Source organism: Citrifermentans bremense R1, from assembly GCF_000426865.1.
Taxonomy (GTDB): domain Bacteria; phylum Desulfobacterota; class Desulfuromonadia; order Geobacterales; family Geobacteraceae; genus Geomonas; species Geomonas bremensis.
Window position 1 is genome coordinate 1 of sequence record NZ_AUGE01000024.1, and the last position, 56773, is coordinate 56773.

Genomic DNA, 56773 nt, shown 5'->3' on the forward strand with positions numbered 1-56773 from the left:
AACGCTTTCAGGTGATGTTCAAAGGTAAAGGTCATGGGTCTGTTGCTCCTTGATTGTACTGGGGTGACTGAAGATACCTCATCAAGGGCAGGCTTGAACAGACGCATGAAAGAAAAGGGTGCCGTATGCCTGGCACAAGGCAAGCAATGTTGTGGCATATTCATAACTCCGCAATATCAGTTAGTTATGAATATGCGCCGCGCGTTTTTCCCTCTCCTTGTCAAGAGAAAAATGCCACAACACTGCTTTTTATTCGATTTTTAAAGAGCGCGCTCAGACGTGCAATTTCTTAACCGGACACTACTGGTTTACCCCCTAAAGACTTAAAGCTTTTAAGGTTCACCCCCAAAACGTTTTGATTCTCTCAGATTTTCTCTGTGGCTGATCGTTTTAGATTCTCTCAAGGTTCAGTTTTTACTCAGATGTCCTCAGATGTTCTCCTTGTTAATGGTTTCAGGTTTCTCAGGTTTTATTGAGGGGTTTTATGACTGACAAAGTACGGCTCACCACGATGGTGCAGGCGGCGGGTTGAGCTGCCAAACTGGGCCCGGCGGGCCTGGAAGAAGCCATTCACGACATAACGCGCTCGGACGACCCCAACCTCATCGTGGGGGTGGAAGGGGCGGAGGACGCCGGCATCTACCGGATCGGGGAGGACCTCGCCCTGGTGGAAACGACGGACATCATCACCCCGCTGGTGGACGATCCCTTCACCTTCGGCCGCATCGCCGCGGCCAACGCCCTCTCGGACGTGTACGCCATGGGGGGGAGACCGGTGACGGCGATGAACCTCGCCTTCTTCCCGGCCTGCTCGCTCCCCACCTCGGTGTTGGCCGCGATCCTGGCCGGGGGCTCGGCCGCGCTCAAGGAGGCGGGGACCTGCCTCGTCGGCGGACACACGGTGGATGACAACGAGCTCAAGTTCGGGCTCGCGGTGACCGGCCTCATCGACCCGGCGCGCGTGGTCAGAAACTGCACCGCCCGCCCAGGGGACCTCATCGTCATCACCAAGCCGCTGGGAACCGGCATCATCTCGACGGCCATCAAGGCGGAGATGATCGAACCGGAAGTGGAAGCGGTGGCAACCCGCTGGATGACCACCTTGAACGCCAAGGCAGCGGATCTCATGGTCGCCTGCCGCGCCACGGCAGCGACCGACGTGACCGGTTTCGGCTTCATCGGACACGCCTGCGAGATGGCTCTGGGTGCCAAGGTCAGCTTCAAGATCGAACTGGCGCGGGTGCCGGTCATCCCGGGGGTCCCGGCGCTGATCAACGACGGCCTCGTCCCCGCCGGCTGCTACCGCAACCGCCAGCACTACGAACCGCACGTCTCCGGAAACAGCGGTGATCCCCTGCTGCCGCTCTTCGACCCCCAGACCTCGGGTGGGCTGTTGATCACCTTCGCCCCCGACGACGCCCGCACTTTCCTCTCCCGCGCCGGGAAGGAAGGGCTTTTCGCCGCCTGCATCGGCGAGGTCGAGTCCGCCGGAGGAACCCCAATTGTCTTCATCTAGAAGGCTCGCCGCAGCTTTCGACTTGGGCACCACCACCATCGCCGCGTCCCTGGTCGATCCTGCCACCGGGGAGCGCCTGGCGCTAGCCGGAGCGCTCAACCCGCAGCGCGCTTTCGGCACGGACGTTCTCACCCGCCTTACCGCCGCGGCGGACAGCGAAAAGCTGCGCGCCATGCAGGGAGTTCTCGCGGTCGAGATGGAGCGCATGGTCGACGAACTCCTGGCACTCGCCGGCGCCGCACCCGCCGAACTTGCCCAGGTGGCGCTGGCGGGAAACCCCGCCATGGAGCACATAGCCCTCGCCCTCCCGGTGGCCTCGCTCGCCTATCCGCCGTTTCGCCCGCTCTTCACTACCGGCAAAATCGCCAGCACCCTCGATCTCGGCTGGAAGCGTGAACTCCCGGCTTACCTTTTGCCGCTTCCCGGCGGCTTCGTCGGAGGGGACCTGGTCGCCTTCCTCTTCGGGCTTGCCGAGGAACCGGCGCGGGGGACGCTCTACCTCGACATGGGGACCAACGCGGAGATCGCGCTTTTCGACGGCGAACGCTTCCTAGCCACCTCCGCCGCCGCCGGACCCGCCTTCGAAGGGGGGAACCTGCGCTGCGGCATGTCGGCACTTCCCGGCGCAGTCAGCGGCGTCAGCGGCGAGCGGGATCGTCTGCTCCTGACCACCATAGCCGGCGCAACGCCCCGCGGCATCTGCGGGTCGGGGGTGCTGGAGACGGTGGCGACGCTTCTGGATTGCGGCATCATCGAGCCTAGCGGCAGGATCCGCCCCGCCGCCGAGATCGACTCCAACTTGGGGAACCGGGTTCAGGAGGTGAACGGCATCCCCGCCTTCGTGCTGCACCGCGACGCCTCGGGGCTCGTCTTTCTGGACCAGGACGACGTCCGTGCGCTGCAGCTTGCCAAGGGGGCGCTGCGGGGGGGGATGGAGATCCTGCTGGGGAAGGCTGGGCTTTCCTTGGACGACCTTTCCCGCGTGGTGCTGACCGGTTCCTTCGGCGCGGTGCTGTCGCCGGAGGTGCTAAAAAAGGTTGGAATTTTCAACGAAAAGATGGTAAGAATCACCGGATTCATTAGGGAAGGGGCCCTGGCCGGAGTGGAGCGCATGCTGCTCCTTAAGGATGGCCGGGACCAGATGGAGGACCTGGCGCAAAAGGTCCGGGTGGTACCCCTTTCCGGCACTCCGCTCTTCGAAAAACACTTCCTGGCGAACGTAGACTTTCCAAAATCTTAAAAGCAAAACCTCTAGCCACGGAGAAAATCTGAGGAAAGCAGACCCAAAAGCATCACACAGGGATGAAGGGGATGCAGGGGATAATTGCGAAAACCAAAGGCTTTATGGTTTAAACCAGAAGCTGTTTTTGGTTTTATCCCTTTTATCCCCTTTATCCCTGTTAAATGTTTCTCTGTGCCCTTGTGGTGAGCTTTCGCTTTTTAGTTTCTAGAACCGACATCAAAAAAGGAGTTAAACATGGCAAAGATTGGGCGCGCGCTGATCAGCGTGTCGGAGAAGACTGGTGTGGTGGAATTTTCCCGGGCGCTGGCAGGCTACGGCGTGGAGATCCTCTCCACCGGCGGTACCGCCAAGCTTCTGCGTGAGGCGGGAATCGCCGTCAAGGACGTCTCCGAGTTCACCGGTTTCCCCGAGATGCTGGACGGCCGGGTCAAGACCCTGCACCCGAAGGTTCACGGCGGCATCCTCGGCATGCGCGAGAACCCGGCGCACGTAGCCAAGATGCAGGAGCACGGCATCGAGCCCATCGACATGGTGGTAGTAAACCTCTACCCGTTCGAGGCGACCGTCGCAAAAGAGGACTGCACCATGGAGGACGCCATCGAGAACATCGATATCGGCGGCCCGACCATGCTCCGCTCCGCAGCCAAGAACAACCGCGACGTCACCGTCGTCGTTGACCACGCCGATTACGCAGTGGTCCTGGACGAGATGAAAAACTCCGGCGGCAGCGTGTCGCGCGAGACCAATTTCCGTCTGGCCGTGAAGGTGTATCAGCACACCGCAGCCTACGACGGCGCCATCTCCAACTGGCTCGGTGCCCGCACCGGCGAGGGTGTGGCGCCCTTCCCGGACACCCTCACCATGCAGTACAAGCTGGCCCAGGGGATGCGCTACGGCGAGAACCCGCACCAGTCCGGCGCCTTCTACGTCGAGAAGGGGTCCAAGGAGGCCTCCATCTCCACCGCGCGCCAGATCCAGGGGAAGGAACTCTCCTACAACAACATCGGCGACACCGACGCGGCGCTCGAGTGCGTGAAGCAGTTCACCGAGCCGGCCTGCGTCATCGTGAAGCACGCGAACCCTTGCGGCGTCGCGCTCGGCGCGAACATCATGGAAGCCTATGACAAGGCGTACAAGACCGACCCCGAGTCCTCCTTCGGCGGCATCATCGCCTTCAACCGCGAGTTGGACGAGTCCACCGCCCGCGCCATCGTCGAGCGCCAGTTCGTCGAAGTGATCATCGCCCCCAAGGTGACCGAGGCCGCCAGCGAAATCGTCGCCGCCAAGAAGAACGTCCGCCTCATGGAGTGCGGCTTCTGGCCCGAGAATCCGGCGCCCCGTTTCGATTACAAGAGGGTGAACGGCGGCATGCTGGTCCAGGACGCCGACCTCGAGCTCTTCACCGAGCTGAAGGTAGTGACCAAGAGGGCTCCGACCGACAAGGAGATGGAAGACCTTCTCTTCACCTGGCGCGTGGCCAAGTTCGTCAAATCCAACGCCATCGTCTACGGCCGTGACAACTCCACCGTCGGCGTCGGCGCTGGGCAGATGAGCCGCGTCAACTCCGCCCGCATCGCCGCCATCAAGGCCGAGCATGCCGGCATTCCGGTCCAGGGTGCGGTCATGGCCTCCGACGCCTTCTTCCCGTTCAGGGACGGCCTGGACAACGCCGCCTCCGTCGGTGTCACCGCCGTCATCCAGCCCGGTGGCAGCATGCGTGACGCCGAGGTCATCGCCGCAGCAGATGAGCACGGCATCGCCATGGTCTTCACCAGCATGAGGCACTTCAGGCACTAAAAACCAATTGACGATTGACAATTGACAACGCTTTGTTGCCTTTGTTCATTGTCACTTCACACTGGAGCATGCTGCAGCCCGACAGGTTTAAGGTTTTCGTAACACCAATCATTGACAATGGGCAAATGACAACGCTTTGTTGCTTTTGTCCATTGTCAATTTCGTACGATCCGCAACAGCTAGTAGTGTAGTGCGACAGTTGTTCTGGATCATCGTCAATTGTCAATTGTCAATTGGTTCTGATTTTCTGATTGTCAATTGGTTCTAAAAGGGGTTTGATATGAAGGTTTTAGTTGTAGGTAGCGGAGGGCGCGAGCATGCGCTGGTCTGGAAGATCGCCCAGTCCCCGCTGGTAAGCCAGGTGTTCTGCGCGCCGGGAAACCCGGGCACGGCCACCCTGGCGCAAAACGTGGACATAGCGGTGGACAACCTCCAGGGGCTCCTCGACTTCGCCAAAAAGGAAGGGGTCGCACTCACCGTGGTAGGTCCGGAACTCCCGCTTTCCATGGGGCTCGTCGACCTGTTCGAAGAGAACGGCCTCAAGGCCTTCGGCGCCAGGAAAAACGCCGCCATCATCGAGGCGAGCAAGGCGTTCTCGAAGGACCTGATGCATAAGTACAACGTCCCCACCGCGGCCTACGGGGTCTTCACCGAGGTGGAGCCCGCTGTCTCCTTCATCGACCAGACCGGGATTCCCATCGTCATCAAGGCGGACGGCCTTGCCGCAGGCAAAGGGGTCATCATCGCCCAGACGCGCGACGAGGCGGTAGCCGCCGTGACCGACATGCTTTCCGGCAACGCCTTCGGCGCGGCAGGCTCCCGCGTGGTCATCGAGGAGTTCCTGAAAGGGGAGGAGGCCTCCTTCTTGGCCTTCACCGACGGCGAAAGGATCATCCCGCTGGCGAGCGCACAGGACCACAAGGCGGTCTTCGACGGCGACCAGGGGCCCAATACCGGCGGGATGGGAGCATACTCCCCGGCGCCGGTGGTCACTCCCGCCATCCACGACAAGGCAATGGCCGAGGTGATGCGCCGCACTGTGGACGGGATGAAGGCCGAGGGGCGCACCTACCGCGGCGTACTGTACGCCGGGCTCATGATCGACGGCGGTTCGGTGAAGACGCTTGAGTTCAACGCCCGCTTCGGCGACCCCGAATGCCAGCCGCTGCTCATGCGGATGAAGTCCGACATCGTCCCCATTCTCATGGCCGTAGCCTCCGGAAGCCTGGAGGGGGTAGAGATAGAGTGGCACGACAAGGCGGCGGTCTGCGTGGTCATGGCGGCGGAGGGGTACCCGGCCGATTACCGCAAGGGGGACGTCATCGGCGGGCTCGACGCAGCCGGGAAGATCGAGGACCTGGTCGTGTTCCATGCCGGCACCAAGGCTGCCGGCGAAGGTGTCGTCACCAGCGGCGGCCGCGTCCTGGGAGTGACCGCTCTCGGGGGGACCGTGAAGGAAGCCATCGAGCGCGCCTACAGCGGAGTGAAACAAATCACCTGGCCGGGCGTGCATTACAGGAAGGACATCGGCGCGAAGGCGATGAACCGCTAAAAGAAAAAAAACCTCAAACCTCAAAACCATTGGCACGGAGAACTTCTGAGGGAGTCAAAAACTTTCTGGGTAGAGGCAAAACCTTCGAAACATCAGGCCATAAGGACTTCAGGTAATTGGTATAAGCAGTTTTTAGCTTCTCTCAGATTTTTTTATCTCAGACTTTCTCAGATTTTCTCCTTGCCAATGGTTTTGACTTTTTTTGGGAGACTTGAAAAATGAACAAACCGACCGTACTGATCCTGATGGGAAGCGATTCCGATCTCTCCACCATGGAGGAGACGGCCAAAGTCTTCACCGAGTTCGGCGTCCCCTACGAAATCCACGTCGCTTCGGCGCACCGCTCACCGGTGAAGACCGCCAAGCTCGCCTCTGAGGCGGCCGGACGCGGCATCCAGGTGATCATCGCCGCAGCCGGCGTGGCCGCACACCTGGCCGGCGTCGTCGCTGCGGAAACCACCCTCCCGGTCATCGGCGTCCCCATGGCCGGCGGCGCGCTCAACGGCGTCGACGCCCTCTACGCCATGGTCCAGATGCCGGGCGGCATACCGGTCGGCACCATGGCCATCGGCAAGGCAGGCGCCAAAAACGCCGGTCTCTTCGCCGTGCAGATCCTCTCCTTGGGCACGCCGGAACTGCGCAATAAACTCGCCGCCTACAAGATTAAAATGGCCGAAGAGGTGGAGCAGAAGGACCAGGCACTTCAGGCAACGAGGCGGGGCTGATACGGGCATTATGGTTGATTTTGCTTGACATGACGGCTTCGGTTGTATATTTTCGGCCCGTTAAATATTTTAAAATCTGGAGGAATACTAATGAAAAAGATTGTCGCTGCAGTAGCTCTGACTCTCGCATTTGCTGTTTCCGCAATGGCCGCAGACAGCGTCGTCTACCCCGCCAAAAACGGTAACGTAACCTTCAACCACAAGGCTCACCAGGGCAAAAACGAGTGCAAGGTCTGTCACGGCGATGGCGCACCGGCCAAGATCGCTATCAACAAGGAAGCGGCTCACGGCAAAGCGTGCAAAGAGTGCCACGCAGCCAAGGGCGGCCCGACCAAGTGCGGCGATTGCCACAAGAAGTAATGCTCCTCTAAGAGGACAATTGCTGAATTTGGGGGCGACAGGATATCCTGTCGCCCCTTTTTTTGTGGTCGGTATTGTATTCGTGATTTTTATTTTGCTCTTATCGACAATTTGACTATAATGGCACGCCTGACTTAATCCAAGCTGTACGATCACCTTTCTGGGAGACGGCCTTGACAACGAACAAACGTGGATTTGCACAAGAGGTGTGGGATTTTTTCTGTTCCTTGAAACTTTCAATTTTCCTGCTGATTGGCTTGGCACTGGTCTCGATCATCGGTACGGTGATACAGCAGGGACCTCAACGCGAGTATCTCGCCACTTTAAGCGAAACTAAGATCAAGCTGTACAGTTCCCTCGGCTTTTTTGACATGTACCACTCCTGGTGGTTCATCCTGCTTCTGTACCTCCTCACGCTGAACCTGATCTGCTGCTCCATCAAAAGGCTGCCGCGCGTCTGGAAGGTCGTCTCCGAACCGGTCAAGGTGATGGACGACAACTTCGAGAAGAGCCTCTCCAATGTGAAAGAGTTCAAGCTCAAAGGTTCGAAGGAGGAACTGAAGGACCGGATGGCCTCCTTCCTCAAAGCCGAATTCGCCGAGCCGGTGATAACCGAGCAGGGAGGCGAATACCACCTCTTCGCCCAGAAGCACCCGTGGTGCCGGCTTGGCGTCTATGTGGTGCATCTCTCCATCATCATCGTCTTCATCGGAGCGCTGATCGGCTCCTTCTTCGGATACAAGGCCTACGTCAACATCCCGGAAGGCGGGTCCGTGTCGCAGGTGCAGACCAACAGCGGCAAGGTTATCGATCTCGGCTTCGACGTGCGTTGCGAGAAGTTCTCGGTCAGCTTCTACGACACCGGCGCTCCCAAGGAGTTCAAGAGCATCCTGAGCGTGTCCGACAAGGGGCAGCCTGTCGCGGGCCTGCAGCACATTCCCATCATCGTCAACGATCCGCTCACCTACAAAGGGATCACCTTCTACCAGTCCAGCTACGGCCAGTCCGACGAGGGGGTTGCCTACTACATCTCGGTGCGCAACCGCAACGGCGGCCAGCCGGTGAAGCTGAAGGCGCGCCAGGGCGAGAGATTGGCACTGCCCGGTGGCGCCTTTGTCTCCGTCATGGAAGCGACCATGGACGTGCGTCCCTTCATGAGGGGCTTCGACGGTCCCGGCGCCCAGGTCGAGTACACGCCGGCAGGCGGGAACCCGCAGCCGTTCGTCATCCTCTCCGACAAGTACGAGTCGTTCAACGCGCAGCACGGCGGCGACCTGATTCTGACCTTCGACGGCATGGACCAGAAGTTCTTCACCGGCCTGCAGGTCGCCAAGGACCCCGGCGTCTGGGTGGTCTGGTTCGGCTGCTTCCTGATGGTGGTAGGTATCTGCATGGCGTTCTTCATGTCCCACAAGAGGGTCTGGGCCCGCGTTACCGATAAAGGCGTCACGCTGGGCGGTTCCGCCAGCAAGAACCCCACCGGCTTCGAGATCGCCTTCGACGAACTGGTGGAAAAACTCAACAAGTTATAGTCCAAGGGGGAAAGCCCCCTATTACCGCGCTAACAGAATGCTGACCGGAGGGTAAATACCGATGTCCAGTTCCTCGCTGTTCAACGTCACCATGATCGTCTATATGGTTTCAACCTGCATATTCTTCGCGTTCCTCGCCTCGCGCAACAAGACCATCGGGGCGCTCGGCACCTACGCGGCCCTCTTCGGGTTCCTGGTACAGGGCGCGGCCATCGGCCTGCGTTGGAAAGAATCCTACGACATGGGGCACGGCCACGCGCCTTTGTCCAACCTGTTCGAGTCGGTGGTCTTTTTCTCCTGGACCATCGTCATGATCTTCCTGTTCATCGACTTCAAGTACAAGTACCGCGCCATCGGCTTCTTCGTCATGCCTTTTGCGCTGTTCGGCATGGCCTGGGCCCAGTTGAGCCTGGACAGCAACATCGAGCCGCTGGTCCCCGCGCTGCAGAGCAACTGGCTCATGTACCACGTCATCACCTGCTTCTTAGGCTATGCCGCCTTCGCGGTCGCCTGCGGCATCTCGATCATGTTCCTGATCCGCGAGCAGTTGGAGCAGGGGGGCGGCAACGCCCAGGCCGGCGGGCTCCTTTCCATGTTCCCTTCCATCAAGATCCTGGACGACCTGAACTACAAGGCGATCATGATCGGCTTCCCGCTTTTGACCCTCGGTATCGTCACCGGCGCCGCCTGGGCCAACTACGCCTGGGGCACCTACTGGAGCTGGGACCCGAAGGAGACCTGGTCCCTCATCGTATGGTTCGTATACGCAGCCTTCCTGCACGCCCGCATCACGCGCGGCTGGGTCGGCCGTCGCGCCGCCATCCTCTCCGTCGTCGGTTTTGCCGCAACCATCTTCTGCTACCTGGGCGTCAACCTGTTCCTTTCGGGTCTGCACAGCTACGGCAAATAAGAAAAAGGCAAACTGAGGCCATGCGACACTCCCTCTGGGCACATCCGGTAGCAGCTCTGACTCCGTTCGTTCTTGGGGCCACCCTTCTACCGGATGCCGCCCGGGCCGAAGTTACCTGCAGCTGCCACAAGGGTCTGGTCCGGGGGAGTGTGGTCCAGGACAGCCTCATCTCTTCGAAAGCCTACGGCTTCGGCAGCTGGGAAATTCCCATCAGATTCCAGGCGACCGAGACCGGCGGCGGCTGCTTCGTCGGCTGCCACAGGACGCTTCGCTACGACAGGGTGAAACCCGTTGTCCAGTAGCCCCCCTCCCGACGTTCCTTTACCTGGGGGAGAGTTTCAGCAGGCCTTGCGGCCTGGCCCTGCGGCGCTCCCCAAGTTTTCCATCATCATACCGGTGAAGCCGGAGGGCGAGGTGTGCGCCCTCTCCGGCCTGAGCCAGACGACCTACCCGGAGGAGCTGTTCGAGGTGCTGGTCGCCTACGGCCGTCAGCCCAGCGTGCAGAGGAATGCCGCCGCCCGCGACGCCAAGGGGGAGATTCTTTACTTCCTGGACGACGACTCCCTGGTTGATCCGGGGTTTCTCGAGCGCGCGGCGTCACACTACCGGGAGCCGAAGGTCGCGGCGGTGGGCGGGCCTTCTCTTACCCCCGCCACCGATTCCCCCCTGCAAAGGGCGATAGGGATCGCCTTCACCTCGCCCGTCGGCGGGGGCGGGGTCCGCACCCGCTACCGCAAGAGCGGCAGCGCCCGATACAGCAACGACGGCGAACTCATCCTCTGCAATTTGAGCTTCAGGCGCGATATCTTCCTGACCCATGAGGGGCTGGACGAGCGGCTCTATCCCAACGAGGAGAACGAGCTGATGGACCGGCTGCAGCGGGAAGGGCACCTGCTGGTGCACGACCCCGAGCTGGCCATCGTGCGCAGCCAGCGCAAGAGCTATCGCGCCTATGTGAGGCAGATGTACGGCTACGGCCGGGGGCGCGGCGAGCAGACCCTGATATCGGGAAAGCTGAAGCCGGTCTCCCTCGTGCCGTCGCTGTTTCTGATCTACATCCTGTTGCTCCCGTTTCTCGCCGGGGGCATATTTTTGCTGCCGCTTCTTTGCTACCTGGCGGTTGTTGCGGCTGCCTCCGTTGCCGGGAGTATTGCAGGGCGGGACCTAGCCCTTTTGCCGAGGCTGTTGCTGGTCTTTCCGACGCTGCACCTAGTCTATGGCGCCGGAGTATTGCGCGGTCTTGCGCGCCCTCGTTACCGGGGTGGGAAGCAGACCCATTGGGAAGTAGAAATCAGGCGTGTGAAGGGATTCGCGAATAGCGAGGCATGTTAATTTAACGTTGAACGCAGAACGTTGAACGGATTTTCTTTGGGAGAAACCTGTGGATCTCAGCATCGTAGTCCCCATTTACAACGAGGAAGACAACATCCCCATCCTGCACGACAGGGTCACCGAGGCGCTGGGCGACACCCCGATCGAGTACGAGCTGATCCTTGTCGACGACGGCTCTTCGGACAACTCCTATTCCGGGCTAAAGCGCCTGGCCGCGAAGGACGACCGGGTCAAGGTGATACGCCTGCGCCGCAATTTCGGGCAGACCGCCGCCATGGCCGCCGGCTTCGACTGCGCCTCCGGGCGCGTGGTAGTTCCCATGGACGGTGACCTCCAGAACGACCCGCTCGACATCCCGCTGCTTTTGGCGCGGATCGACGAGGGGTACGACGTGGTATCCGGGTGGCGCAAGGACCGCAAAGACACCTTCGTGAACAGGAAGCTTCCTTCCATTCTTGCCAACGGCATGATCTCCAGGATGACCGGCGTGCATCTGCACGACTACGGCTGCACCCTGAAGGCCTACCGTCGCGACGTGCTGGACGACGTCAACCTTTACGGGGAGATGCACCGCTTCGTCCCAGCGCTGGCGCACCAGGTCGGCGCCCGGGTCACCGAGATGCCGGTGCGTCACCACGAAAGGTTGCACGGCAAGAGCAAGTACGGCATCTCCCGCACCATGAAGGTCATCCTCGACCTGATGACGGTGAAATTCCTGTTGAGCTACTCGACCAAACCGATCCAGCTCTTCGGCCGCTGGGGGATCTACACCCTCGCCGCCGGGTTCCTGAGCGGTGCGGTCACCGTCTACATGAAATTCTTCGACGGCATGAGCATGAACCGCAACCCGCTCCTCATCCTGACCGCGTTCCTCCTCTTCATGGGGGTGCAGTTCATCGTCCTAGGGCTTTTGGCCGAACTCTCCGCCAGGACCTACTACGAGGCGCAGGGTAAGCCGATCTACAACATAAAGGAAAAGCTCAACTTTGGCTGAGGATCCTTTGCGCGTACTGGTGCTGGCGCCGACCCCATTCTTCGCCGACCGCGGCTGCCACGTCCGCATCCTTGAGGAGGCGAGAGCAGCCATAGCCTGCGGCGTCGAGCTGCGCCTGGTTACCTACCACATCGGAAGCGACGTCCCCGGCATCCCCACCGAGAGGATCGCCGGGTTCTCCTGGTACAAAAAGCTAGAGGCAGGCCCCTCCTGGGTCAAGCCCTTCCTCGATCTGCAGCTTCTCTTCAAGGCCATCAAGGTGGCGCGCCAGTTCAAGCCGCACCTGATACATGCCCACCTCCACGAAGGCGCCTTCTTAGGCGCCTTCCTCAAGATGCTGATCCGCGTCCCCATGCTCTTCGACTGCCAGGGAAGCCTCACCGCCGAGATCACCGACCACGGCTTCGTAAAGCCCGGCTCTCTGCTGCAGCGCTTCTTCGCCACGCTGGAGCGTTGGATCAACCGCAGCTCCGACTACATCATCACCAGCGCCACCCCCACTGTGGAACTGCTCCTGTTCGACGGCGTACCGAAGGACCGGGTCCGCGCCCTAATCGACGGCGTCGACACCGGCGTCTTCGCCCCGCAGCCCAAAGAAGAGATCCGCGCGCGGCTGGGCCTTCCCCAGAAGCGTCCCGTCGTCGTCTATCTGGGGCTGATGAACAGCTATCAGGGGGTCGACCTGCTCCTGCAGGCCGCTGCGAACCTGAAGGGACAGGGGGCGAAGCTGCATTACCTGATCATGGGATTTCCCGAAGGAGCTTACCGCGAGAAGGCCGAGGAGATGGGTATCGACGACATCATCACCTTCACCGGGAGGGTTCCGTACAGCGAAGCGCCACTTTATCTTAGTGCTGGAGATCTGGCAGTCTCGCCCAAGGTTTCGCTTACCGAGGCGAACGGGAAGCTCTTCAACTACATCGCCTGCGGGCTTCCCACTGTCGTCTTCGACACCCCTGTCAACCGCGAGATATTGGGAGACGCCGCGTTGTACGCCAAGTTCGGCGATGCGGCAGACCTGGCCGGGGCCATAGGTCGGCTGGCCGGCGATCGGGAATTGAGGGAAGTGCTGGGAGAAGAAGGGCGTCAGCGCGCAAACGCCCTCCATTCGTGGCAGGCGAGGGGGAAGGAACTCGTGGAGATCTACAAAACCCTTAACAAAGGCAAAACCATTAACAAGGAGAAAATCTGAGGACATCTGACAAACCTGAAACAGGAGAGAAACTTTCACGCTTTAAGCCTCTCTCCGTCTTTGCTTTTTCTCAGAAGTTCTCAGATGTTCTCCTTGCCAATGGTTTAGTTTTTGATTGAAAACTGCCTCATTTTATACTACTGTTCAGCCCATGAACGGTGACGATGAAAAGGTTTTAGATACTTATCGCTCTTTCCTCCTCCTCTCGGAGATCTCCGGCGACCAGCAACTCTCCCAGCGCGAACTAGCCAAACGTCTCGGCATCGCCCTCGGCCTGGTCAACTCCTACCTCAAGAACCTGGTCGCCAAGGGCTTCATCCGGGTCAACAACTTCCCCAAGAACCGCTACGCCTATCTCCTCACCCCCAAAGGTTTCGCCGAAAAAAGCCGCCTTGCCTACCAGCACCTGAGCTACTTCTCGGGGCTCTACACCGTGGCGCGCCAGGACTACCTGAAGCTCTTCAATGAGATGGCAGCCCAGGGTGTAAAAAGCGTCGCCTTTTGCGGCATAGACGAGGTTGCCGAGATCGCCTACCTCTCCCTCAAAGAAGCGGGGATGGAAATGGTGATGGCCATGGATACCGACAAAGCCGGCGCAAAGTTCTTCGACCGGGCCGTGGTGACCCCGGCGATAGGCCTTTTGTCAGGCAACCACAACATCGTCATCACCTCCTTTAAGCGCGGCGAGGCCCTGCGCGAGGAACTCCTCAGGGTGGGAGTCGACCCCGGGCGAATTTACCAGGCGGGACAGAAGTAACTTCATGCACCGGAGTGTTAAATGGAAAAAGAGCACTTGGAAATATTGCTTGAGGACATCAACAGCAAGTTCAACTTGGTTCTTGAAGGTCACGCTGCGCTGGACAAGAAGATGGACACCAAGTTCGAGGACCTGAACGAAAAGATCGAGCAAAACACGTTCATGATCGGGGCCGTCAATGACAGCCTTAGCAAGCGGATCAATGAACTGGATGAACGACTCAGCACGAAGCTTGATGCCGTGGCAGCTGACTTGTCCGAGCATCGCGCGGACACTGAGGCGCATCGTGGGGTGTACCGCGTGAAGGAAGATGATCCGGAATTCAAATAGCGGCAGGCAGAGCAGAGAAAGGAACCGATGAATCAGGGATGGGTCAGCTATCTTCCTGCGTTCCTCAAAAAGCGGGTCGAGGGAAGGCAGGAACTTCAGAAAGTACTCAACAACACCGGCTGGCTCTTTGGTGACCGCCTGCTCCGCATGGGGGTGGGGCTCTTCGTCGGCATCTGGATCGCCCGCTATCTCGGTCCCGCACAATATGGGTTGCTGAGTTATGCTGCGTCTTTGGTTGCCGTATTTTCGGCGATAGCGATTCTGGGTCTGGAAGGTGTTGTCATCCGCGAGGTGGTGCGGTCCCCGGAGAGAGAACAGGAAATTCTCGGTACGGTCTTCACGCTGCGCTTGGCTGCTGGTCTTTTTGCTTACCTTCTCACTATGGTGACCGTATTCCTGCTTCGTCCGACCGACCATCTCACTCAGATGCTTGTCGGAATAATGGGATCGGTATTGGTGTTCGGGGCCTTTGACACCATCGATTTGTGGTTCCAGTCAAAAGTTCTGTCCAGATACGTGGTCTACGCGAAGAATGCGGCGTTCATACTCGTTTCTGCACTGCGACTTGCCCTGGTATTGCTAAAAGCTCCGTTGTGGACTTTCGCGGCGGCAAACGCTGCCGAAATCGGTCTTGGAGCCGTAGGGCTTGTCTATGTTTACCGGGCCAATAGCCAGCGCCTCGACAGTTGGCGAATAACGCTCGATCGCGCTCGCAACTTATTGGCAGCCAGCTGGCCTCTGGTCCTTTCAGGGATCGTGTTCATGGTTTATCTTCGCATCGACCAGATCATGCTTGGGCAGATGGCTGATGCGCATGAAGTCGGGGTTTACGCATCGGCCGTAAAGATCGCAGAGATATGGTTCTTCATACCGACAGCCATTGTCTCTTCCGTTTTCCCCAACATCGTCAAGGCAAAGGAAAACGATAAAGCGGAATTTTACGGAAGGCTGCAGAAACTTTATAACTTGCTTGCCTTCCTGGGGTATGCCGTTGCCATTCCTACTACATTTCTGGCAGGTATCGTTGTCTTTCTTTTTTACGGCGAAGCGTATGCCTCGGCTGCTCCTATGCTGGTATTGCTGATCTGGAGCGATCTTTTTGCCAACCTCGCTGTGGCCAGAAATGCTTTTCTGATGGCAATGAATTGGACCCGAGTTCTTCTGCTGATGGTATCAGTGGGGGCATTTGTGAATATAGTTTTGAACTATGTGCTCGTGCCGAAATATGGCGGGGTCGGGGCAGCAGCGGCCTCTTTGATCTCATACTGGATCGCCGGCCACGGAGCCTGTTTTCTTTATAAGCCGCTGCGCAGGACTGGTGCCATGTTAACCAGGGCATTGATATACCCGAGGTTTTGGTAGGTATCAACTTTAAGAGGAAGCAAAGATGAAAGAGAAGTCGGTTCCAACTGAGACTGATTGGACGCTTGATAGTATAAGGCGGTTCTGGAATTACCACGGACAGAAGCCACAGGTGGACTCTGAATATTTCTCATTCCAGGTCGGCGATGCCCTGTTGAACTTGTTGCGCAGGGGTAGTGCGTTTTCAAAGCAGTGGACCGTTCTCGACTTCGGTTGCGGTCCGGGGTTTTTGTTGGAGCGTTTCCTGGCGGTCGGCAACAAATGCTATGGCTTTGATTTTTCCAACGGCACTGTGGACCGGGTGAATTCAAAGTTTTCTACCCACCCCAATTGGAGCGGAGCAGTCTCTTCATCCAGTTTGCCAATCAGCTACGATCAAAACTTCTTTGATCTTGTTACCTGCATGGAAACTCTGGAGCATTTACTAGATGATATGCTCCCTGCGACCCTGAATGAAATACATCGACTTCTCAAGCCACATGGTATTGCTTTTTTCACTACGCCAGCGAACGAGGAGTTGTCGGCAAGCCATGTCTATTGTCCATTCTGTGACCATGAATTTCATAAAATACAGCATGTAAGAAGTTTCACCCAGAAAGATATTTCGGATTTATTGAGCGCCCACGGGTTCAAAGTGATCTACTGCGAGGCTATAGATCTTTTCGAGCTGCAGAAAAACAAGAAAGTGACCAAGCATAATGTGGCCCGATCTGTGAAGTATTACATGAACAGATTTCTTGACGTGGTGAACCCGATCGCAGCACAAGATCCTCGATACCGAGTGCCGAGATGCAGTACCGGCCCCAACTTGTGTGTTGTTGCCGAAAAGGTGTGAACCTATGGAAGATAGTCAAGTCGTGATACGGGCAAAAGGATGGTCTGGTGCTTCAGTACCTCAATATCCGGATGTTTCCGAGTTGCAATCGACTATTGCGGATCTCCTGCTCGAGGGAGGCTTTGGTCGCATAGACAAGAATGCCCCGATGAAAGATCTTATCGAGCCTGGCATGACCGTTTTACTGAAGCCGAACTGGGTTCTTCACAAGAATTACAGTAGCCAGGGAAACGATTGCCTGGTGACGCACCCCAACGTTATCGAGGCAGTCTTGCTGGAGGTGCTCAAGGCGAAGCCGGGCCGGGTCGTCATCGGCGATGCTCCCATCCAGGAGTGTGACTTCGACATGCTGGTGCCGCATGAATGGCGTGAGAGGATGCAAAGCCTGGCATCCTGTCCGGTCGATGTCGTCGACTTCCGCCGCACCGTCCTTCGCAAAGGCGGCTTCGGCGAAGGGCAGGATCGCGAGCTTCGGGGGGAAGATCGCTATCTCCTTTTCGACCTGGGAAAAGACAGCCTGCTGGAGCCCGTTTCAACGCCGGACAGCCGCTTTCGGATCACCTGTTACGATCCGGATCTGCTGGCTAGGCGCCACCACAAGGGGAAACACGAGTACCTGCTCGCAAAGGAACCGTTTGAGGCCGATGTCATCATCAACCTGCCCAAGCTGAAGTGCCACAAGAAGGCGGGGATGACCGGCGCCTTGAAAAACATCGTCGGGCTGAACGGCAACAAGGAATTTCTGCCGCACCACCGGCTGGGCGGCAAAGGGGATGGCGGGGACTGCTATCCCGGCAAGTCGGTGCTGAAGTCCATGGCCGAGCGTTGCTTTGACGAGGCCAACAAAGTCATTGGCACCCAGCAGTGCCAGCGGTGGCTGAAGCGGTCCGGGCGGCTGATCCGGATTCAGAGCCTTGTGGGAAATCCTGAGATCGAAGGTGGGTGGCATGGCAATGATACGGTGTGGCGCATGACGCTGGACCTTAACCGACTGCTGCTTTACGGACGCGCTGACGGGACGATGTCGGACACTGCTGTGCGCCGTGTTTACTCGCTTACCGATGCCGTCATTGCCGGCGAGGGGGAAGGGCCCTTGGCCCCACGCCCCGTCACCCTCGGACTCCTGTCCTTTGCGGCGTCATCGGCATTCGCCGATTTGGTGGGTGCGTCGCTGATGCAATTCGACTGGCGGAAGATACCCGCGGTGCGGGAGGCTTTTGGGCATTTCCGTTACCCGTTGACCGCGCTCTCCCCCGACGGGTGCCGGGTGATCTGCAACGGAGAAAAGATGTCTCCTGACGAGGCCTCAACGCGGTTCGGGAAGTCGTTCCTGGCCTCTGCCGGCTGGCGTGGCCACATAGAGCGGGAAGGGAGCGGTAAATGAGAATAGGGATCCATCCGGACCGTGACAGGGCATTCTCGGACAAGTGGCGTGACTTCCTCACCGAGCGAGGAGTGGAAGTTGTGCTGCTTGACTTGCTTGGTCCGCAAGCGATAGAAGAGGCGAAGTCATGCGATGGGATCATGTGGCGCTGGTTCCACATCCAGGACGACAAGCAGTCGGCTCGCGTCATATTGCAGGCCATTGAAAGCTCGCTGAAAAAGCCGGTGTTTCCCTCAGTCGCCACCTCCTGGCACTTTGACGACAAGATTGCCCAATACTATCTTCTGTCTGCCCTCGGGGCGCCGCAACCTGCAGCTTGGGTCTGGTGGGAGAAGGAGAGGGCGCTGGAATGGACCAAAAGTGCTTCTTATCCCGTCATCTTTAAACTCACCGCTGGAGCGGGTTCGTCCAATGTCGTGAAGGTCGAAACCCGACAGGGAGCTATGTCGCTTATCGACCAGATGTTCGACCGCGGCATATTTCCGATGATGATGAACGAATATCGTCCCGCCTTTTTGCCCAAAACCCGGCGTCAGGCAAAGCAGCGGGCACTGCGTTTTGTAGATGCGGCCAGGCACATCGTCGCCGGGGAGTTTCCCGCCCTTCCCGATGCGTGGTGGAAGCCGGAGAAAGGTTATGCTTTCTTCCAGGAATTCCTGCCAGGCAACGAGTACGACACCCGGGTAACGGTGGTCGGTGAGCGCGCTTTCGCCTTCCGGCGTATGAATCGCCCCGGAGATTTTCGCGCCTCTGGAAGCGGCAACATCGATTGGAATCCCGAAGCGGTCGATCCTGCGTGTCTTGAACTTGCCTTTGAGGTTTCCCAAAAAGCGGATTTTCAGACCATGGCTTACGACTTTCTCTACCGAAACGGCAAGCCCGTCATCTGCGAGATCAGCTATACCTTTGTGGATACTGCCGTTCACAGCTGCCCGGGTCATTGGGACCGGCAGCTTCAGTGGCATGAGGGGCACATGTGGCCGCAGGAAGCACAGGTGGAAGATTTCATCGAAGAGGTCGGCAACCGGCGCAGGGGGGCAACCCCGCAAGAAACGGTACGCGGCGCCACTGGGACAGGAACACAAAGTTGAGTTGCCTGTGACCGATCACACCGAAGCATTGAGGGGGAAGAAGATACTCTTCGTCTTCGCAAGCCTCGATTTAGGAGGGGCTGAGCGACGCGGCATCCTGCTGGCAGACTATCTCCAGAAGCGGCTTGGGGCCTTGGTCCACATCGTTGGCCTTAGCGAAAAACCGGGCAGGCTCTCCCAGTTATGCGAACAGTTGGGTCTGAAATGGTCCGGCGTTCCCTTTCATTGGGGAGCCAGGCGCCGCCTCCCCTCGTTGCTTCGGGCCGTATTCGCCATACGAAGCGCTGCCCCGGACATCGTCCTTTCCTACACGCGCGTGCCGAACCTCGTTTGTGCCTGGGGGGGGAAGTGGATCGGCGCCAAGGCATTTGTATGGAATCAGGCTGATGAGGGGCTGTTGCTAACCGATGCGCTCCCCTACCGTATCGCTGTAGGCGTTCCGACCTGTTTCATTTCCAACTCGACCGGGGGCAGGAAGTTCTTGCTCGATACCTACGGGGTACCGCCGGCAAAAGTGCATTTGGTTCGCAATGGGGTGGCGCTGGCTGCTCCGTGCGCGGACAGAGGTGAGTGGCGCAAGCAATGGGGTGTCCACCCGAACGCCCTTGTGGCAGGCATGGTCGCCAACCTGAGCATCTACAAGGACCATGAAACGCTTCTACGTGCGTGGAGCCGGGTAGTTTCCGAATATCATTGGGAAACCGAACCTTTGCTGGTGCTCGCTGGTCGTTGCGATGGCGTCGAAACCAGGTTGACGCGGCTTATCCTGGAGCTCGACCTACGTGACCGGGTGAAGCTATTGGGCCCTGTCGATGATGTTGCCGGGCTATTGGGGGCAATCGACCTCTTCGCCTACAGCTCTAAAAGCGAGGGCATACCCAACGGTGTCCTCGAAGCGATGGCCGCCGGACTTCCTGTTGTGGGTACCGACATCCCCGGAATCCGGGAAGCGTTGGGGAGCCAGGGAGAGGGTTACCTATCCCCTGTAGGGGACAGTACGGATTTGGCGCAGAAGATCGTCATGCTGTTGCAGGACCAGCAACTGCGCAAGAGCCTCGGACAGTCGTTGCAGTTGAGGATTGAGAAGGAATTCAGCTTGGAAAAGATGTGCAGCAGGACGGCCGAATTGATCTCTTTATCTCTGAAGCGGGCAAGGTAGTCATGACGGCCACGGAAAAAGACCTGCTTTTCATGAAGCTGAACATGTCGTTACCGGTAAAGGTGCTAGTGGCGATCGGCAAACTCCTTGGACGCTGTCTGCCATTAAAGAACCCCTCAGCGCTCTTTTTTTTCTTTCCCTTCTACCACGTAGGGGGGGCGGAGAAGGTGCATGGCGCCATTGTCCGCTGCTTCTCTGCTCACTCGCCATGGGTTTTTTTTACCAAGAAGTCTGTGAACAACGGCTTCTTCTCTCTTTTTGGAAATAAGGCACGGTTGTTCGACATCTGGCCTTTGCTCAAGTACGGCTACCCGTTAAGCGTGGGAGTGATGGCCGGGGTGGTTAACCGCCACAAAGACGCAGTCGTCTTTGGAAGTAACAGTCTTTTTTACTCGCTGCTGGTGGGACATCTTGCTCCCTCGGTAAGGGTCATCGATTTGGTGCATGCCTTTGGAGGCGGCTCCGAGATATTTACCCTCCCTGTTGCCAACCGGCTCGATGCCCGCGTGGCGATAAACGGCAAGACGGTTTCCGATCTGAAAGAGCAGTACCGTGAAGCCGGTTTGCCGCAGGCTCTTGCCGAACGGGTCGTGCTGATAGAAAACTTCGTGGATGTTCCTGCCAACTACCCGGTGAAGGAACAACAAGCCCAACTGAAACTGCTCTATGTCGGCAGGGGATCGGAGGAGAAGCGGGTGCATCTGGTCGGGCGCATTGCTTCCCGCTGTCGCCAGCTGTCGCTTCCCGTCGAGGTGATCATTGTCGGGGATGCGCTACAGGCGGTCGACGGGGCGGACAGGGGAGCTTGCACTTTTCTCGGGGAGCTTGCCGACCAGGTCGAGTTGCTGAGGATCTATGGCGAGGCGGATTTGCTGCTCCTTACCTCGATACGCGAAGGTTTCCCCATGGTGATCATGGAGGCGATGGCGCAGGGTGTCGTACCCGTTTCCACCGATGTCGGCGGCATCCCGACCCACGTCTCTTCCGGCCACAACGGATGGCTGGTATCCGCAGGGCTAAGCGAAGACGGGATCGTCGAGGAGATGGTTGCCATCGTAGCCAGGATGTGCCGTGATCGGGAGCCGTTGAACGCGATGTCGGTCGCAGCCTACGAGTACGCGCGTAAAAACTTCTGCGGCGAGAGGTTCTGCTCCTCGTACCGCTCTTTGCTGTTGGCTGCAGGTGGAGACTGACATGACCGATATCGCGCGCGTGAAGATGTCGATCCTGATCCCGGTCTTCAACTGGGACCTGTCCTTGCTGCTGCGAAGCCTCGCGGCTGAGATCGACGAGTTCCAATTGAGCGATAATGTGGAGGTGGTCGTGATGGATGACCATTCCACCGACGCCACTCTCCGCTCCCGCAATGAAGCTCTCCTTGCCGGCCTAGCGAAGCCCTATCTCAAGCAGAGCACCCTGGAGCGGAACGTGGGGCGGGCTGCCATCCGCAACCTTCTCGCTGCCGAGGCTTCCGGGGAGTTCCTGCTGTTTCTCGACTGTGACGTCCTGCCGGACGGGCCGGGTTTCGTCCGGAGCTACCTCTCCTATGCCGGTCCCGGCGAATTCGACGTGGTGAGCGGGGGGATCAGCTACCGAACCAGGGTTCTCGGCGGCCGCGAGTTCGACTACCACGCCTATCTGGGCGGCAGGAAGGAAGTAAAGGCCGCGGCAGTTAGGAACCGGGAACCGTGGCGGCATATCCTCACCTCCAACATCATGGTCAGAAAGAGCGTGTTCCAGGCGACCCCCTTCGACGAGCGGTTCACCGGCTACGGCTACGAGGATATCGAGTGGGGGGCGCGGCTGGCGGAAAAGTTCAAGATCCTGCACATCGACAATACCGCTTCGCACCTGGGGCTGGTTTCCAAGGCGCGGACCCACGAGAAGATGGTCAACTCGGTCTCCAATTATCTCCTTTTGAAATCCCTTCGTCCCGCGGCGTTCCACGCTTCGTCCATCAGCAAGCTGGCAGCCCTGCTGGAGTCTGTGCCTGATCCGCTCCTTGCCGGGATGGACCGGCTCCTGAAAAACCTGTTCCTGTCCAGCGGCAGCAACCGCCTCGCTTTTCTCTTTTTCCAGCTCGATTTTGCGCTGCTGCTGGCGCGCACCCTCAGGGAGCGGCAGCGTGACCTGCCAGCCCCAAACCCGGCGCAAGGGGGGAAACCTTGAAGATCGTCTTCCTGGCTCCTTTCGGCATCCGCCCCAAAGGAACCGTCATCGCCCGCATGCTCCCGCTGGCTGTCGGACTGCAGGGGCTGGGGCACGAGGTCGTCATCGTGGCGCCTCCCTACACCAACCCGGAGGATTCGGGAAAGAGCGAAACGGTGCGGGGGGTGCGGCTGGCGAACGTCCTCCTCGGGCCGAAGCACAAGGTGCTTGCCGCGCCCGTCCTCGCCTGGCGCATGCTGCGTGCGGCTTTGGCCGAGCGCCCGGACCTGATTCATCTCTTCAAGCCCAAGGGGTACGGCGGCATCGCCGGTATGCTCCTCATCTCGCTGCAGCGCCTGGGAGTCAGGATGCCGCCGCTTTTCCTCGACACCGACGACTGGGAAGGCGAGGGGGGGATGAACGACCTGCACGACTACTCGGGCGCAGAGAAACGTTTTTACCGATTCCAGGAACAGTGGATCACGCAACACGCTGTGGGGGTGACGACCGCGAGCCGGGAGCTGGAGCGGCTGGTTACGGAGATGGGTATCCCGGGGGGGAGAATGCTTTATCTTCCCAACTGCGTTGGTACGGCGCCCGTCGTCGACGGAGCCGCTGCCCGGGGCAGGCTCGGCATCGCTCCCGACGCGCCGGTCGTTTTGCTCTACACCCGTTTCTTCGAGTTCACCCAGGAAAAGCTGCACTACCTCTTCGCCGAACTCTTCAAGCAGATGCCGCAGGTGCGCTTCCTGGTGGTGGGGAAAGGGCGCCATGGGGAGGAGGACCTCCTTGCCAAGGCGGCAAGGGGATCTGGATTCGACAAAGCGCTGGCAATGGCCGGATGGGTTGCCCCCGAGTCCATCCCGGACCTGCTGGCGGCCGGAAACGTCGCCATCTACCCTTTCGCGCAGACCCTGGTGAATCGCACCAAATGCCCGGCAAAGCTTACCGAGATTCTTCTGGCGGGGACTCCGGTCGTCGGCGACCGCGTCGGGCAGTTGGCCGAGTACATCGACGACGGGCGCTCCGGCGTCCTCTGCGACCCGGACAACTGGCGGCGGATGGCGGATGAGGTTCTGGCGCTGCTCCGCTCGCCGGAGAGGCAGCGGCAGATGGGGGAGAACGGCCGGCTCTACCTGCAGGAAAACTTCAACTGGAAGGACGCGGCGCTTCGCCTCGACGCTTTCTACCGCAAAAGCGCCGGCGCATCAAGCAGGTGATGCTTCCCCCTCCGTCCCTGGGTCAGCTTCCGTTCGTTCATCCGGGAATACCGGGGAAAGCTGCTCTTGGTCCCAAAGCACCTTACCGTTGCACAATTCCTGAAATATGTGGATAATGCGGCGCTGAAATGAATATGTTCAAGGAGTTGTCTCCCGATGACCGACCGCAAAAAAGACCTGCTGATACTGTCCGGCCTGCTGGCAGTACTCTTGATCCTTTTCTCTAAAATTCTCTTCACCTCGCAGATCATCCGGGCTCCCGACATCATCAACGAGTTCTACTGGGGGATTAAGGGTTTCGGGAGCAGACCGTTTCTCTCCTTGTTCAAAGTCGACATCTCCAGCGCGGGATGGAATACCTTGCTGAACTCCGGGCACACCAACGAGGGGGGGATGGCGTCGGAGCAGTTCCTCGTCATTCGCAACCTCATCTTCTGGGTCTTCCCGGCGCCCGCCAGCGTGGCGTGGTACATAGTGGCGCAGCTTTTCTTCGGCGCCGCCGGCACCTATTGCCTGTGCCGGCTCATCGGCGCCGGCAGGCCCGCCTCTTTCCTGGCAGGCCTGGTCTTCGCGCTCGCCCCGGAAAACGCTTCGCTGATCAACGCCGGCCACGTGATGAAGATCGCCACCATCACTTTTGCGCCCTGGGCCTTTTACTTCCTGGAGAAAGGGTTCAAGACCAGGCGCTTGATCTTCTTCCTGACGACGGCCGTGGTGCTTGCCTTCCAGTTCTTCCACACCCACTGGCAGGTCGCTTACTACACCTGCCTCGCCATCGGCGTCTACGGCATCGCCCGTTCCATCTTCATCCTGAGGGAGGAGAAACCTGCCGGAAAGGAGGTCGCGAGCCTGGTGGGGATGAACCTGGTTCTGCTCGTATTCTTCCTCACCACCGTCGCCATCTCTCTGGCCCCTCTCGCCAACTGGTCCAAGGAGACGAACCGCGGCGTGAACAGCGGCGCCAACGTCGTTGCGGGGGGGGGCAAGACCGAGGCAAAAGGAGGGCTCGCCCGCGAGGAGGCGATGTCCTGGTCGCTGCCGCCGGAAGAGACTGCCGCCTTCATCATTCCCGGGATGTTCGGCTACTCCCGCCAGGAGGCGGGGGAGAACCCGAAGAACATAGACGCCTACTACTGGGGGCGGATGAACTTCACCCAGACGGTGAGCTACATGGGACTTCTCCCCTGGCTGCTGTTGCCGCTGCCGCTCATCTTCCGGCGCGACCGCTACACCTGGCTCGCGCTCTCGGCCGTGGTCGTGGGGATCTTCTTCTCCATGGGCAAATACACCCTTTTCTACAACCTCCTCTTCGACTATTTCCCGGGGATCAACCGCTTCAGGGTCCCGAAGATGATGATGTTCATCCCGGTGCTGGGTCTTGGAGTGCTATCCGCCCTTGGGCTCGATCTGCTGCTGGACCCCGTGGTGCGCGGCACCCGCGCCTTCAAGCGCTACATCCTGGGAATCGTCCTGTTGCCGGTGGTGCTCCTGGCGCTCTTGGGGACGGAGATCGCGACCGGGCAGTACTGGGTCAACACCTTCATCGACATCCTTTCCCAGCCGACCCGCTACCAGCCCCAAAGCGAACAGCTGGTGCTGGAGCGCTGGAACAACCTGGTCGCCGAAACCGCCATAGCGGCAGGACTTACCGCTCTCTTCGCCGCGGCGTTTGCCCTGTACCACAGGGGCAAGCTCGCCGCGAAACTGGTCCCCCTGGTGCTGATCGCACTGTTTCTGTTGGACGTGGGGCGCGTCAACTCGAAGTTTCTCTTCCTCGTGGACGAGCCGCACAAGGCCACGGCCGTGAAACCGCCGGAGATAGCTTTCCTCGCCAACCAGCCCAAGGAGTACCGCACGCTTCCACTCGGCGGGGACCCGATGCCGTACGCTGCCTCCGGGATTCCGGTGATGTTCACCTCGAACGCGGTGCAGCAGCGCCGCTGGCAGGAGTTTCTGGATAACTTCGACCTGCTTTCCACCATGCCGGACATCCTCAACGTGAGGTACCTGGTGCTGAGCAAGGACCAGTATCGGAAGGACCAGGCCAGCATGGGCAACAAATATCGCCCCGTTTTCACCACGCCTGACGGCGGCACCGTCATCCTTGAAAACCAGAACGTTCTTCCCAAGGCGTGGCTGGCGCCGGTTGCGGTGAAGGCGGCCTCGACACAGGAGTCGCTCGCGGCGCTGCAGAGCCCGGCGTTCAACCCGAGGCTGATGGCGGTGGTGGAGTCGGAGCCCCCCATCCCCTTGGCGCCCCCTACCGCCCAGATCACTACGACGCCGGGGCAGGTGCGCGTGCTGCGCTACGAGGGGGAGCGGATCGACCTGGATGCATCGGTCGCCATGAACTCCCTCCTGGTAATGGGAGAGAAGTACTACCGGGGGTGGCGCGCCACGGTGGACGGCAAGGTCGCCGAGATCTACCCGGTGGACCACGTGCTGCGCGGCATCTATCTCACGCCGGGGATGCACAAGGTGAAGATGGTTTTCGACCCGACCCCCTTCAAGGTCGGCAAGTACCTGACCCTCTTCTCCTTTGCCGTCTTCGCCGCTTTCCTTGGGCGCGAGGTCGTGCTCAGGCGGAGGCAGCCGGTCGGAGCCAAGGGAGCTGAGTCATAAGGCCGGCATTTCATGCAGACGGTGATAACGAGTGGTGAACGTGAAGGCGATGGCTGGTGAAATAATGGAGGGGGGAGCCCTTCAGGGACGAGCAGTAGAGGAAACGCTGGACGAGCTCTCCGGTTACGACCTGCGCATCATCCAGCCGCGGCACGGCTACCGGTTCTCGGTGGACCCGCTGCTTCTGGCCGATTTCGCGGGCGTGCGAATGGGGGAGCGCTGCGTCGATCTCGGTACCGGCTGCGGCGTCATCGCCTTGCTCTTGGCCCGGCTGGGCGAGAACTGTTCCGTTGCCGCCATAGAATTTCAGCAGGTGATGGCGCAGATCGCGGCGCGGAACGTGATGCTGAACGGGCTTGGCGACCGGGTCGAGGTGGTCGAGGAGGACGTCGTCTCGGTGAAGTCGCGGTTTCCCGTGGACAGCTTCGATCTCGTCGTCTCCAACCCTCCCTACCGCAGGCCCGGCACCGGCAAGGTGAGTCCCCGCGCGGGGCGCGACGATTCCCGGCACGAGAGCACCGCGGCGCTGTCCGATTTCCTGGCGGCGGCGAAGTACCTGGTGAAGCCGTCCGGGCGGATCTGTCTCATCTATCACACGAGCCGTCTCGCCGAGCTGATGGCGCAGGCCGCACAGCAGAAGCTGGCGCCGTTGAGGCTGAGGATGGTGCACGGCAACAGCCGGATGGAAGCCCGGATGTTCATGATCGAGTTGGCCAAGGGGAGAAGCGGAGAGCTGCGGGTAGAGCCCCCCCTGATGGTGAGAGGCGAGGACGGTGGCTACAGCGAGGAGAAGATGAGGATTTACCGCAAAGTCGAAAAGGCTTGAAACCATTAGCCACAGAGAAAATCTGAGAGAACCTGAAAGACTTTGGGGTTTACTTCAAAAAGCTTTTCTCAGAAGTGCTCAGATGTTCTCCTTGCCAATGGTTTGGTTCTCAAGAAGTTCTCAGATTTTCTCTGTGGCTAACGGTTTGGGTTTTAGGTTTAGTCTTTGTGTTCTCGGTCTTTACGGATGAGGCTTTCGAATACGGCACGCAGTCCTGGGTCGGCGACGGATTCTGCCTGTTCTTCGATCCACTGCCGTTCCTCGTCGCTCAACTCTCGGCGCTTGGGAGGGGCGGGCAAGTTGGCATCGGAGGGCGGGGTGACCTTGCCACCCTTGAACTGCAGCTCTGTTACGAGCTCTTCCTCAAGGGCGTCGTTCACCTTGCCGATCAGTTCTTTCTTTAGATAGTTGAGCTGCTGCAGCCAGGGGGAACTGTCGACGCTGATGGTGAGGGTGCCGGCCCTGAAGGATGAGGGCTGGGCATGGGAGGCGATCCGCTTTCCGACGGCTTCGTCCCACACGAGCCAGATGCGCCCTTCTTTCAGCCTCTGCTCGGCAGGGGTCCCCCGCAGCATCTGACCCAAAAGGTCGGATACGGGCGCCGGCCGGCGCATTCTGGGACGCTTGTCAGTCGGCTTTTTCAACCTTGTTTCTCTTTCTGTGCATCCTGCCGCCGATCACCTGTCCGATAATGGCACTGGTAATGCTGAAGGGAATGAATCCCCAGCCAAGCCCTGTCTTTATCCTGAAGTAGACGATGGCGGGAATGGAAATGTGGACGTAGAAATACCAGCCGAAGGAAAACTTCGGGTAGGACTGCCGACGGTACCCGAGCGGTATGTTGACTGCAGTAGCCAGGATGATCAAGGCTGCTGCCTTAAGTATTGTATCTGTATCCATGAAGTACCCTCTTGGGTCGATAATAGTATGGGTTTGACCTCCCTTTGTCAATGTGCTTCTATTAGAAATGGTTCTGATCCAATAAAGGAGTTGTTGTGGTAAAAGACGGCGATTACGTTGCGATTTTCAACTCGATCCACCGGGTCATGGAGGCGGAAAGGCTCTTGAAGGACAAGAGCCTGAAGATCCTCCTCATTCCGGCCCCCCGCGCCCTTGCCGCGGACTGCGGCCTCGCCATCCGCTACGCCGAGGAGATCAGGGGCGAGGTGGAAGCGGCGCTTGCCGAGGCGGGATTGCTCCCCCGGGACCTCTACAGAAAAAACGGAGAAGAGTTCGTGAAGATAGGAGAAGAGAAATGAACAGCTTGGATGTCAGGGGAATGGCCTGCCCGTTGCCGGTCGTGTCGGTGAAAAGGGCGCTTGAGTCGGCGGAGGGTGAACTGCGCGTGCTGCTCGACGACGGGGCGCCCCGGGAGAACGTGAAGCGCTTCGTGCAGGGGCGCGGCTATCAGGTGCAGGAAGAACAACTGGAAGATGGTTTCGCCTTCACCATTTCCGGGGCCGGCTCCGGTGCCGGAAAGGGGCAAGCCGCTCCTGTCGAGCGCAGCGGCGCTACCGTGATGCTGATCGGAAGCGACCGGCTGGGGGACGGCGCCGAAGAGTTGGGGCGGCTGTTGATGAAGAACTTCATCATTACGCTCCTCGACATGACCGAGCTTCCCGACCGTATCTTCTTCCTCAACAGCGGCGTCCTGCTGGTCGCGCAGGGGTCCGAAGTGATCGAGGCGCTCGTGGAACTGGGGAACCGCGGGGTGGAGGTGCTCTCCTGCGGCATCTGTCTCGACTTCTATAAGAAGAAGGAACTGCTGGCGGCGGGCGGCGTGACCAACATGTTCACCATCGCCGAAAGCATGCTGCAGGCGCGCTCGGTGGTGCGGCTGTAGGCGTCTATCGACCGCTGTTAACTTACGCTGCAGTGGATAATTTCGCTTGACAATGGGCGAGTTTATCCACTAAAGTGACTCTCTTGCCGCGGGATACCTGTGCGCTTTTGCCGTCACGCGGCGCGGCTTCGTGAAAAATAACAAGCGTTTTCGCTAACTTATAGGTTTGAGATGTTCGCCACACTTTCCGACAAACTTGACCTGGTTTTCAAGAAGCTCCGCGGCCAGGGGGTCATGACCGAAGAAAACGTCAAGGACGCCCTGCGTGAAGTGCGTCTGGCGCTTCTTGAGGCGGACGTCAATTTCAAGGTCGTCAAGGAATTCGTCGAGAAGGTCCGCGGCCGCGCCGTAGGTACCGAGGTGCTGCAAAGCCTTGCCCCGGGGCAGCAGGTAATCAAGATCGTCCACGACGAGCTGGTGCTTCTGATGGGCGGCGAGGAGGATAACTCCCTCGACCTCGCGGCCAAGCCGCCGGTAGCGATCATGCTGGTCGGCCTGCAGGGCGCGGGTAAGACCACGTCTTGCGGCAAGCTTGCCAAGTTCCTGAAGGCGCAAAGGAAAAAGCCGCTGCTGGTTCCGGCCGACGTTTACCGTCCGGCCGCTATCGAGCAGTTGAAGGTGCTGGGGCGTCAGCTCGACATCGAGGTGTTCGGCTCCGAAGCGACGCAGAAGCCGCTGGAGATCTGCCGCGCCGCAAACCGCTACGCGACCCTGAACGGCTTCGACGTCGTCATCTTCGATACCGCCGGCCGCCACCAGATAGACGACTACCTGATGGCGGAACTGGAAGGCATCCGCGACGAGTTGGCTCCGCGCGAGATCCTGTTCGTGGCCGACGCCATGACGGGGCAGGAAGCGGTCAACGTGGCGAGCGGCTTCAACGACCGCCTCGGCATCACCGGAGTGATCCTGACCAAGCTCGACGGCGACGCCAAGGGGGGCGCAGCGCTCTCCATCAAGGCCGTCACCGGCAAGCCGGTCAAGTTCGTGGGCCTCGGCGAGAAGCTCGACGCGCTCGACGTGTTCCACGCCGACCGCCTGGTTTCCCGCATTCTCGGCATGGGTGACGTGCTCACCCTGATCGAGAAGGCGCAGGCGACCATGGACGAGAAGGAAGCGGTCCGCCTGCAGGACAAGATGAAGAAATCCGGTCAGTTCGACCTGGAGGATTTCAGAAACCAGCTGCAGCAGATCAAGAAGATGGGTTCGCTCGAATCCATCATGAACATGATCCCCGGCATGGGGAAGGCGATGAAGCAGATGCAGGGGGCTCAGCCTTCGGAGAAGGAGCTGAAGCGGATCGAGGCGATCATCGACTCCATGACTGCGAAGGAGCGCGCCAACCACACCATCATCAACGGCAGCCGCCGTTTGAGGATAGCCAAAGGGAGCGGCACCAGCGTTCAGGAAGTGAACCAGTTGCTCAAACGATTCTCTGAGGCGCAGAAGGTAGTGAAGCAGTTGCAGAAGATGGGCCCCAAAGGGCTATTAAAGGGAATGAAGGGGATGGGAAAAGGGATGCTCCCCTTTTAACTATCTTCTTTGACGATAGCAACCGATATGGATACAGTTAGCAGATTCGAAACACCACTTACACAAAATGGCGGATCTAAAGGATCCGAGAACACCAGGAGGAAGAAATGGCTATAAAGATCAGACTTGCACGTGCGGGCGCTAAGAAGAAACCCTTTTACCAGGTAGTGGTTGCTGACTGCCGTTGCCGCAGGGACGGGCGTTTCATTGAGAACGTCGGTACCTACGACCCGAACAAGAACCCGGCGGTGTACAACCTGGAAGAAGGGAAGACTCTTGAGTGGCTCGGTAAAGGCGCACAGCCTACCGACACGGTCAAGCAGATCCTCAAGAAGGTCGGGATTTGGGAGAAGTTCGTCTCTCCGGCCGCTTAATTCCTGTTAGTTCCGGCCAGCCGGATATCCCACACTACAGAGGATAGCGACATGAAAGAGCTTGTTGAGACCATCGCCAAGGCACTTGTTGATGACCCGAGCCAGGTACGAGCCACCGAGGAGTTGGAAGAAGAAACCAACGTAATCAAGCTGACAGTCGCAAAAGAGGACATGGGCCGTATCATCGGCAAGGAAGGACGCACTGCGAAGGCGATCCGCACCCTGTTGAATGCTGTTTCCACAAAGGACAACAAGAAAGCGATCCTGAAGATTGTAGAGTGACAGATGTCCGGTAGTAAAAAATTATTGATCGGTAAGATCCAGGGGACGCACGGGATCAAGGGACAATTGCGGGTCATTCCCTTTGCGGGGGATGCTTCCAGTATCTCGCAACTGAACGAGGTCTTCGTAAAGTCTCCGACAGCTGCCTTGGAGCCGTTCGCGGTGGTTTCAGCCAAGGCACACGGCAAAAGGGTGATTCTGACCCTGAAGCCGTTTGACAACATAAACCAGGTGCTGCACCTGGTCGGCCGAGAGATCTACGCCGACCGGGTGTCGCTTCCGGAACTCCCCGACGACGAGTTCTACTGGTCCGACCTCCTGGGACTCCAGGTGGCAACCTCGGACGGGGAAGAGCTGGGAGAGCTGGTCGACATCATCGAGACCGGCAGCAACGACGTTTATGTGGTAAAGAAGGGCGGGCGCGAGGTGCTTATCCCCGCGCTCGAGGATGTCGTGTTATCGATCGACCTGGCTGAAGGGCGCATGACGGTCTCTCTTCCGGAGGGGCTGCTCGATCTATGAAATTCGACATCCTGACCCTGTTTCCGGCCATGTTCGAAGGGCCGCTGACGGAAAGCATCCTGAAGCGGGCCAGCGACAAGGGGCTCATCGAGGTCGCGCTGCATAACATCCGCGACTGGGCCTTCGACAAGCACGCTACGGCCGACGACGCCCCCTACGGCGGCGGCGCCGGGATGGTGATGAAGGTCGAGCCGATAGCTGGCGCCATCGAGGCGGTTAAGGCGAAGAACCCCAACTCGAAGGTGATACTGACCACCCCCTGCGGGCGTCCTTTCAGCCACCAGGTTGCCGAGGAACTCTCACGCGAGGAAGGGGTCGTCATCATCTGCGGCCGCTACGAAGGGGTCGACGAGAGGGTGCGCACCCTGTTCGTGGACGACGAGATCTCCCTGGGGGATTTCGTGTTGACCGGGGGGGAGATCGCCGCCATGGTCATCGTCGATGCCGTTTCCCGGCTGGTGCCGGGTGTCTTGGGAAGCGACGAGTCGGCGCAGTACGATTCATTTGCAGACGGGCTTTTGGAATACCCGCAGTACACGAGGCCCCCCGAATTCAGGGGCGAGAAGGTTCCCGACATCCTCCTTTCCGGCAACCACGCCGAGATCGCCAAGTGGCGGCGCAAGGAGCAGATGAGAAGAACGCTCGCCTCCCGTCCCGAGCTCCTCGATGGGATCGAGTGGAGCAAGTCGGACAAGAAACTATTTGCAGAGGTCGAAAAGGCCAACCAGGAGAAGGTGGCCAGATGACCTCCGCAGCCAATTTCAGCATCGCGCTCGTTCATTACCCGGTGTACGACAAGCACAAGGACGTGGTCGCCACCTCGGTGACCAACCTTGACATCCACGACATGTCGCGACTGACCCGGACCTTCGGTCTGGACCGCTACTACATCGTGACCCCGGTTGAAGAGCAGCGAAAGCTCGTTGAAAAGATAAGAGAACACTGGCTTTCCGGTTGGGGATCAACCTACAACCCGAAGCGCAAGATGGCGCTCGAAACGCTGCAGATGGAAGCCTCGGTCGACACCGCCGTCGCCGACATCGAAAAGCGCACCGGCCGCAGGCCGAAGGTCGTCGTGACCGGTGCCACCGGCCGCGACAACAGCGTCAGCTTTGCAGATCTCAAGGCGCTCATCGACGCAGACCCGCAACAGCCCTTTTTGCTGCTGCTTGGGACCGGATGGGGGCTGATCGAGCAGGTCTTCAACAAGGGCGATCTGGTGCTGGAGCCGATCAGAGGGGCTGGAGAATACAACCACCTCTCGGTGCGCTCCGCGGCGTCGATCATGCTGGACCGGCTGTTCGGGCGGTAAATGAGTTTGTAGCAGGCCGGACCAAAGGTCGCGGCTCTACGAGAAGGGTAGGGAATAAGCGTAGCTAGGCGGAAACGGCGTAACAGCCATAGATTCTAAACTTGCAAGACTAGAGGTTAAAGATAAGGGAGGAAGTACCAAATGAACCAGATTGATGCTATTGAAATGGCGCAGATGAAGAAGAACATTCCCAAATTCATTCCTGGCGACACCATCAAGGTGCAGGTGAAAATCGTTGAGGGTGACAAGAGCCGTATCCAGGCTTTCCAGGGCGTATGCCTCGGCCGTCAGAACGGCGGGATCCGCGAGTCCTTCACCGTTCGCAAGATCTCCAACGGCGTCGGCGTGGAGAGGGTGTTCCCGCTGCACTCCCCGTCCATCGAGGCGATCGAAGTAGTGACCCGCGGCCAGGTCCGTCGCGCGAAGCTTTACTACCTGCGCAAGCTGCGCGGCAAGGCTTCCAGGATCAAAGAGCGGAAATACGTCGCCGGCCAATAACAAGGCTCGCAGCACAAAGGGCCCCGGTCACGTCATGCGACCGGGGCTTTTTTATTTAAACCCCCGAGAACCCGAAAACCATTAACAAGGAGCAAATCTGAGAACATCTGAGACCGCAGACCATTTTAGCGGTTCAGACTCTCTCAGGTTTTTGTTTTTGCTCAGATTTCCTCAGACGTTCTCCTTGTTAAAGGTTTTGCTTCTCAAGCTTTTACTGGAATGCCATGACCGGTCTTTTTCCCGACAACCCGAAGTCGCCGATTGACCTGCTCGCACTCGAAGGGCAGGCGCTTCGTCGCGGCTACTTTCGGATAGCGGGGATCGATGAGGCCGGGCGTGGCCCACTGGCGGGGCCGGTCGTGGCCGCCGCAGTGATGCTGCCTGCCGGTCTGCTGCTCCCCGGGGTTAACGATTCCAAACAGCTTACTGAAGAAAAGAGGGAAGAGCTTTTCGACGTGATCCATCGCGAGGCGCTTGCGGTCGGCGTCGGCATCGGCGACCACGCCCTGGTCGACAGCATCAACATCCTGCAGGCGACCCTCAGCGCCATGCGCGACGCGGTCCGCGCCCTGAGCATAACCCCCGGTTTCCTCCTCATCGACGGCATCTCCAACATCCCCATGAACATCCCGCAGCGTACGGTGAAAAAGGGAGACTCCCTGAGCCTCTCGATAGCGGCCGCCTCAATAATCGCCAAGGTCACCCGGGACCGGATGATGGTTGAGTACGACGCCCAGTACCCGGGCTACGGCTTCGCCAGCCACAAGGGTTACGGCGCCGCGTCGCACCTGGCCGCCATCGCCGAACTGGGACCATGTCCCATCCATCGCAAAACCTTCAGCGGTGTCAAAGAGCATCTTCCTTCCCAGCCCGATAGTGACACTGCAGGGCCTTCCACTGGCTTATTCTCTTTCTGAACAGGAAGTGGTAAAAAGAATCCTTCGCTCAGTCATGTGCACTCTGAACTAGCTGCTACACTGTTGTGGTCTTTGCCGTAGAGCGACATTTCCTCAGAGGTGGCCATGCCGGATAAGAGCAGCAACAGCTCTCTCGGCGGGATAGGTGAGTCTATTGCGGTCACCTTCCTGAAGGGGCAGGGCTTCAAGATAGTGGAGTGCAACTTCCGCAGCGTCTGCGGTGAGATCGACATCATAGCCAGAGACGGGCGCACCCTTGTCTTTGTCGAGGTGAAGTGCCGCAAGAACTATAACTACGGCGTGCCTCAACTAGCGGTGACGCCGTTCAAACAGCGCCAGATCTCCAAGGCAGCGCTGGTTTGGCTTTCCAAGAAGAAACTCTTCGATGCGGAGGCGCGCTTCGACGTGGTGGCCATCGTGCTGCGCGAGCACGAGTTGCCGGTAATAGAGCACATCAGAAACGCGTTCGAGTTGGCGTACTAGACGGTCGGACTGCCGTTTGGCGGGAATTTAATCGACAGGAGGAAGCGAGATGCAGGCAGTAAACGTAATCTACCGGTTGGCAATTTCACTCTGGCTCGGGGGCGCGGCCCTCTTCACTTTCGTGCTCACCCCGATCTTGTTCCGCTCCGAGAGCCGGGACGTGGCGGGGCGCATCGTCGGCCTCTTCTTCCCCGGGTATTTCCGCTGGGGGCTCGCCTGCGGCGTCGTCGCCCTCATCTGCAGGGTCATCATCTCCGGGAAATCCAATTTCGCAGCTGCCGCCATCATCGCGGCAATGCTGCTCCTCTCCTCGTTTCAGGCCTTCTACATCGAGCCGAAAGCGGCCGAACTGAAGCGTAGAATCGTCTCCTTCGAGACCACCTCCAAGGACGACCCGCTGCGGCGCGAGTTCGCCAAACTCCATGGCGTCTCAGCCGTCTGCAACCTCTCGGTCATAGCCGGGGGAGTGGTGCTGGTGATCCTGCTTTAGCGGAGAAGGGCAGCGAAAGGGGATGCCGTTTCCAATGAAAACGCCTCTCCGGGGATTCTCTCAGATTTTAACCATGGCTAAGTGGTTTTAGCCATTGACGTTTGCAAAGACTCTCCCGCTGTGTTAGTAATGAGAAAAAAATTGCGGAGAAGCTCATGGATTTCACCGTTGCCCTGGCCCAGATCAAGCCGAAGCTAGGCTGCCTGGACGACAACCTGGCTCTCGTTGAGGCCGCCATTGAAAAGGGGATCGCCGCGGGGGCCGACCTGATCGTGTTCCCAGAACTTGCGCTTACCGGGTACTTCCTGAAGGACCTGGTCCCCGAGGTGGCGCTGCGTCTCGACGCCCCCCAGATAGAAAAACTGAAGACCCTGTCCAAGCGGATCTCCATCGCCATCGGCCTTGTCGAGGTCTCCTCCGATTTCCGGTTTTTCAACTCGGCCCTTTATCTGGAAGAAGGGGAAATCCGCCACGTGCACAGGAAGGTATATCTGCCGACCTACGGCCTGTTCGACGAGCAGCGCTACATGGCGCGCGGCGAGCGCTTCCGCGCCTTCGACACCCGCTTCGGCCGGGTGGGGATGCTCATCTGCGAGGACATGTGGCACCTCTCGGCCCCCTACGTCCTCGCCATGGACGGCGCCATGACGCTCCTCTGCCTCTCTTCGAGCCCCGGACGCGGTGTGAGCGGCACCGAAGGTCTGGGGTCGGCCGCCGCGTGGCAGAAGCTAACCGCCACCACGGCCATGTTCCTCAACTGCCGCGTCTTCTACTGCAACCGCGTGGGGTACGAAGACGGCATCAACTTCTGGGGTGGCTCCGAGGCCATATCCCCTTCGGGTGAGGTTACCGCCCGGGGGGCGATCCTGGAGGAGGACCTGGTGCTCGCCAAGGTCGACGGCGGCGCGCTCAGGCGCGAGCGGATCTTTTCCCCGATGATGCGCGACGAGAACCTCGCCATCACCGTGAAGGAACTCAAAAGAATCGACAGGGAGAAAGAGTACTGATGGGTGCCCTAACCGTTAATACGGCGCTGTTGCGCCAGATCCTGGTCGGGTTCGTGCGCGACGAGGTTTGCAAGGTCGGACTGCGCAAGGGGGTTTTAGGGCTTTCCGGCGGGATCGATTCCGCGCTGGTCGCCTACATCGCCGCCGAGGCGCTGGGCCCGGAGAACGTCTACGCCTACTGCATGCCGTACCGCACCTCTAACCCGGAGAGCGAGGCACATGCCCGCCTGGTCGCCGACAGCCTCGGCATCAACTTCAAGGTGATCGAGATCACCGGGATGGTGGACGCCTACTTCGACCTCTACCCCGAGGCGAGCAACATGAGGCGCGGCAACAAGATGGCGCGCGAGAGGATGACCATCCTCTACGACCACAGCGCCGAGGTGGCGGGACTGGTGCTCGGGACCAGCAACAAGACCGAGCTTCTGCTGGGGTACGGGACGCTACACGGCGACATGGCGAGCGCGCTCAACCCTATCGGCGACATCTATAAAAGCCAGGTGTGGGAGCTTTCCGAGGCGATGGGGGTGCCGCACGAGGTGATCGAGAAGAAGCCTTCGGCGGACCTGTGGGCCGGGCAGACCGACGAGCAGGAATTGGGCTTCACCTATCGCGACGCTGACGAGCTCCTCTACCGGATGGTGGACCAGCGCATGAGCCGCGAGGAGTTGATCGCGGCCGGCTTCGAGGCGCAGTTCATCGACAACGTGCACAGGAAGGTGCAGGGCTCCCATTTCAAGCGGCGTCTTCCCATCATCGCCAAGGTTTCCAACCGCACCATCGACCGCGACTTCCGCTACGCCAGGGATTGGGGGAAATAAGGAGCCGTTCAACGTTCAACGTTCAACGTTAGAACCCTCAGGTTTTCCAAACGTTGAACGTTGAACGTTGAACCGCCTTTTGCCGTTATGTCCGGAACTCTCTACATCGTAGCCACGCCGATCGGCAACCTCGAGGACATCACCTTGCGCGCCCTGCGCATACTGAAGGAGGTGGACCTGGTCGCGGCCGAGGACACCCGCCACTCCAGGAAGCTCCTCACCCATTTCGGCATTTCCAAGCCGCTCACCTCCTACTTCGACCATAACAAGGACCTGAAGGGGGACAAGATCCTGGACCGGCTCCGCGAGGGGGAGAGCGTTGCTCTCATCACTGACGCCGGGACCCCTTGCATCTCGGATCCGGGCTACCAGCTGGTGCGCGACGCGGTCGCGGGGGGGATCTCCGTGGTCCCCATTCCCGGCGCCTGCGCGGCCGTCACCGCTCTCTCCGCATCGGGGCTTCCCACCGACTATTTCAGTTTCGCAGGGTTTCTTCCCAACAGGCAGGGGAAAAGGCGCGAGCGGCTGCAGTCGCTTGTCGCAGACAGGGCAGTGCTGATCTTCTACGAGTCGCCCAAGCGCCTGCTGGCGACTCTGCAGGACATGCTGGAAACCATGGGGGATCGCGAGGTCGTGGTGGCGCGCGAGCTTACCAAGATGTACGAGGAGTTCCTGCGCGGCAGGCTTTCGGCGCTGGTAACAGAGGTGCAGGGGAGGGAGATCCGAGGGGAGGTGGCGATCCTGGTCACCCCCGCGGAGGAGCCGGAGGCAACCGACGCCCCGGGGATGGAAGAGCTGCTGCAAAAGTATCTGTCTTCTGAAGAGATGACCCTGAAGGACGCCGTGAAGAGGGTGACCCTGGAGACGGGCCTCCACAAAAGCGAGGTCTATGCGGAAGCCCTGAGGATCAGGGGTTAGCTCAGCAGAGCCTGCTGCCGTTGGGGACGGGGCGCTCGGGGATAGCTAGAACTATGTCGCCGTTTTCATCGGCAAAGCCGGTGATGAGCACCTCGGAAAAGAAGCGCCCGATCTGTTTTCTCGGAAAGTTGCAGACACCGATCACCTGCTTTCCCACCAGTTCTTCCCTCTGGTAGTGCTTCGTGATCTGCGCGCTCGACCTCCGCACGCCTGCTTCGCCGAAATCCACCAGCAGCTTGTAGGCAGGCTTTCTCGCTTCAGGGAATTCCTCCACTTCCAGCACGGTCCCCACCCGCAGTTCCACTTTTTCGAAATCGCCCCAGTTTATCTCGGCCACGTCACTTACCTCCTGCCGCGAAGAAGCCTTTGAAGGCGGCGACGGTGCGCTCCACGTCCGCGCTGGTAACGTCCAGGTGGGTAACTAGGCGGATCTGGTCGCCCCCGCCAAGGAGTATCCCTTCGGCGGCGAGAGTCTTGCGCAAACGGTCGGCGCTGCCGGCCGGGGGGGTGACGAAGAGGATGTTGGTGCGCGCCTGGCTCACCAGGAGTTCCTCGATGTGCCCAAGGCCCGCGGCCAGGAGTTCCGCGTTCTCGTGGTCCTCGGTCAGCCGCTGCAGGTTCTTCTCCAGTGCATGTATGCCGGCCGCGGCCAGAATGCCGGCCTGGCGCATGCCGCCGCCGGCTACCTTGCGCCAGCGGCGCGCGCGGCCGATGAACTCCCGGCTGGCGCAAAGTACCGTGCCTGCGGGGGCGCCGAGTCCCTTGGAGAGGCAGACCGAGGCCGAGTCGAAATGGGCGGCGATGGTGGCGACGGGGACCCCCAGGTATGCGGCCGCGTTGAAGACCCGGGCCCCGTCAAGGTGCAGGGAAAGCCCGAGGCTTTGGGCAAGCTCCGCAGCCTTTGTCAGATAGTCGAGCGGCAACACTTTCCCCACCTGAGTGTTCTCGAGGCAGAGGAGCCTGGTGACGGGGTGATGGTAATCCGCAGGCTTCACTACGCGCCGCACCTTTTCGAGATCGAGTGTTCCGTCCTCTTCGAATTCGATCGGCTGCGGCTGTATCCCGCCGAAGATGGCGCCGCCTCCTCCCTCCCACCGGTAGATGTGCGCTTCCTGCCCGGCGATGTACTCGTCACCGCGCCCGCAGTGCGATAAGAGGGCGAGCAGGTTCCCCATGGTCCCCGTGGGGACGAAGAGCGCCGCCTCCTTCCCCAGCAACTCTGCCGCCATGGACTCCAGCCGGTTTACCGTCGGGTCCTCCCCGTAGACGTCGTCTCCGACCGGGGCATTCGCCATTTCCCGGCGCATCGCCTGCGACGGCGAAGTCACCGTGTCGCTTCTCAGATCTACCGTCTTCATCTGTTCCCCTATCTTGCTAACCTATGCTGCGGTACTTGTTTTCCCAGATCTTGTCCTTTACGGCGACGCTCACCCCGTGGTCGCCGTTGGCGGCAAGGTGCCTCAAGATCATGAAGGTGGTCTCCACCTCTTCCGGGCGCGCCAGGGCCAGCGCCATCTCCTCGCCGGTGAATTCCCGGTTCGGTTGCCGCCTGAGCATCTCGAGGATTTCCCCCTGCAGTTTGAGCACGGCGCCGGCGGCCTTCTTCCCAGCCTCGACTCCCGGCTGGTGGTAGGCGTTAACGTTGATGAGCAAGGCGTACAGCCCCACTGCGCGCTCATAAAGGGCGATGAGGGCCCCGACGCTCTCGGGGGAGAGCTCGCGGACGGTGATAGTAACCGATTCCCGTCCCTTTTCATAGAGTGCGGATCGCGTTCCCTGGAAAAAGCCCGAGAGATAATCGCCGGAGGTCGCACCCGGCTCCACTTTCATAGATGGGCCCTGGCGGTCCTTGAGCACCTCGATGAAGGTGACGAAGAAGTTGTGCACGCCTTCCCGCAGCTGCTGCACGTAGGCGTGCTGGTCGGTGGAACCCTTGTTGCCGTAAACGGCGATCCCCTGCAGTACCTCTTTCCCGTCGCGGTCCAACCCCTTGCCGAGGGATTCCATGATGAGTTGCTGCAGGTAGCGGGAGAACAAAAGCAGCCTGTCCTTGTAGGGAAGCAGCACCATGTCGCGGGCGCCTTTCCCCTGGGTGGCGTGGAACCAGGAGAGGGCCAGGAGGGCGGCGGGGTTTTCCCGTGTCACCCGGCAACGCGTTTTTTGGTCGCAGGCGCGCGCTCCGGCGAGCAACCTGTCCACATCGATGCCTTGCAAGGCTGCGGGGAGAAGCCCCACTGCGGACGTGACCGAGGTGCGCCCGCCGACCCAGTCCCACATGGGGAAGACCCCGAGCCAGCTTTCCCTGGATGCGGTCCCGTCCAACTCGCTGCCGCTGCCGGTTACAGCTACGGCATGACCGGCGAAATGCAGCCCGGCGCGTTCGAACGCCTGGCGCGCCTCCAGCATCCCGTTGCGGGTTTCTTTGGTGCCGCCGCTCTTGGATATGACCACTACCAGGGTCTGTTTCAGAGCGGTGCCGATCCCGGAGAGGACCTTGTCCATACCGTCCGGGTCGGTGTTGTCGAAGAACCAGATGCGCAGGAGATCCTTTGGCCCTCCCAGGCTGTCGGCGACGAACTGGGGCCCCAGCGCGGAGCCGCCGATACCGATGATCAAGAGGTCGGTGAAGCGGTGGCCGTCGGGGGCGGCGATGTTCCCCCCATGCACTGAGGAGGCAAACGCCTTGATGGCGGCCAGCGTCGACGTTATCTCCTCGGCAAGGGGCGCCTCCGGCGCCAGTTCGGGAGCCCTGAGCCAGTAGTGCCCCACCATCCGGTTTTCGTCCGGGTTGGCGACGGCACCTTTTTCCAGCGCTTCCATCTCCTGGTAAGCCTGCTGCAGTCGCGGCTCCATCTCCTCCAGGAACCCCTCCGGGAAATCGATACGGCTGGTGTCGACGCTCAGCTCCAGTTCGGCGTCGTGGTAGAGCCGGTTCTTGTACCGCTCCCAAAGCTGCTGTGTCTGCATGTCCCCTCCGCGGGCTTTTGTTAGGCTGCTGGCAGGTCGATTCTCATGTGCGTCGGGGGATGATAGCATAGATTAGTTTTTATTCAAGTCTGCACAGCGGCGCTCGCCCGGAGAACATCGAAGGGGCGAACCTGTTGCGGAACGCGCAAAACGGGTGGCCGCGTGCCTTCGTGCGAGCCATTACGGTTCCCGGGACGGCCGGGAGGTGCCGTCTTCTTGTCTGTAAAAAGTCTCATTAGCAGTGGGGTGAATGGTGTCCATTAGAATGGCGGGTTTTGCACATGGAACAGCTGAATGTGCAAGGTATGAACACGCCGTAAGCGGGTCTTTGCTCCTTTTCTCGCCTGTCGTTTCGATAAAAACCAAATGGGACGGCAGTTTAGGCGCAAGAGCGGGCGGCGCGGACTTTGGTACGGCAGTTGTATCGGTTGAATCTACCGGCGGCAGCTGTGCCGGCTATGGACGCGGCATGGCTCGGTCCTGAACCGCTGGGGCGGGTACGCGGAGGTGGGGTATGGATGATAGATTTGCAGGTGCGAGCGCGGACCACTGCAGCGGCGGGTTCGGCGCCATGGAGGTGGTGCTGGTGAAACGGCAGCCGGCTGCTTCCGCCGAGCGCATTGCCGTCATCTTGACACTGGGGAACGATTCGGACATCTGGCGCTTGGTGAATGAGGACATGGATAGTATCGTGAATAATCTGGTGAGGGTGAACCAAATGAAAAAACAAAACCCGGTGCATGTGGAAGAGAGCGCACAGCTTTTCAAGAAAAGCCTGGAGCCTTTGTTTGCACTGATCTCGGCGACATCGCAGGAGCACGTGATGGACAAGCTGTCGCTATCGCTTAAAAAGGCGCTGCTTTTGATGGCGATGGAGCGTTACCACTGCAACACCGACAAGATGTGCCGGGCGCTCGGGCTCAGCAAGGGCAGGCTCGAGAAGGAGCTGAGGCGATGCGGCCTCTTGAACCGAGAAAAAGAGGCGGCCTGAGCCGCTAAGGGAAAATAAGATCGTTGGGGAAAGGGGGGGGCTGTCCGGCCTCCCTTTCGCGTTCTTAGCCGTGGCCGCAGTGCTTAACCGCTCAAATGCCTTGAATAATGAGAAAGGATTTGCTAAAGTGTCCCGTCGTTCCAAAGCGAACCCACCTTGGAAAATCCGGCGTAATTTCGTAGTGTTAAGAAATCCTAAGCGCAGTGATGCAGTCGCGCGCGCATAATATCGAGGCCTCTTATGGATGCAGCGCTTGCCCTCATCGGGGAAGACCTGAAAAACGTGGAATTGCAGTTCAAGAAGGATCTGCAGTCGGATGTCCCACTTATTCGCAAGGTGGGTGAGTATGTGCTGTCCAGCGGCGGCAAGCGTATCCGCCCCGCCCTGGTGCTCCTGGCTGCCAGGCTTTGCGGCTACGATGGCAATCGCAGCGTCCCGCTGGCAAGCGTCGTGGAGTTTATCCACACGGCAACCCTGCTGCACGACGACGTCGTCGACAACGCCAACCTGCGCCGTGGGCTTGCCTCGGCCAACACGCTATGGGGCAACGAGGCGTCGGTTCTGGTAGGTGATTTCCTCTTCTCCAAGTCGTTTTCCCTGATGGTTGCTGACGGCGACCTGCGCATATTGAAGGTTCTGGCGGACGCCACCACCATCATAGCCGAAGGGGAAGTTTTGCAGTTGGTCTGCACCTCTGACCTCGACATCACCGTGGAGCGCTACATCGAGGTGGTCCGGAGCAAAACGGCGATCCTCCTCTCCGCTGCCTGCGAGGTGGGTGCCATCCTGGGCGGGGCCGACGCCATGCACAGGCAGGCCTTGGCGGATTACGGCATGGATCTCGGCATCGCCTTTCAGCTGATGGACGACACCCTGGACTACACCGCCAGCGAAGAGCAGTTCGGCAAAAGCATCGGCCACGACCTTGAGGAAGGGAAGATCACTCTTCCCCTGATCCACACGCTCAGGAACTGCACCGGCCAGGAGCGCGACCTGATTGCCTCTGTGGTGGAAAAGGAACTCCTCTCGGATGAGGATTTCGCCCGAGTGCTGGAGCTGGTGCAGCGCTACGGCGGCATTGAGCATACCGTCGCCTCCGCCGGCGAACACGTGGTCCTCTGCAAGCAGCACTTGGAGAAATTCCCCACCTCTGCCACCCGCGACGCGCTTGCCGAACTTGCCGAATATGTTGTGACTCGCGTCAAATAACCGTCGCGGTTGCCGTCATATAACTGCGCCACATCCCTCAGGTACGAAAAATAACTTAGTTTAACAAAGGCATCCTTCCATTAATGAGCACCGCTTAGTCGGTGCTCATTTTTTTAACCTCTGTACTGCTGATAGTTTGCCGCTTCCCGTCGAGCATGGTCCGTTTCCCCTCATTTCGTTGGTCCGCTTTTTGCTGTTGAAATGTCCATTCGATAGAAATGAGTTAATTCGGGGGGTAAAGTGGACGAAGAGATGCTGCTACACTCAACTGAGTTGGAAGTCAACGGAGAGACTTTTAGCATCAACATTTTCTGCAGCGCAGCGGGCAGATTCTTCGCCAAGACCTGCCTCGGTGAGGACGATTACATCATCACGGACGGATCTTCGCTCCCCGAGACCCTGCAGAAGCACGAAAACCTGCTCCCGCTGGCCATAGGAACCCGCGAGCTGACGCAAAGCTACCTCGGCTACCCGCGCAGACCGAGGGGGCGTCGACCCTAGCGCCGCTCCTTCGCTTTTCAGGCTCCGCAGTTCAGCTGATGCCGCTTTGCCGCATCGGATGGAAACGCGCGCGCTTTTCTCTCCACCCCGCTAACTGCATCCGCTCCTGCACCCCCTACTGTTCCCTTTCTGAATCGAGCCTTCTAACAAACCCAAAGCTACTCTTCGAACTTTCCTCCCCTGAGGCTCTTCCCGCCGCAAGCTTGCCGGACCGGGTTCATTATAAAAAGGTTGCCCTCCCCGTTCAAATCGGTTAAAAATTGACACTGGCGCCCGTTCCAGCCTCTGGCGCCCTCCCAGGACCTATGCCCGCAAAAATACTAGTCATAGACGACGACAGTTCATTACGGCGCGTGCTCGAGTACAACCTGCAGCAGGAGGGGTACGACGTGTACACCGCTGCCGACGGCGACGCCGGGCTGCAGCTCTTCGCGGAGAAGTTGCCGGCCGTAGTCATCACGGATCTGAAGATGCCGGGAAAGAGCGGGTTCGAGGTTCTCTCCGCCATTAAGGAAAGCTCGCCTGCCACTGTGGTCATCGTGCTGACCGCTTTCGGAGCCATCGACACCGCGGTGGAGGCGATGAAGCTGGGGGCTTTCCATTACCTCACCAAGCCGTTCAACCGTGAGGAGCTGAAGGTCACCGTGCTGAAGGCGCTGCAACTGCAGGGGCTTTCGGAGGAGAACCGGCTGCTGAAGGAGGAACTCTCCGGGCGCGTCGAGTTCAAGAGCATCGTCGGCACTTCCCGTGCCATGGAAGGGGTTTTCTCGGTGGTGCGCAAGGTGGCGGACACCGAGGCCACCGTCCTCATCACCGGCGAATCGGGAACCGGTAAGGAACTGGTGGCGCGCGCCATTCACTCCGGCAGCTCCCGTCGCGGAGCCCCTTTTATCGCCGTCAACTGCGCGGCCATCCCCAGGGACCTTTTGGAGAGCGAGCTCTTCGGCCATGTCAAGGGGGCCTTCACCGGGGCCATCAGGGACAAAGAGGGGAAGTTCCAACTGGCCGACGGCGGCACCATCTTCCTGGACGAGGTGGGGGACCTCCCCCTGGAACTGCAGCCAAAACTGCTGCGCGTCCTGCAGGAGCGCGTGGTAGAACCTGTTGGCGGCACCTCTTTGCAGAAGATAGATCTGCGGGTGGTGGCGGCGACGAACGCGGATCTGGAGCGCTGGATCGTGGAAGGGAAGTTCCGCGAGGATCTCTATTATCGTCTCTCCGTGATCCCGATCCAGCTCCCTCCTCTGAGGGAACGGGTGGAGGATGTGCCGCTTTTGCTGCGCTACTTCTGTGCCAAGTTCGGGGCCGAAGGGGTGAGCTTTGAGAAAGAGGCTCTGGAGAGGCTGCAGGCGTACAGCTGGCCGGGAAACGTGAGGGAACTGGAAAACACGGTCGAACGCCTGCTGATCATGCGGGAGAGCGACCGGATCGGTGCGGACGAACTCCCCGAGAAGATATCGGCCACCTCGTCCCCCGCCGAGGGGAGCGTGCTCAGGCTTCCGCCCGGAGGGTATTCACTGGAGCAACTGGAGCGGGAGGTGGTGCTGGAGGCACTGGAAAGGTGCGACTGGAACCAGACCGCGGCCGCCCGTTTTCTGCGCATACCGCGCCATACTCTGATTTACAGAATGGAAAAATACAATATAGTGCAACCCGGGAGAAAGTAATGAAACGTATCCTTGCCGTGCTGTTACTGCTCCTCGCCGTCATGGCCTCTGGCTGCTCCAAGAAGGAGGTCCCGGCGCAGGAAGGCGCCGCCGCCCCCGACTTCACCCTGAGCGACCTTTCCGGAAAGCAGGTGCAGCTTTCGTCGCTGAAGGGGAAGGTGGTGCTGGTCAACTTCTGGGCCACCTGGTGTCCCCCCTGTCGGGAGGAGATTCCCTCCATGGTGAAACTGAACCAGATCATGCAGGGGAAGAACTTCCAGATGCTTGCCATCTCCATTGACGAGGGTGGGAAGCAGGCGGTGCAGGAGTTCTTCAGGCAAAACGGGGTCGCGCTACCGGCGCTGCTCGATACCGACGGCAGTGTCTCCAGGCGCTACGGCACCACCGGCGTTCCCGAAACCTTCATCGTCGACGGCAAGGGGATGATCAGGAAGAAGGTGATCGGCGGGGTGGAGTGGAGCTCTCCCGAGGTGGTAGGGTACCTTGAAGGGCTGATGCAGCAAAAGTAGCAGTACCGGCGGCGCCGGGCGGGTTCTACAACACCGAGGAGGTACAACCATGCAAGCGCAGAACATCAGCATAGTAGGCGCCTTCGTCGCAGGGTTGTTGTCGTTTCTCTCCCCTTGCGTCTTGCCGCTTATCCCTTCCTACATCACCTACATCACCGGGCTTTCCTTCGCGGACCTGCAGGCTGAGCACCCTTCCCACAAGGTGCGGCAGCAGACCATTATCCACTCGCTGCTCTTCATTGCGGGCTTCACCTGCGTCTTCGTCATCCTGGGGGCCTCGGCCAGCTTTCTGGGCGATTTCCTGCAGGAGCACAAGACGGCCATCAGGCGCATCGGCGGGGCGATGATCGTCATCTTCGGCGTCCATGTTTCGGGGCTCTTCGACATAGGGCTGCTCCTGGGGGAAAAGAAGCTCACCCTGCACAGAAAGCCGGCCGGCTACCTGGGAAGCTTCGTCGTCGGAGTGGTCTTCGCGGCGGGGTGGACCCCCTGCATCGGCCCCATTCTCGCCACCATCCTGGCAGTGGCAGCCACCGAGGGGCGCGGCGTCTGCCTGCTCCTTGCCTACTCAATGGGGCTCGCCATCCCGTTCTTCCTCGCCTCCCTCGCCTTGCACCAGTTCCTGGTGTTCTTCAAACGTTTCAAACGGCACATACGCCTGTTCGAGATCATCACCGGCCTGTTCATGGTACTAGTCGGTATCCTGATCTTCACCAACTCGCTGGTAGTGATCAGCAGGTACACCAGCGCCTGGTTCGGCGAGTAGAAAAAGGTGCAGCCCGGTGTGCCGCCTGCGTCAAACAGCCGGGCTGAAGGAGATTTCGTGGTTTCCCCCTTTTCCATTCAGCTCTCCGTCGCCGACTTGGGCACTACGGAAGCCTTCTACGCGGGGATCATGGGGTTGCCGGTGCACCGGGCGCTTACCGCTGTGGGGGCTCCGGAACACCTGGTGCTGACGCTGGAGGGCTGCAAGGTCTACTTCGTGGAGGATGACGCGGTCGGGCAACTGCACCCGATTCTGGAGGCTCGCCTGGAGGGTTTCCCCAAAGGGGTCGGCATGACGCTTCACCTGAGCGTCCCGGACATAGAGGACGTTTACCAGGAACTTCTGGAGGAGGATCTGGAGATCCTCTACCCCTTGCAGCAAAAGCCCTATGGCACCAAGGAACTCTGGTGCTTCGACCCCGACGGCTATCTCGTGGTGCTGGAGGAGTCGCTGCGCTAGTGCGGGGTCAGGGGGCGCTGATGGTGAACAGGGCGCTCTCCTCCCCGTTTTGATTTACTACCTGCAGCCGGATCTCTTTTGGGGTCGGGTCGTAGGGGTGGCGCTCGTAGACCAGCTGGTTGCAACCCAGATAAATCAGCCGCTCCCGCTCGGTCGCTATCTGCTCTCCCGTCCCGACCCTTTTCCCGTCCGCTACCAGCACCGAACTCTGCTGGAAATTCTTCCCCGTTAGGACCAACTCGTAAGCGCTAACGAACTCCCGGCCGATGGTGACGCTCGCTATCTCCGGCTTCGCGTCGATGAAAAGCGCCAGTACCCCGGAACCCGCGTCGGAAGGGTTCTTTACCTGCACCTGGTGCAGGCCGGCGCCGACCGCCGGGGCGGTGAAGGAGAGTGCGGCCGGGGAAATGAAGCGGGTGGTGAGCGCGGCGCCGTCCAAAAAGACGCGGGCTCCTGGCTGGAATTTGGCGCCGGCTACCGCTACCTCGCGCTCCCTGCCGGTGGAGCAGGCGGTCACCGTGTCGGGGGAGAGGGATGTCGCGACCGGTTTTTGCGGCTGCAACGCGAAGTTGAAAGCCCTGCTGGTGCTGCCGTCCTCCCGCTTCAGGTAGAGCGCGTAGACGCCGGGGGGGAGGTCGGGAAGCTCTACGGTCAGCAGCCGGTTTCCCACCAGCGTCGCCGGGAGCTGCCGGGTCCCGAGGAACACGGCTGTCCCCGTGGTGAAGCCGGTGCCGTTCAGGGTGACGGCGGTGCCGGGTTCGCCTTGTGCCGGGATGATGGAAAGGACGCTCAAGGGGAAGAGGGTCACAGCTGCCGGCTTTTTGGGCGCCGGCGTCTGTGCTGCGGCTACTATCGGGAGGAGCAAGGGGACCAGCAGTAGGAAAAACAGTTTGCGAAGCATGCGACCCTCCATTGAGTCGATCTAACTACACCCAAACATTGTCGATTCCCGCTTGTCAGTTGTCAATCGTCAGCGACAGCCACGCACCCGCCACGAAGAAGATGAAGTTCGTCGCCCAAGCCGCCACCACCGGCGGCAATAGCCCCACCTGTCCCACCGAGATGATCACGGAGTTGACGATGACGTAGAGGAAGCCGACCCCGATGGAGAGGCCGACTCCGAAGGCGATGCCGCTCGACCTTCCGCCGCGCAGCGCGAACGGGATCCCCAAAAAGGCCATCACCGCGCAGCCGAAAGGCATGGAGATCCTGCTGTGCATCTGGGTCACGTACCTGGTGGGGTCGTAGCCGCTGGCTCTTAGCTTCCTGCAGTAGCGGCTCAGCTCCACAAGGGACATGCTGTCCGAATATTTCCCCAGCGTCTTCAAGTCGGCGGGCTTCAGCTGGAGCGCTACCGGCAGCTCCCGGTACTTCTGCGTGGCGCTAACCTCCCCATTCCTGAACTGTCGCACCACCGCGTCCCGGAACACCCATCCCTTAGCTCCTAGGATCGCGAGGTCGGCTTCGGTGCGCTTGAGCGGCTCCCCGGTCCCCGGCTGCAGCTCCCACAGGGTGATCCCTTTCAGCTCGTTTCTTGCCGGCTCGAAAAGGCTCGCCCTAAGCACCGTCCCCTCCTCCCTGAACCAGATGTTCTGCTGCCGGAAAAAGGCGCTGGGGCTTTTCTTCTGGATCAGCACCTCCTGGATGTAGGTGCGCTGCGCATAGGTTTTGGGAAGCACAAACTCTCCTATCGCCAGCACCCCGAGGCTCATGAGGATGGAGATGACCAGGATAGGGAGGCTGATCCGGAAGAGGCTCACCCCGCAGCTGCGGATGGCGGTGAGTTCCGAAGTAAGGGAGAGGGTCCCGAGGGTGAGCAGCGTCGCCATCAGGACGGCAAGGGGCGCCGCATCGATGATCATCTCCGGGATCTTGGTGATGAAGAAGAGGGCCAGGTGCTTCCAGCTCGCGCCGTAGCGCGTGAAGCGGGAGACCTTCTCCATGAAGTCCACCACCAGGTAAATGGCGATGAAGGAGCCGAGGCAGAGCGAGAGCATCTTTACATAGGTCCGGGCGACGTAGCGGGTGAGGATGTTCATCGCTTTCTCCCCTTGCTAAGGCGTCCCCGCAACGCCTCCTTGAGGCGCGGGTAAAGAGAGAAGATGGGGAGACGCTCCTCGTCGGCGGTCTTCTTGAACAGGTAGGCCCCAGCCAGGAGGAAGACCAAGTTCGGGCTCCACCCGGCAAGCAGCGGCGGCAGCGTGCCCCGCTCGCCCAGCGTATCGAAGGCGGAGAGGGTGACGTAGTAAAGGAGGATGACGCCGATGCTCAAAGAAAACCCGGCAGCCTTCCCCGAGCGCCGGTTCTGGATCCCAAGCGGTATGGCCAAGAGCGTGAAGACGAAACAGGAGAACGGGAGTGCCAGGCGGCTGTGGTATTCGAGGTTCCTGGCGAGGATCTCCTTTTGCTGCGTTCCCTTGGGAGGGTGGAGCAACTCGTGGAGTGTCATCTCGCTCACCTTCCTGGTCGCCTTGTTGCTGCCGTCGGCGAGCGCGACCCGGAGGTTGTATTCCTGGAACTGCACCATCCGGTACCCCCCCTGCTCTTCGGCGCGGTGGATGGAGCCGTTACGCAACTGGAACTCCATGGAGTTGTTTTTCGGGTCGGATACCAGGGCGCCGGTGGAAGCGAAGATGGTGGTCGGGGTGCGCGGGTCCCTCTCGTCGTGGACGATCACTCCCCCCATGGTCTGCGCCTTGGTGTCCAGTGATTGCGTGTAGACCACCATGCCGGGAAAGGCGTTGTTGAAGATCTTCTCCTTGATGGCGATCCCGGCGCTGCTTTGGGCGATCTCCACCATCAGCTTCTTGAAGCCGGAGTTCCCCCAGGGGACGGCGTAAACGGTAACCCACAGGCAGGCGAGGGCGGCGCAGGCGGCGAACAGCAAAGGGGGGGGGAGAAGCCCGTAGAGACTGATGCCGCAACTCTTCATGGCGGTGATTTCGCTGTCGCCGGAAAGGCGGCCGAAGGCAAGCAGCATGGCGAGCAAAAGCGCCATGGGGATGGTGAAGAGCCAGAAAGGGGGAAGGAGGTAGGCCACCATACGCACCACGTCGCCGAAGGGGACCCCCTTCTCCACCACCATCTCGGCGAGCTTGAGAAAGCGTCCCATGAGGAGCACGAAGGTGAAGGTCACCATGCCGACCAGAAAAGGGGTGGGGATTTCCTTGAAGATGTAAGCGTACAGGGTCTTTTTCATGAAGTTCGGCATGATACCTTAGATGGGGGGCGAAGTAAAGAAAGGACAGGAGGGGGAGGGGGATTCGATTGTCGCTTGACCTTTGTTTTTGCTTTAGGGTAAAAGGTGGGGATGGAAAATAAAGAGATCATCAAGAAAGCGCTGCTGTTCTCGGGGCTGGAAGACGAATATGTGGCGGAGGTAGCCGGCATCGCCGTGCGTCGAGCCTTCGCCAAGGGCGAGACGCTGTTCACCGAGGGGGAGAAGGCGGAAGGGTTCTACCTCCTCGCTTCGGGCGCGCTCAAGCTCTGCAAGATCTCCCCGGAAGGCAGGGAGAAGGTGCTGCACATGGTGCACCCCATCGAGACCTTCGCCGAGGCCGCGTTTTTCGGTGACGGCAAGTACCCGGCCGAGGCGCGCGGCGTCGAGAGAGGGGAGGTACTCTTCTTCTCCAGGGGCTCGTTCATGGGGCTTTTGGAGCGCAACCCGCGGTTCTCGATGAACCTGATCGCCTCGCTCTCCATGCTGTTGCGACGCTTCGCGCACCAGATCGAGGAGCTTTCCTTCGCCGACGCCCCCGCCAGGCTCGCATCCTACCTTCTGGAACTCGCCTCCAGAAAGAGCACCAGCTATCAGGGGAAAACCTATCTGGAACTGGACATGCGCAAGGGGGAGCTAGCCTCCCGCCTGGGCACCGTCAGCGAAACCCTCTCCCGCACCTTCAAGAAGATGAAGGACGAGGGGGTGATTGAGATGGAAGGCAACAAGGTGACCATCATGCAGATGGAAAAACTGAGGATGATCGCGGGGAAATAAAACCCATTCTAGATGCGGGGCCCCCGGAAGCAATCGGGGATTAAGGCAGATTCGGCAGACGGCAGCTTTCCTACACGGGAGATATGCCGCTTGTTAATCTGCCTTTGTTCATTTTGCTTGGGGGGCTTTACCCTCTACATCGCTTCATTCTCTCTCTCGGCTGGCCCTCCCGGTGTCGCCGCTCCGGCGCTATCCGAAGCTGCCGCGCCCCCGTTTTTAAATCTAAAATATTAATTAATGTTTTTACTTAAAAGCGTACAATGCTCTTGATATGACAAAAGAGACTGCTATAATTTCCCAGTTTCCGCGGTGTCCAGATCATGAAGACGGTTCCTGGAGGTAGCTTGGATTGGGAATGTTGCTGGAGCAAGGAAGAGATCGAACCGGAGAACTGCCCCTATGTCGGTGAGGGAGAGGAAGATCTCTACAGCTCGCACCGCCGCAGGGTGGTAGAGAAATGCGTTGAGTGCCCCCGTTTCAAAAATGACCTGGCCCGCATGAAAGGGTCCGGTTACCCGCTTTCCGACGTCCTTCCTTTCATCATGAACGAGTTCCAGGAACAAAAGGCTCAGATGGGAGCGATGCTGAGCTTCTTAAACAGCAAGACCCGCGAGATCAAGTTCCTGCGCGAGGTCGGCATCGTGCTGCAGACCTCCATCGACCTCGACGAGGTGCTTTCCATCGCCATGACGGCGATCACGGCAGGAAAAGGGTTCGGCATGAACCGCGCCTTCCTGCTGATGACCGACAAGGAGCGCCGCCATATCCGGGGATACCTCGGCGTCGGCCCCAGGGATTACGAGGAGGCGTGGCGGACCTGGGAAGACATCGGCCGCAGCAACTTCACCCTGAGGGAACTGGCCCGCGACTTCCAAAAGACCAAGCTCACCTCGGAAAAGGTCAAGTTCCACGATATCCTGAACCAGCTCACCGTACCGCTTGCCGACCAGGGGCACATCTTCAACCGCGCCCTGCAGGGGAAAAAGCCCATCCTGGTGGAAAACGCGCTGAACAACCCGGACCTCGACCGGGGGCTCGCCCGCATACTCGGGGTCGACTGCTTCCTGGTCATGCCTCTCATCTCCCGCAACCGCCGCATCGGCGTCATCATTGCCGACAACTGCATCACGCAAAAGCCGATCACCCTGCAGGACATGCAGTCCCTGGAGACCTTCGCCTTTCCGGTCGCCTTCGCGCTGGAGCGGGCCTCTCTCTACGAGCGGCTCCAGGAGGAGGTTGCCAAGCAGAAGTCGGCAAACTTGAAGCTGCGCGAGCAGCAGGAACTGATAGTGAAGATGGAGAAGATGGCGCTGGTAGGAAAGATCACCTCCAGCATAGCGCACTCCATCCGCAACCCGCTCATGGTGATCGGCGGCTTCGCCCGCACCCTGTTGAAAGGAAGCGCCGAGGACGACGAGAAGCGGAGCTACCTCGAATCGATCGTGCGTGAGACCCGGCAGTTGGAAGACGTCCTTTCCGAGGTGCTGGACTACTCCGAGTCGCTTTTCCCCGTCACCGATTTCTGGGATCTGAACGAACTGGTGACCAAGGCGCTGTCCGACCTGGAAGGGGTCATGGAGCAGGCTGGGGTGGTTTGCCGGCAGGAGCTAAGCCCCGAGCTTCCCATGGTCCGCATCGACTACAAGCAGATCAGCTACTGCCTGAAGACCATCACCGCGACGGCGCTGGCCTGCATGGAGCAGGGGGGTGAGCTCCACATCGAGAGCCTTAACGACGGGGACGGCGTCCTGCTCCGGATCAGCGACAGCGGCAAGCCTTTAACCGAGACTGCCCAGGAGGCGCTCACCGCCCCCTTCTTCCAGACCCAGGAGATGGGGGAGGGGGTGGGGCTCGCACTGTGCAAGTCGATCCTGGAGCGACAGGGGAATTCCCTAAACATATTCAGCCGCCCTGGCGGCGGCAATACCTATAGCATCAGGCTCTTGACTAAAAAGGAGAATATCTGACATGGCAAAACTGCTGGTGGTAGATGACGAGGCGAATATCAGGCTTTTATATGCGCAGGAGCTAAGCGACGAAGGTTATGCCGTGGTGACCGCCGCCTCGGCGCTGGAAGCGGTGGAAAAACTCGAATCGGACAATTTCGACCTGGCTGTCATCGATATCAAGCTGAAGAACGAAAGCGGCATCGAGCTTTTGCAGCGCATCGTCAAGGAGCGCCACACCCTTCCGGTGATCCTCTGCACCGCCTTTTCCTGCTACAAGGACGACTTTTCGGCCTGGCTTGCCGATGGCTACGTAGTTAAGTCGAGCGACCTGCAGGAGTTGAAGGACGAGATCTCCCGGGTCCTTGCCAAGAGGCAGAAGGGCGCCTTCACCTGAACGGTGAGCTGGTCTCCCGCTTAACCTCAATCTCAATCTCAATCTTAAAATCTTAATCTTAATGTCTTGCGGTTATCTCTGGAGGGTTTCTATGAAGGCAGTGATTATGGCGGGTGGCTTTGGTACCCGTATGCAGCCGCTTACCTGCAACATCCCCAAGCCGATGGTTCCGCTGATGAACCGTCCCATCATGCTCCACATCGTCGAACTTCTGAAGAAATACCAGATTACCGACCTGGTCATGCTGCTCTACCACCAGCCCAGCGTGATCAAGAACTTCTTTAGGGACGGCGCCGACCTCGGCGTGAGGATCACCTACGTCACCCCCCTTGAGGACATGGGGACGGCGGGGGCGGTCAAATGCGCGGAGAAATTCCTGGACGAGCGCTTCCTGATCATAAGCGGCGACCTCCTTACCGATTTCAACCTGCAGAAGGTGATCGACTTCCACGAGAGCAGCAAGGCCTTGGCCACCATCACGCTCACCTCCGTCAAAGACCCGCTGCAGTTCGGCGTGGTGATTACGGACAAGGAGAAGCGGATCACCCAGTTCCTGGAGAAGCCGGGGTGGGGCGAGGTGATCTCGGACACCATCAACACCGGGATCTACGTGCTCGAGCCGGAGATCTTCAAGTACATCCCAGAGGGGGAGAACTTCGACTTCTCGCAAGACCTATTCCCGCTCCTTTTGAAGAAGAAATCCCAGCTCTTCGGTTTCCCGGTCAAAGGGTACTGGCGTGACATCGGCAACACCGACTCCTACCGCGAGGCGCACCACGACATATTGAAGGGGAAGGTAAGCGTCAAGGTGGACGAGTCCAGGCGGGAGATGGCGGGAGCGGACTTGCGCCTGGGGCTCGACGTAAAACTCGGGGAGGGAACGGTGGTCGAGGGGACCGTGGTGGTCGGGGACAACTCCCAGGTCAAGGGGGGCTCCCAGATCAAGGACAGCGTGATCGGCCGCAACTGCACCGTCGAGCCGGGGGTCAAGCTCTCCCGAGCCGTCATCTGGGACAACGTCTACATCAAGAAGGGGGCGAAAATCACCGACTGCGTCATCTGCAACAACGTGAGCGTCGGCCCGTCCACCACGATGGAAGAGGGGGGGGTAGTCGCCGACGACACCTCCATAGGCGAGGAGAGCTACATAAAAAGGGACGTGAAGATCTGGCCCCGCAAGGTGATCGAGTCCGGCTCCACCGTCACCGGGAACCTGATCTGGGGGGAGCGCTGGAAGAAGTCGCTCTTCGAGGGAGAGATGATCAAGGGGCTCACCAACATCGAGCTGACCCCCGAGTTCGTGGCCAAGCTCGGCTGCGCCTACGGCACCTCGCTCCCCAAGGGAAGCCATGTCCTCGTGGGGCGCGACGCGACCCTCTCCTCCCGCATGCTGAAGAGAAGCTTCCTTGGGGGGATCCTCTCGGCCGGGGTCAACGTGCGCGACATCAGGATGGTTTCGCTCCCGATCCTGCGCTACAAGCTGCGCACCTTCGGCGAGGTGGGGGGGGCGCATTTCCGCCAGTCTACAGACGATCCCGCTACCACCGAGATCGTCTTTTTGGATGCCGACGGACTCGATTTCTCCTCCTCCATGGGGAAGAACGTGGAGCGGATCTTCTACAAGGAGAATTTCCGGCGCGCCCATTACATGGAGCCCGGGGGGATTACGGAACTCCCGCAGGTGATGGACTTCTACCGCGAGGGTTTTTTCCGCGGCCTGGACCAGCAGGTCATCAGGGGGGCGGGCGCCAAGGTGGTGATCGACTTCAACCACTCCCCGGCGGGGCAGATCCTGCCTCAGATTCTGAACGACCTGGGGTGCGAGGTGATCGGGCTCAACACCTATCTCGACGAGCAGCGCGGCTCGAAAACGGTGGACGAGAAGCCTAACTCCCTGCAGCAATTGGCCAAGATCGTGGTCACCCTGGAGGCGAGAGCGGGCTTTTGGCTCGACCCGACCGCCGAGGAAATCGTGCTCGTCGACGAGACCGGCAAGATCCACGCGCCGGAGGAGCTCCTCTGCCTCATGACCGCGCTCATGCTGAAAAGCGGCGCCAGGGGCGCTCTCGCCGTCCCGGTCTCGGCCTCCTCGGTCATCGAGCAGATGGCGCAGGAAAACGGCTGCTCGGTGCGCCGCACGAAGAGCATGGAGCGCTCCATGATCGAGGCGGCCATCTCCCCCGAGGTGGTCATGGCCGGATCGATGGGGGGGCGTTTCGCCTTCCCCAAGTTCCAGGCCGCCTTCGACGGCATGTTCACCGTCGCCAAGACCATCGAACTCTCCATCACCGTCGGCACCCCGCTCTCCCACGTGCTCAGGGAGGTGCCGCGCAGCTCCTTCTTGCAGGGAAAAGTCCCCTGCGTCTGGGAGAAAAAGGGTGGGATCATGCGCAAGATGAGCGAGGACAGCCTCGACAAGGAGGCGAGCTTCATCGACGGCATCAAGGTCTCTTTCGGCCAGGACTGGGTGCTGGTGCTGCCTGACCAGTACCAGCCCGTGATCCATGTGGTGGCCGAGGCGAAGGAGCAGAAGCGGGCGGAGAAGCTCCTCGAGCAGTACATGCAGAAGGTGGAGAACTGGAAGAAGGAACTGGGGCAGTAGGGTGGCTTGCGGGCCGGGGGCGCAAGCGCCACTCCGCCGCAAAGGGGTGATGATGACGGAGCCACTGTACGTGTCGTTTCTCTGGCACATGCACCAGCCTTTCTACAAGGATCCGGTCCGGGGGGAGTACGTCCTGCCTTGGGCCTACCTGCATGCGGTGAAGGACTACTACGACATGCCCGCCATAGTCGAGGCGGTCGAAGGCGCCAAGGTGGTATTCAACCTGGTCCCCTCGCTTTTGGAGCAGATCCTTGACTATGCCGGGGGGGACGCGGTGGATCCCTTCCTGCTGCGGGCCCGCCCCTTGCCTGCCGAACTGGGCGATAGCGACCGGCTCTTCCTCCTCGAAAACTTCTTCTCCGCCAACCGGCCGCGCATGATCGAGCCCTACCCCCGCTACCGGGAGCTCTTCGCCCGGGCCGGGGAGGGTGCCCCGGGCGCGGCGGCGGCGCGCCTTGCGTCCTTTGGCGACCAAGATCTACTGGACCTCCAGGTCTGGTTTTATCTCGCCTGGACCGGGGAAGCGGCGAGGAGGCGCTTCCCCGTCTTTAAGGAGCTGATCCGCAAGGGGAGCCACTTCAGCCAGAAAGACAAGGAGCTTCTCCTGGAGACGCAGCGCGAGCTGATCTCCCAGGTGATACCCCTTTACAAGAAGCTGCATCAAGAGGGGAAGGTCGAGCTTTCGGTCACCCCCTACTTCCACCCGATCCTGCCGCTTTTGTGCGATTCGGGGATCGCGCGGGTCGCCCTTCCCAAGGCGAACCTTCCGAGCATCCCCTTCCGCTACCCTGAGGACGCGAGGGCCCAGCTGCTGCACGCGATCGCCAGCTTCGAGAGGCTCTTCGGCTTTCCACCGACCGGGATCTGGCCCTCGGAGG

At 59.8% G+C, this 56773-nt stretch carries 59 protein-coding genes (1 of these 59 cut by a window edge); 51 read left to right on the top strand and 8 right to left on the bottom strand.

Going from position 1 to position 56773, the window contains the following annotated elements:
- The first annotated feature begins 484 nt into the window (after window positions 1–484).
- The 24 genes from selD (at window position 485) to K419_RS0114060 (ending at window position 26887) form a co-directional block, all read left to right on the top strand.
- On the top strand, window positions 485–1516 hold the full coding sequence (gene selD, locus K419_RS22080; RefSeq protein ID WP_084154237.1) for a selenide, water dikinase SelD: 1032 nt from the start codon (window positions 485–487) through the stop codon (window positions 1514–1516).
- Window positions 1503–2756, top strand: coding sequence for an ASKHA domain-containing protein (locus K419_RS0113950; protein WP_026842139.1), 1254 nt, complete (start codon window positions 1503–1505; stop codon window positions 2754–2756). The genes selD and K419_RS0113950 overlap by 14 nt, the downstream gene beginning before the upstream one ends.
- A gap of 237 nt (window positions 2757–2993) precedes the next feature.
- Entirely contained in the window at window positions 2994–4556 is a 1563-nt protein-coding gene (gene purH, locus K419_RS0113955) for a bifunctional phosphoribosylaminoimidazolecarboxamide formyltransferase/IMP cyclohydrolase (RefSeq protein WP_026842140.1), read from the top strand.
- 280 nt (window positions 4557–4836) lie between these two features.
- On the top strand, window positions 4837–6108 hold the full coding sequence (purD, locus tag K419_RS0113960) for a phosphoribosylamine--glycine ligase (RefSeq protein WP_026842141.1): 1272 nt from the start codon (window positions 4837–4839) through the stop codon (window positions 6106–6108).
- A 218-nt stretch (window positions 6109–6326) separates the two neighbouring features.
- The gene (gene purE, locus K419_RS0113965) at window positions 6327–6833 is read left to right on the top strand and encodes a 5-(carboxyamino)imidazole ribonucleotide mutase (RefSeq protein WP_026842142.1); all 507 of its coding nucleotides are present in this window, start codon (window positions 6327–6329) and stop codon (window positions 6831–6833) included.
- A 90-nt stretch (window positions 6834–6923) separates the two neighbouring features.
- Window positions 6924–7193, top strand: a complete 270-nt coding sequence (locus K419_RS0113970; protein WP_026842143.1) for a cytochrome c3 family protein — start codon at window positions 6924–6926, stop codon at window positions 7191–7193.
- A gap of 173 nt (window positions 7194–7366) precedes the next feature.
- Window positions 7367–8725, top strand: coding sequence for a cytochrome c biogenesis protein ResB (gene resB / locus K419_RS0113975; RefSeq protein WP_026842144.1), 1359 nt, complete (start codon window positions 7367–7369; stop codon window positions 8723–8725).
- Between the two features lie 61 nt (window positions 8726–8786).
- Window positions 8787–9635, top strand: a complete 849-nt coding sequence (gene ccsB / locus K419_RS0113980) for a c-type cytochrome biogenesis protein CcsB (RefSeq protein WP_026842145.1) — start codon at window positions 8787–8789, stop codon at window positions 9633–9635.
- Window positions 9636–9655: 20 nt separating this feature from the next.
- Complete coding sequence (locus K419_RS23850) at window positions 9656–9937, top strand: hypothetical protein (RefSeq protein ID WP_198013115.1); 282 nt, start codon at window positions 9656–9658, stop codon at window positions 9935–9937.
- 46 nt (window positions 9938–9983) lie between these two features.
- A complete protein-coding gene (locus K419_RS0113990) occupies window positions 9984–10967 on the top strand; it encodes a glycosyltransferase family 2 protein (RefSeq protein WP_026842146.1) in 984 nt (327 codons plus the stop codon).
- A 49-nt stretch (window positions 10968–11016) separates the two neighbouring features.
- On the top strand, window positions 11017–11961 hold the full coding sequence (locus tag K419_RS0113995) for a glycosyltransferase family 2 protein (RefSeq protein WP_026842147.1): 945 nt from the start codon (window positions 11017–11019) through the stop codon (window positions 11959–11961).
- On the top strand, window positions 11954–13153 hold the full coding sequence (locus K419_RS0114000) for a glycosyltransferase family 4 protein (RefSeq protein WP_026842148.1): 1200 nt from the start codon (window positions 11954–11956) through the stop codon (window positions 13151–13153). The genes K419_RS0113995 and K419_RS0114000 overlap by 8 nt, the downstream gene beginning before the upstream one ends.
- A gap of 151 nt (window positions 13154–13304) precedes the next feature.
- A complete protein-coding gene (locus K419_RS0114005; protein ID WP_026842149.1) occupies window positions 13305–13910 on the top strand; it encodes a winged helix-turn-helix transcriptional regulator in 606 nt (201 codons plus the stop codon).
- Window positions 13911–13931: 21 nt separating this feature from the next.
- Window positions 13932–14240, top strand: coding sequence for a hypothetical protein (locus K419_RS0114010; protein ID WP_026842150.1), 309 nt, complete (start codon window positions 13932–13934; stop codon window positions 14238–14240).
- Between the two features lie 27 nt (window positions 14241–14267).
- On the top strand, window positions 14268–15602 hold the full coding sequence (locus K419_RS0114015) for a flippase (RefSeq protein WP_026842151.1): 1335 nt from the start codon (window positions 14268–14270) through the stop codon (window positions 15600–15602).
- A 25-nt stretch (window positions 15603–15627) separates the two neighbouring features.
- On the top strand, window positions 15628–16437 hold the full coding sequence (locus tag K419_RS22805) for a class I SAM-dependent methyltransferase (RefSeq protein WP_051293039.1): 810 nt from the start codon (window positions 15628–15630) through the stop codon (window positions 16435–16437).
- A gap of 4 nt (window positions 16438–16441) precedes the next feature.
- Window positions 16442–17821 (top strand): DUF362 domain-containing protein, encoded by a 1380-nt coding sequence (locus K419_RS0114025; protein ID WP_026842152.1) that lies wholly within the window; start codon window positions 16442–16444, stop codon window positions 17819–17821.
- Window positions 17818–18912 (top strand): ATP-grasp domain-containing protein, encoded by a 1095-nt coding sequence (locus K419_RS22090; protein WP_051293041.1) that lies wholly within the window; start codon window positions 17818–17820, stop codon window positions 18910–18912. Before K419_RS0114025 ends, K419_RS22090 begins: the two co-directional genes overlap by 4 nt.
- Window positions 18913–18919: 7 nt before the next feature.
- Window positions 18920–20071 carry a glycosyltransferase gene (locus K419_RS0114035; protein WP_226377703.1) on the top strand — a complete coding sequence of 384 codons (1152 nt, stop codon included), beginning with the start codon at window positions 18920–18922 and terminating at the stop codon, window positions 20069–20071.
- A gap of 2 nt (window positions 20072–20073) precedes the next feature.
- Window positions 20074–21264, top strand: a complete 1191-nt coding sequence (locus K419_RS0114040) for a glycosyltransferase family 4 protein (RefSeq protein WP_026842154.1) — start codon at window positions 20074–20076, stop codon at window positions 21262–21264.
- Between the two features lies 1 nt (window position 21265).
- Window positions 21266–22240, top strand: a complete 975-nt coding sequence (locus K419_RS0114045) for a glycosyltransferase family 2 protein (RefSeq protein WP_026842155.1) — start codon at window positions 21266–21268, stop codon at window positions 22238–22240.
- Window positions 22237–23439 carry a glycosyltransferase family 4 protein gene (locus K419_RS0114050; protein WP_026842156.1) on the top strand — a complete coding sequence of 401 codons (1203 nt, stop codon included), beginning with the start codon at window positions 22237–22239 and terminating at the stop codon, window positions 23437–23439. Before K419_RS0114045 ends, K419_RS0114050 begins: the two co-directional genes overlap by 4 nt.
- 156 nt (window positions 23440–23595) lie before the next feature.
- Window positions 23596–26061, top strand: a complete 2466-nt coding sequence (locus tag K419_RS0114055) for a YfhO family protein (RefSeq protein WP_026842157.1) — start codon at window positions 23596–23598, stop codon at window positions 26059–26061.
- Window positions 26062–26110: 49 nt separating this feature from the next.
- Window positions 26111–26887: a tRNA1(Val) (adenine(37)-N6)-methyltransferase gene (locus K419_RS0114060; protein WP_156912215.1), complete on the top strand. Its 777-nt coding sequence runs from the start codon at window positions 26111–26113 to the stop codon at window positions 26885–26887.
- 158 nt (window positions 26888–27045) lie between these two features.
- On the opposite strand, the gene K419_RS0114065 is transcribed toward K419_RS0114060, so the two are convergent.
- Both K419_RS0114065 and K419_RS0114070 read right to left on the bottom strand, forming a co-directional pair.
- Complete coding sequence (locus tag K419_RS0114065; RefSeq protein ID WP_226377704.1) at window positions 27046–27531, bottom strand: DUF721 domain-containing protein; 486 nt, start codon at window positions 27529–27531, stop codon at window positions 27046–27048.
- On the bottom strand, window positions 27515–27787 hold the full coding sequence (locus tag K419_RS0114070; RefSeq protein ID WP_026842160.1) for a hypothetical protein: 273 nt from the start codon (window positions 27785–27787) through the stop codon (window positions 27515–27517). The genes K419_RS0114065 and K419_RS0114070 overlap by 17 nt, the downstream gene beginning before the upstream one ends.
- 95 nt (window positions 27788–27882) lie before the next feature.
- Between K419_RS0114070 and K419_RS0114075 the strand changes: the two genes are divergently transcribed.
- From K419_RS0114075 to rsmI, 15 genes are all read left to right on the top strand, one after another.
- Window positions 27883–28146: a DUF3343 domain-containing protein gene (locus K419_RS0114075; RefSeq protein ID WP_012531860.1), complete on the top strand. Its 264-nt coding sequence runs from the start codon at window positions 27883–27885 to the stop codon at window positions 28144–28146.
- Window positions 28143–28730: a sulfurtransferase-like selenium metabolism protein YedF gene (gene yedF, locus K419_RS0114080; protein ID WP_026842161.1), complete on the top strand. Its 588-nt coding sequence runs from the start codon at window positions 28143–28145 to the stop codon at window positions 28728–28730. The genes K419_RS0114075 and yedF overlap by 4 nt, the downstream gene beginning before the upstream one ends.
- 171 nt (window positions 28731–28901) lie before the next feature.
- Window positions 28902–30263 carry a signal recognition particle protein gene (ffh, locus tag K419_RS0114085; protein WP_026842162.1) on the top strand — a complete coding sequence of 454 codons (1362 nt, stop codon included), beginning with the start codon at window positions 28902–28904 and terminating at the stop codon, window positions 30261–30263.
- 107 nt (window positions 30264–30370) lie between these two features.
- Window positions 30371–30637, top strand: coding sequence for a 30S ribosomal protein S16 (rpsP, locus tag K419_RS0114090; RefSeq protein ID WP_012531857.1), 267 nt, complete (start codon window positions 30371–30373; stop codon window positions 30635–30637).
- Between the two features lie 51 nt (window positions 30638–30688).
- Window positions 30689–30919 carry a KH domain-containing protein gene (locus K419_RS0114095; protein WP_012531856.1) on the top strand — a complete coding sequence of 77 codons (231 nt, stop codon included), beginning with the start codon at window positions 30689–30691 and terminating at the stop codon, window positions 30917–30919.
- Window positions 30920–30922: 3 nt separating this feature from the next.
- Complete coding sequence (rimM, locus tag K419_RS0114100; protein WP_026842163.1) at window positions 30923–31441, top strand: ribosome maturation factor RimM; 519 nt, start codon at window positions 30923–30925, stop codon at window positions 31439–31441.
- Window positions 31438–32187, top strand: coding sequence for a tRNA (guanosine(37)-N1)-methyltransferase TrmD (trmD, locus tag K419_RS0114105; protein WP_026842164.1), 750 nt, complete (start codon window positions 31438–31440; stop codon window positions 32185–32187). The genes rimM and trmD overlap by 4 nt, the downstream gene beginning before the upstream one ends.
- Window positions 32184–32753, top strand: coding sequence for an RNA methyltransferase (locus tag K419_RS0114110; protein ID WP_026842165.1), 570 nt, complete (start codon window positions 32184–32186; stop codon window positions 32751–32753). The genes trmD and K419_RS0114110 overlap by 4 nt, the downstream gene beginning before the upstream one ends.
- A 141-nt stretch (window positions 32754–32894) precedes the next feature.
- Window positions 32895–33251, top strand: a complete 357-nt coding sequence (gene rplS / locus K419_RS0114115) for a 50S ribosomal protein L19 (RefSeq protein ID WP_012531852.1) — start codon at window positions 32895–32897, stop codon at window positions 33249–33251.
- A gap of 224 nt (window positions 33252–33475) precedes the next feature.
- Complete coding sequence (locus tag K419_RS0114120; RefSeq protein WP_026842166.1) at window positions 33476–34168, top strand: ribonuclease HII; 693 nt, start codon at window positions 33476–33478, stop codon at window positions 34166–34168.
- A 105-nt stretch (window positions 34169–34273) separates the two neighbouring features.
- On the top strand, window positions 34274–34651 hold the full coding sequence (locus tag K419_RS0114125; protein WP_026842167.1) for a YraN family protein: 378 nt from the start codon (window positions 34274–34276) through the stop codon (window positions 34649–34651).
- Window positions 34652–34700: 49 nt separating this feature from the next.
- A complete protein-coding gene (locus K419_RS0114130) occupies window positions 34701–35141 on the top strand; it encodes a DUF4149 domain-containing protein (RefSeq protein ID WP_026842168.1) in 441 nt (146 codons plus the stop codon).
- Between the two features lie 155 nt (window positions 35142–35296).
- The gene (locus K419_RS0114135; protein ID WP_012531848.1) at window positions 35297–36148 is read left to right on the top strand and encodes a nitrilase-related carbon-nitrogen hydrolase; all 852 of its coding nucleotides are present in this window, start codon (window positions 35297–35299) and stop codon (window positions 36146–36148) included.
- A complete protein-coding gene (locus K419_RS0114140; protein WP_026842169.1) occupies window positions 36148–36969 on the top strand; it encodes an NAD+ synthase in 822 nt (273 codons plus the stop codon). The genes K419_RS0114135 and K419_RS0114140 overlap by 1 nt, the downstream gene beginning before the upstream one ends.
- An 87-nt stretch (window positions 36970–37056) precedes the next feature.
- Window positions 37057–37887, top strand: a complete 831-nt coding sequence (rsmI, locus tag K419_RS0114145) for a 16S rRNA (cytidine(1402)-2'-O)-methyltransferase (RefSeq protein ID WP_026842170.1) — start codon at window positions 37057–37059, stop codon at window positions 37885–37887.
- Between the two features lies 1 nt (window position 37888).
- Here the strand turns inward: rsmI and K419_RS0114150 are convergent, their stop codons facing one another.
- The 3 genes from K419_RS0114150 to K419_RS0114160 are packed head-to-tail and all read right to left on the bottom strand — an operon-like array spanning window position 37889 to window position 40854.
- Complete coding sequence (locus K419_RS0114150) at window positions 37889–38224, bottom strand: tRNA-binding protein (RefSeq protein ID WP_026842171.1); 336 nt, start codon at window positions 38222–38224, stop codon at window positions 37889–37891.
- 1 nt (window position 38225) lies between these two features.
- Complete coding sequence (gene ltaE / locus K419_RS0114155) at window positions 38226–39245, bottom strand: low-specificity L-threonine aldolase (RefSeq protein WP_026842172.1); 1020 nt, start codon at window positions 39243–39245, stop codon at window positions 38226–38228.
- 16 nt (window positions 39246–39261) lie between these two features.
- The gene (locus tag K419_RS0114160; RefSeq protein WP_026842173.1) at window positions 39262–40854 is read right to left on the bottom strand and encodes a glucose-6-phosphate isomerase; all 1593 of its coding nucleotides are present in this window, start codon (window positions 40852–40854) and stop codon (window positions 39262–39264) included.
- Window positions 40855–41368: 514 nt separating this feature from the next.
- Here K419_RS0114160 and K419_RS0114165 point away from each other — a divergent pair.
- The 7 genes from K419_RS0114165 to K419_RS0114195 all read left to right on the top strand — a co-directional run bounded on the left by K419_RS0114165 (window position 41369) and on the right by K419_RS0114195 (window position 46956).
- Window positions 41369–41845 carry a hypothetical protein gene (locus K419_RS0114165; RefSeq protein WP_026842174.1) on the top strand — a complete coding sequence of 159 codons (477 nt, stop codon included), beginning with the start codon at window positions 41369–41371 and terminating at the stop codon, window positions 41843–41845.
- A gap of 240 nt (window positions 41846–42085) precedes the next feature.
- Window positions 42086–43054 carry a polyprenyl synthetase family protein gene (locus tag K419_RS0114170; protein WP_026842175.1) on the top strand — a complete coding sequence of 323 codons (969 nt, stop codon included), beginning with the start codon at window positions 42086–42088 and terminating at the stop codon, window positions 43052–43054.
- Window positions 43055–43294: 240 nt separating this feature from the next.
- Window positions 43295–43555 (top strand): hypothetical protein, encoded by a 261-nt coding sequence (locus tag K419_RS0114175; RefSeq protein WP_012531840.1) that lies wholly within the window; start codon window positions 43295–43297, stop codon window positions 43553–43555.
- Between the two features lie 305 nt (window positions 43556–43860).
- Window positions 43861–45222, top strand: coding sequence for a sigma-54-dependent transcriptional regulator (locus K419_RS0114180; RefSeq protein WP_026842176.1), 1362 nt, complete (start codon window positions 43861–43863; stop codon window positions 45220–45222).
- Window positions 45222–45731 carry a TlpA disulfide reductase family protein gene (locus K419_RS0114185; protein ID WP_026842177.1) on the top strand — a complete coding sequence of 170 codons (510 nt, stop codon included), beginning with the start codon at window positions 45222–45224 and terminating at the stop codon, window positions 45729–45731. The genes K419_RS0114180 and K419_RS0114185 overlap by 1 nt, the downstream gene beginning before the upstream one ends.
- A gap of 49 nt (window positions 45732–45780) precedes the next feature.
- Complete coding sequence (locus K419_RS0114190; RefSeq protein ID WP_026842178.1) at window positions 45781–46497, top strand: cytochrome c biogenesis CcdA family protein; 717 nt, start codon at window positions 45781–45783, stop codon at window positions 46495–46497.
- A gap of 57 nt (window positions 46498–46554) precedes the next feature.
- Window positions 46555–46956, top strand: coding sequence for a VOC family protein (locus K419_RS0114195; protein WP_026842179.1), 402 nt, complete (start codon window positions 46555–46557; stop codon window positions 46954–46956).
- 7 nt (window positions 46957–46963) lie between these two features.
- On the opposite strand, the gene K419_RS0114200 is transcribed toward K419_RS0114195, so the two are convergent.
- The 3 genes from K419_RS0114200 to lptF are packed head-to-tail and all read right to left on the bottom strand — an operon-like array spanning window position 46964 to window position 50155.
- Window positions 46964–47857, bottom strand: coding sequence for an IPT/TIG domain-containing protein (locus tag K419_RS0114200; protein WP_026842180.1), 894 nt, complete (start codon window positions 47855–47857; stop codon window positions 46964–46966).
- A gap of 55 nt (window positions 47858–47912) precedes the next feature.
- Window positions 47913–48995: an LPS export ABC transporter permease LptG gene (lptG, locus tag K419_RS0114205; RefSeq protein ID WP_026842181.1), complete on the bottom strand. Its 1083-nt coding sequence runs from the start codon at window positions 48993–48995 to the stop codon at window positions 47913–47915.
- Window positions 48992–50155 (bottom strand): LPS export ABC transporter permease LptF, encoded by a 1164-nt coding sequence (gene lptF / locus K419_RS0114210; RefSeq protein ID WP_035497270.1) that lies wholly within the window; start codon window positions 50153–50155, stop codon window positions 48992–48994. Before lptF ends, lptG begins: the two co-directional genes overlap by 4 nt.
- Before the next feature lie 111 nt (window positions 50156–50266).
- Here lptF and K419_RS0114215 point away from each other — a divergent pair, with 111 nt between their 5' ends.
- The 5 genes from K419_RS0114215 to K419_RS0114235 all read left to right on the top strand — a co-directional run.
- On the top strand, window positions 50267–50950 hold the full coding sequence (locus K419_RS0114215; protein ID WP_026842183.1) for a Crp/Fnr family transcriptional regulator: 684 nt from the start codon (window positions 50267–50269) through the stop codon (window positions 50948–50950).
- A 344-nt stretch (window positions 50951–51294) separates the two neighbouring features.
- Window positions 51295–52917 (top strand): GAF domain-containing sensor histidine kinase, encoded by a 1623-nt coding sequence (locus tag K419_RS0114220; protein WP_026842184.1) that lies wholly within the window; start codon window positions 51295–51297, stop codon window positions 52915–52917.
- 1 nt (window position 52918) lies between these two features.
- Window positions 52919–53293, top strand: coding sequence for a response regulator (locus tag K419_RS0114225; RefSeq protein ID WP_026842185.1), 375 nt, complete (start codon window positions 52919–52921; stop codon window positions 53291–53293).
- 91 nt (window positions 53294–53384) lie between these two features.
- On the top strand, window positions 53385–55895 hold the full coding sequence (locus tag K419_RS0114230; RefSeq protein ID WP_026842186.1) for a mannose-1-phosphate guanyltransferase: 2511 nt from the start codon (window positions 53385–53387) through the stop codon (window positions 55893–55895).
- A 52-nt stretch (window positions 55896–55947) separates the two neighbouring features.
- On the top strand, window positions 55948–56773 hold the beginning of the coding sequence (locus tag K419_RS0114235) for a glycoside hydrolase family 57 protein (RefSeq protein ID WP_026842187.1). It continues 1361 nt past the right edge of the window; the window shows 826 of its 2187 coding nt (coding positions 1–826); it begins with the start codon at window positions 55948–55950; its stop codon lies off the right edge, out of view.

Bases quoted from the DNA above. Each gene is read 5' to 3' on its own strand.
- K419_RS0114170 (WP_026842175.1), top strand. From the start codon at position 42,086: ATGGATGCAGCGCTTGCCCTCATCGGGGAAGACCTGAAAAACGTGGAA.
- K419_RS0114120 (WP_026842166.1), top strand. From the start codon at position 33,476: ATGACCGGTCTTTTTCCCGACAACCCGAAGTCGCCGATTGACCTGCTC.
- K419_RS0114130 (WP_026842168.1), top strand. From the start codon at position 34,701: ATGCAGGCAGTAAACGTAATCTACCGGTTGGCAATTTCACTCTGGCTC.
- lptF (WP_035497270.1), bottom strand. From the start codon at position 50,155: ATGAAAAAGACCCTGTACGCTTACATCTTCAAGGAAATCCCCACCCCT.
- K419_RS0114190 (WP_026842178.1), top strand. From the start codon at position 45,781: ATGCAAGCGCAGAACATCAGCATAGTAGGCGCCTTCGTCGCAGGGTTG.
- K419_RS0114185 (WP_026842177.1), top strand. From the start codon at position 45,222: ATGAAACGTATCCTTGCCGTGCTGTTACTGCTCCTCGCCGTCATGGCC.
- K419_RS0114055 (WP_026842157.1), top strand. From the start codon at position 23,596: ATGACCGACCGCAAAAAAGACCTGCTGATACTGTCCGGCCTGCTGGCA.
- K419_RS0114010 (WP_026842150.1), top strand. From the start codon at position 13,932: ATGGAAAAAGAGCACTTGGAAATATTGCTTGAGGACATCAACAGCAAG.
- trmD (WP_026842164.1), top strand. From the start codon at position 31,438: ATGAAATTCGACATCCTGACCCTGTTTCCGGCCATGTTCGAAGGGCCG.
- K419_RS22805 (WP_051293039.1), top strand. From the start codon at position 15,628: ATGAAAGAGAAGTCGGTTCCAACTGAGACTGATTGGACGCTTGATAGT.
- K419_RS0114180 (WP_026842176.1), top strand. From the start codon at position 43,861: ATGCCCGCAAAAATACTAGTCATAGACGACGACAGTTCATTACGGCGC.
- lptG (WP_026842181.1), bottom strand. From the start codon at position 48,995: ATGAACATCCTCACCCGCTACGTCGCCCGGACCTATGTAAAGATGCTC.
- K419_RS0114005 (WP_026842149.1), top strand. From the start codon at position 13,305: ATGAACGGTGACGATGAAAAGGTTTTAGATACTTATCGCTCTTTCCTC.
- K419_RS0114045 (WP_026842155.1), top strand. From the start codon at position 21,266: ATGACCGATATCGCGCGCGTGAAGATGTCGATCCTGATCCCGGTCTTC.
- K419_RS0113970 (WP_026842143.1), top strand. From the start codon at position 6,924: ATGAAAAAGATTGTCGCTGCAGTAGCTCTGACTCTCGCATTTGCTGTT.
- K419_RS0114040 (WP_026842154.1), top strand. From the start codon at position 20,074: ATGACGGCCACGGAAAAAGACCTGCTTTTCATGAAGCTGAACATGTCG.
- K419_RS0114060 (WP_156912215.1), top strand. From the start codon at position 26,111: ATGGCTGGTGAAATAATGGAGGGGGGAGCCCTTCAGGGACGAGCAGTA.
- ltaE (WP_026842172.1), bottom strand. From the start codon at position 39,245: ATGAAGACGGTAGATCTGAGAAGCGACACGGTGACTTCGCCGTCGCAG.
- K419_RS0114070 (WP_026842160.1), bottom strand. From the start codon at position 27,787: ATGGATACAGATACAATACTTAAGGCAGCAGCCTTGATCATCCTGGCT.
- yedF (WP_026842161.1), top strand. From the start codon at position 28,143: ATGAACAGCTTGGATGTCAGGGGAATGGCCTGCCCGTTGCCGGTCGTG.
- K419_RS0114165 (WP_026842174.1), top strand. From the start codon at position 41,369: ATGGATGATAGATTTGCAGGTGCGAGCGCGGACCACTGCAGCGGCGGG.
- K419_RS22090 (WP_051293041.1), top strand. From the start codon at position 17,818: ATGAGAATAGGGATCCATCCGGACCGTGACAGGGCATTCTCGGACAAG.
- K419_RS0114015 (WP_026842151.1), top strand. From the start codon at position 14,268: ATGAATCAGGGATGGGTCAGCTATCTTCCTGCGTTCCTCAAAAAGCGG.
- K419_RS0114110 (WP_026842165.1), top strand. From the start codon at position 32,184: ATGACCTCCGCAGCCAATTTCAGCATCGCGCTCGTTCATTACCCGGTG.
- K419_RS0114200 (WP_026842180.1), bottom strand. From the start codon at position 47,857: ATGCTTCGCAAACTGTTTTTCCTACTGCTGGTCCCCTTGCTCCTCCCG.
- K419_RS0114135 (WP_012531848.1), top strand. From the start codon at position 35,297: ATGGATTTCACCGTTGCCCTGGCCCAGATCAAGCCGAAGCTAGGCTGC.
- rplS (WP_012531852.1), top strand. From the start codon at position 32,895: ATGAACCAGATTGATGCTATTGAAATGGCGCAGATGAAGAAGAACATT.
- K419_RS0114215 (WP_026842183.1), top strand. From the start codon at position 50,267: ATGGAAAATAAAGAGATCATCAAGAAAGCGCTGCTGTTCTCGGGGCTG.
- purH (WP_026842140.1), top strand. From the start codon at position 2,994: ATGGCAAAGATTGGGCGCGCGCTGATCAGCGTGTCGGAGAAGACTGGT.
- rimM (WP_026842163.1), top strand. From the start codon at position 30,923: ATGTCCGGTAGTAAAAAATTATTGATCGGTAAGATCCAGGGGACGCAC.
- K419_RS0114225 (WP_026842185.1), top strand. From the start codon at position 52,919: ATGGCAAAACTGCTGGTGGTAGATGACGAGGCGAATATCAGGCTTTTA.
- rsmI (WP_026842170.1), top strand. From the start codon at position 37,057: ATGTCCGGAACTCTCTACATCGTAGCCACGCCGATCGGCAACCTCGAG.
- purD (WP_026842141.1), top strand. From the start codon at position 4,837: ATGAAGGTTTTAGTTGTAGGTAGCGGAGGGCGCGAGCATGCGCTGGTC.
- purE (WP_026842142.1), top strand. From the start codon at position 6,327: ATGAACAAACCGACCGTACTGATCCTGATGGGAAGCGATTCCGATCTC.
- K419_RS0114140 (WP_026842169.1), top strand. From the start codon at position 36,148: ATGGGTGCCCTAACCGTTAATACGGCGCTGTTGCGCCAGATCCTGGTC.
- K419_RS0114125 (WP_026842167.1), top strand. From the start codon at position 34,274: ATGCCGGATAAGAGCAGCAACAGCTCTCTCGGCGGGATAGGTGAGTCT.
- ffh (WP_026842162.1), top strand. From the start codon at position 28,902: ATGTTCGCCACACTTTCCGACAAACTTGACCTGGTTTTCAAGAAGCTC.
- rpsP (WP_012531857.1), top strand. From the start codon at position 30,371: ATGGCTATAAAGATCAGACTTGCACGTGCGGGCGCTAAGAAGAAACCC.
- K419_RS0114160 (WP_026842173.1), bottom strand. From the start codon at position 40,854: ATGCAGACACAGCAGCTTTGGGAGCGGTACAAGAACCGGCTCTACCAC.
- K419_RS0114025 (WP_026842152.1), top strand. From the start codon at position 16,442: ATGGAAGATAGTCAAGTCGTGATACGGGCAAAAGGATGGTCTGGTGCT.
- K419_RS0114095 (WP_012531856.1), top strand. From the start codon at position 30,689: ATGAAAGAGCTTGTTGAGACCATCGCCAAGGCACTTGTTGATGACCCG.
- K419_RS0114230 (WP_026842186.1), top strand. From the start codon at position 53,385: ATGAAGGCAGTGATTATGGCGGGTGGCTTTGGTACCCGTATGCAGCCG.
- K419_RS23850 (WP_198013115.1), top strand. From the start codon at position 9,656: ATGCGACACTCCCTCTGGGCACATCCGGTAGCAGCTCTGACTCCGTTC.
- ccsB (WP_026842145.1), top strand. From the start codon at position 8,787: ATGTCCAGTTCCTCGCTGTTCAACGTCACCATGATCGTCTATATGGTT.